Raw genomic sequence first — 41,674 nt, 5'->3', positions numbered from 1 at the left:
GATTTATAATTTATTATTTGCGTCAAATTAGGATCATTTTCGTCTTTTTACGACAAAAAAAATCTCAAGGCATTAACCTGCCTCAAGATTTTGGTGAACTGATGTTTCGCGAGACGGAAGGACGCCGGAGTCCTGCAGCATCCATTCGATAAAGCATCCATACCCCGATTTCGGATCGTTGACAAACACATGGGTCACTGCTCCGATCAGCTTGCCGTCCTGAACAATTGGACTGCCGCTCATCCCTTGCACGATTCCGCCTGTCTTCTGTAACAGCTTCGGATCCGTAATTCGCAGTACAAGCCCTTTGGTCGCCGGGGCGTCCTGCTTGGATACATGAACAATCTCCACAGAGAAGCGCTCTACCTGCTCCCCTTCCACTACCGTCAAAATTTCGGCCGGTCCAGGCTTCACTTCATGGGCAAACGCAATCGGAATCGGCTCCTTATACACGCCTTGCGCCGGTTTTTCATCCATTTTGCCGAAGATGCCAAACTGGGTGTTTCGTTCAACATTGCCAAGCACTTTTCCATCCTTAGCAAAGGAAGCCCGCTTCTCCCCAGGATCACCCTCCTCGCTCTTGGAGATGGAGGTGACGTTCGACTGAACAATATTTCCGCTGCCTACCTCAATGCGGGTCTGGGTATTCATGTCTGTGATCACATGCCCAAGCGCACCGTAAACCTTGTGCTCTGGATCATAAAAGGTCAGCGTCCCTACACCAGCGGCTGAATCGCGGATGTACAGACCAAGTCTCCACGATTTGTCCTCTTCATCAAAGGCCGGGTTCAGCTTTGTCTTCATGACTTTCCCGCTGCGTTTAAATGTAATATCAAGAGGCCGTTTGTTTTTACCTGCTTTCTCCACAATGTCGGCGACCTTGGTTACATCATTCAGCGGCTTCCCATCCATATGGGTCAGAAGATCGCCCAGCTTTAATCCGGCTGACTCCCCGGGTGATACCCTTGCGCCATTCTCGGCATGAACCAGATGATGTCCGACAACAATAATACCGGATGATTTGACTTTGACGCCAATGGTCTGTCCCCCAGGAATGACCTTCAGTTCAGGCACTACATCCACGTGAACAGTTTTGACAGGGATCTTGCCAAATAATTTCAGGGTGACCGCAGCTCTGCCGATCTGCTGGGGCTGCAGGTGAAGCGGTTGTTTTGATGCAAGGAGAGATGTCTTGCCGGAACCATTCAGCTGCAGGATATCCGGCCTGTCGACCGAGGCAAGTGCCTGCACCGGCATATCCACATCCAGATGGGCCTGCTGGCCGGTAAACAGTCTCACTTCATCGGGCAAAGAAACAAAAGATTGGACAGGCTCGGCAGTGCCAAGGAAACAGAGAAGGAAAGCAAGAAGGAAACCGAGCAGTTTTTTCCTGATGTTAGGCTTCAATGGCTGTCACGCTCCCTTTTTCTTCTTTCGCTTGACGAAAAGGTGGTCGCCAATTGCGTACCTTTAAGTTACCCTGCCCCTAAGCTTTTATAACTGTTAATCATTGACCCGAAGCCGTTCTGGAAGCCTTTTGCGCTGCCGCCAGATTGAGCATTTCCTGGGCATGATGAAGTGTCTTCTCCGTGATTTCCACGCCTCCAAGCATACGGGCAAGTTCGGTCACTCTTCCCTGATCGCTCAAGTGCTCGACCTGGGTTCGCGTTCGGGATTGCTCCAGCTTCTTCTCAATTAAATACTGATGATCCGCCATACACGCCACCTGTGGAAGGTGAGTGATGGAGAACACCTGGCATGTCTTGGCCAGCACAAACAGCTTCTCCGCAATCGACTGCGCCGCTCTGCCGCTCACACCGGTGTCCACCTCATCAAAGATAAGGACCGGAATCTGATCATGTCGAGCAAAAATGCTCTTCATCGCCAGCATTATACGCGACATTTCCCCGCCGGAAGCAATTTTCGCGAGTGGACGGAGCGGCTCGCCAGGGTTGGCTGAAATCAAAAACTCAGCGTTATCCATTCCCTGACGCGTCAGGCGGATGCGCTGTCCTTCGTATTCATAGCCGTTCGCATCTTGAACCAGTTCGAGCCGCACATCAAATGAAGTCCGTTCCATCTGCAGATCCTTCAGCTCCCGCTCAACCGCTCGGGCCAGCTTTCTCGCGCTTTCCCTCCGAGCCGTGCTGAGCTCTCTGGCAGCCTGCAGCAGTACGCTCAGCAGCTCATCCCGCCGCTTCTCAAGACCCTGCAGCACCTCATCCTTGTTTTCCAGAAGCTCGGTCTCCTGTTGAATTCTACCGTAGTATTCCAGAATCTGCTCCACATTATCCCCATATTTTCGCCGCAAACCGGTAATCATATCAAGGCGATGTTCTATCTCATCCAGCCGTTCCGGATTGAATTCAATGTCATCCCGATAGTCGCGCAGCTGAAACACCGCATCCTCGAGCTGATAATAAGCAGATTGCAGCTGTTCAACAACTGGCTTGAGACCTTTCTCATCATAAGAAACGACATCCTGCAGGCGGGTGATCGCCCTGCTGATCGTCTCCAGGCCCTGCGGGCCGTACAGCAGATCATACGAACCGGCTACAGCATCCATCATTTTCTCGCTATGGGACAGCTTCAGCCGCTCTTCCTGCAGCAGTTCATCCTCTCCGACCTTCAGCTTGGCGGCCGCAATCTCCTCCAGCTGAAAGCGATACATATCCAGCATTTGATACGCCTTCTGGCTCGTTTCCTGAAGCTCCTTCAGCTCTTTCTCCACTTTGCTGAATTCAGCGAACAGCGCTTGATACTTCCGTTTGGCAGGCCCGATCACCGCTTCCCCATACGTATCCAGCAAGGTCATATGCTGCTCCGGCCGAAGCAGGCTTTGGTGCTCATGCTGGCCGTGGATGTTAATCAGCTTCTCGCCCACCTCCCGCAGCATGCTCAGATTGACCATTTGACCATTGATCCGAGAGGTGCTTTTCCCCTGGGAGGTCAGTTCCCTTCTGATGAGCAAATGCTCCGCCGGGTCCGCTTCAATGCCGAGCCGCCCGAGCGTATCCCAGACCGGATGAGCAGCAGGCAGGTCAAACAGCGCCTCGATCTCCGCCTTCTCACTTCCGTAACGAATCAGATCCGCGGAACCTCGGCCTCCGGCAATCAGACCGAGCGCGTCGATGACAATCGATTTCCCCGCACCCGTCTCCCCTGTCAGCACATGAAATCCCGGATAAAAATGCACGTCCACCTCTTCCACAACGGCGAGATTGCGAATGGACAACGTAACCAGCATCGCTAACACCTCCAAATCGTAACTGCATCCATCAAGAAATATAGCTGTTAATTTGCTCGACTACCTGCTTCCCGTCTTCCTCAGACCGGCAGATGAGCAAAATGGTGTCATCTCCGCTGATCGTCCCCATCACATGAGACCATTCCATATTATCGAGAAGCACTGCAACGGAATTCGCCGTTCCCGGCAAACATTTCATCACAACCAAATTGCCGGTCCGATCGATAAATACAAAGCTGTCGACCAACGCCCGCCTCAGCTTTTGCACCGGATTGTACCGCTGATCTGTCGGCATGGAATATTTGTAACGCCCGTCATCAGTCGGAACCTTGATCAGCAGCAGTTCCTTAATATCTCGCGACACCGTAGCCTGTGTCACCTGGAACCCTTCGGCCCGCAGCGCCTCCACCAATTCATCCTGGGTTTCAATATCCTGATGTGTAATAATGTCCCTGATCTTGATATGTCGTTGTCCTTTCATGTCCGAAAAATCCTCCTGTAAAAATAAACTTGGTCATCGTCAATCCTCATTGCCTGCCCATTCCTCATCTGACCACTCCATGTTCAGACGATGGACGCTGTGCGCGTGGGTGTCCACATACAGCAACCCTTCACATTCCGGGTACAGCAGAAGGAACGGCATTAATCGGTCTCGAATCCCTGCCCCCGTCCAATCGACAGGCAGCCGTTCACGTGCCAGCTTGACCAAATACAGCTCTCCGTTCTCGCCGGAAGCGATATAATCGATAAACAGCCGACTGTGGATTGGACGCTCGTCCGTATCGAAGGTAAGATTTATTTTTACTTTTCCCCCTACGACTTCATATCCCTCTTGCTCCAGCAGTGCAATCGCTGGGTGATCTGGAATTCGCTCGTTGATCGGCACACCCGGCAAATGATCAGGCTCAGGCGACATCAGCCAGCGGTTCAGCTGATAGCCAATCAGCAGCAAGATGATGATGCCCAGCAATATCATTAACAACCAATCGTAACTTTCACTCATCCCCTCACCTCGACTTTTGTATTCGAGAATGGGAACATAAATTCCTCTTTTTCAGCAAAAGAAACCCATCATTTCGATGAGTTTCCTGTGAAAGTATGAGCTGCCTGCTGCACAACGGCTGCAATCCGTTCCGCTAAATCCGCCGGCGCTTGTCCGGATTCCTGAAGCGGTTCTTCCGTAACTTCAGGGCCCTCCGGCTCTAATCGCCAGTGGGCCAGGAATTCGATATTTCCTTCCCCTCCGGTAATCGGAGAGAAGGTTAAATGCTGCAGTGCAAAGCCGATCTGACTGGCAAAGGTCAGCACCTCGGTTAGCACTTCCTTGTGCACCTTCGGATCGCGAACAACCCCGGATTTGCCAACCTTCTCGCGTCCCGCCTCGAATTGGGGCTTGATCAGCGCCACCACATCACCAGGCCTGCCGAGCAGCGCCTTCAGTGGCGGCAGAATAATCCGCAGCGAGATAAACGACACATCAATGCTTGCAAAGTCCGGTGCCGGCCCCTTCAGGTCCTCGGGCGTCATGTACCGGAAATTGGTCCGCTCCATGACACATACCCGCTCATTATTGCGCAGCGACCAGTCCAGTTGGTTGTACCCGACATCGATGGCATATACATATCCGGCGCCATGCTGCAGGGCGCAGTCGGTAAATCCACCGGTGGATGCGCCGATGTCCAGCATCGTCCGCCCGTCCATCGCAATGCCAAACTCCTTCAGCGCTTTCTCCAGCTTGAGCCCGCCCCGGCTGACATAAGGGTGCACCGCCCCTTTTACCCGCAGCTCTGTGTTTCTCGGCAGCTTGGTGCCCGCCTTTTCAATGCGTTCACTGCCCGCATAGACCAGCCCGGCCATAATCGCGGCCTTCGCTTTCTCCCTGCTATCGTAAAATCCTTGCTCCACAAGCAATATATCAATGCGTTCCTTTTGTGTTGAATCCATCTATATCTCCTAAACCGCCTAAGACATCAGGCTTCGCTTCCCCAAGGTAGATGCCCGCGAAGTCTTGAAGCTGCGAATTCTGTTACATACCTGTTCAAGCGTTAGCCCAACCTCTTCGCGCTGCTCCGGAATGCTGCCGTGCTCGATAAAGCGGTCTTCAATGCCCATAAGTGAAACAACGGTATCAAACAATTCCTGTTCCGCAAAAAACTCCAGCACCGCGCTTCCGAGACTGCCTGCCTGCGAAGCTTCTTCCAGCACCAGCATCGAAGTGCCGCTAGCCGCCAGCTCCTTCAGCATCGTCTCATCCAGCGGCTTCAGGAACCGGGCGTTAACGACCTGCACCGATAGCCCTTCCCGCTTGAGAAGTTCAGCCGCCTCTTCCGCCAGCTGAACCATCGGCCCGACTGCCAGAATCGCGTAGCCTTCGCCAGCGCGAACCGTTTCCCATGAACCGATCGGAATCGGGACAAGCTCCTTGTCGAGCTCGACGCCGCGACCATGAATGCGCGGATAGCGGTAGGCGATCGGACCGTCATCGTAATCCAGCGCCGTCTTCATCATATGCCGCAGCTCATTCTCGTCCTTCGGCATCATCAGCACGATATTCGGAATATGACGCATGAAGGCGATATCGTATACGCCCTGGTGCGTCTCGCCATCCGCCCCGACAAATCCTGCCCGGTCAATCGCGAACATCACGTTGGCGTTATGACGGCAAATATCATGCACGATCTGATCGTAGGCACGCTGCATAAAGGTTGAATACACGGCAAACACCGGCTTCATTCCTTCCATGGCAAGCGCAGCGCAAAGCGTGGCCGCATGCTGCTCGGCAATGCCGACGTCGATCATCCGTTCCGGAAATGTCTTCCCGAACGGAATGAGCCCGGAACCGCCCGGCATCGCCGGTGTGACAGCGACAATGCGCTCGTCCTGCTCGCCCAGTTCGACCAGCGTTTGGCCGAAAATCTCGGTGTACATCGGATTTCCTACTGCCTTGAGCACCTTCCCGGACTCAATCTTATAAGGCGTAATGCCATGCCACTTGTGTGAATCGGACTCGGCCGGGCTGTAGCCCTTCCCTTTGGTGGTGACAACATGAACCAGCACAGGCCCCTCCACGTTGTCCGCCTGATTAAACGTATCAATCAGTTTGCCCACATCATGGCCGTCGACTGGCCCCAGGTACGTGAACCCAAGCTCCTCGAACAATCGGCCCGGAACCATCGCAAATTTAAGGCTGTCTTTCATCTTCTCCGCCGTTTTGGCAAGCTTGCCGCCGATGGCCGGAATTTTCTTCAGCAGCATTTCAACTTCATCCTTGGCCCGCAAGTAGGTGCGGTCCGAACGGATCTTGCTTAAGTAATTATGCATCGCACCGACATTCGGCGCGATGGACATTTCGTTATCGTTAAGTACAACCATCAGCTTCTTCTTCTCATGGCCGATATGGTTCAGCGCCTCAAACGCCATGCCGCCCGTAAGCGCACCATCGCCGATGAGCGCGATGACCCGGTTGTCCTCACCTTTCAAATCCCTGGCCATCGCCATGCCCATCGCAGCAGACAGTGAGGTGCTGCTGTGGCCAGCTTCCCATACGTCATGCTCGCTTTCAGAGCGCTTCACGAAGCCGCAAAGGCCGTTCTTCTTGCGCAGCGTATCGAATTTGTCCATTCTTCCGGTCAAGATTTTGTGAACATAAGCCTGGTGCCCCACATCAAAAATCAACTTGTCCTGAGGGCTGTCGAAACAGTAATGCAAAGCCAGCGTGAGCTCAACTACTCCCAGATTCGGCGCGAGATGCCCTCCGGTCACTGACAGCTTCTCAATCAGGAACCGGCGGATTTCCCCAGCCAGATCATTCAATTGGTCTACAGTCAAATTCTTCAGTTGTTTCGGATGATTGATATTCGGAAGCAGCACGAGAATCCCCCCGCTTTCCTTCTAAATAAGTTTTCGAATTCAGATGCCATATGCTATCGTACCGCATTGCAAACACGGAATCGAATTTTGCAATATTGTAAAATCACATAAAGACATTATATCACAAAAAAACCGTTTGCATGTAAAGCGGCCTCAGTGATCGCGCGACATTAGAAAATCGGCGATTTCCAGCAATCTGTCCGGAGCCTCAAGTCCCGCTTCCTTAATCAGCGTCTTCGCTTCGTCTGTCAGCCGCCCCACTTCAAGCCTGGAAGCCTCGAGGCCGATAAAATAAGGATATGTAACCTTCTGCTGCTTCACATCACTCTGCGTGCTCTTCCCAAGCTTGGCTTCATCCCCAATCAGATCCAGAATGTCATCCTGGATCTGAAAGGCAAGACCGATTCGCTGACCGAATGCGCGCAGCGCTTCAATCTGGCGCTCCGAGCAGCCGGCCACTCTGCCTCCTGCGATGAGGGAGAACATGATCAGATCGCTCGTTTTGTGCAGATGAATGTATTCCAGTTCCTCCAGCTTCGTGATGCCTTGCTCCCCTTCCATATCGGCCACCTGCCCGCCGACCATGCCCCTTGGGCCTGCATACTCCGCCAGATCCTCCACGATGGACAGCACACGCTCTGCCGGAACCCCGAACTTCCTCGCACTCTGAACCACCATATAGAAAGCATGGGTCAGCAGCGCATCCCCTGCTAGAATGGCTGTCGCCTCCCCAAACACCTTGTGATTGGTCGGCTTGCCCCGCCGGAAATCATCATTATCCATCGCAGGAAGATCATCGTGGATGAGCGAGTAAGTGTGCACCATCTCCACAGCGCAAGCCACCGGAATCGCCGCTTCCGCACTGCCTCCTCCTGCTTCACAAGCAGCCACGACCAGAAGCGGCCGGAGACGCTTGCCGCCGGCCATCAAGGAGTATGTCATCGATTCGCGTAGAGAGTCCGGTACATCCCAGGCCCCGGGAAGGACATGCGTCAATTCGGTTGCAACCCGGTCTGAAATGCTGCTCATATATTGGTTAAAGGACGGTCTGCCGTTATTCACCAAGATCACCTGTCTCATCGAGAGCCCCTTTAAACGGCTTGCGTTTCAGCTCCCCGCCTTCCTCAATGATCATCTCAATTTTGTGCTCGACCTGCTCCAGCTTCTGACTGCACATCTGGGACAGCTTCATTCCCTTCTGGAACAAATCGATCGCCTTCTCCAGAGGAACATCACCGTCTTCAAGCTGTTCAACGATCTCCTCCAGCTGCATCATCGCCTCTTCAAAGCTTACTTCCTTCTCACTTGTCACGACTGTTCTCCTCCTTCATTCCCCACACCTGACACTGAAGCCGGCCGTCGCTGACCCGGACATGAACCAGATCGCCGAGCTGCACGTCGTCCAGCGATTTCACGAGATGCTTCTCTTGTTCATCGTATACGAGACTGTAACCTCTGGACATAATTTTCAGCGGACTCAGCGCATCCAGATGCCGGATTTCAGATTGCAGTTTGGATGTCTTCTCTTTCATCATGGACTGCATCGCCGAGACCAGCTGCCGCGTGGACGCTTCCCTGCGCTGCGCCGCCGTCTCCAGCTGGGTCCGGGGATTAAACCGGATCAGTCCCTGCTTCAGGGACAGCTGGCGCTGGCGCTGCAGCGACATCTTCGATTTCATCGTTCGCTGGAGCCGCAGGCTGAGCATGTCCAGCCGTTCGGCATGCTGAAGCATGTAGCGGCGCGGATAGACAAGCACCGGCGATCGCTGCAGCGCCGCCAGCCGCTCCTTGCTCGTCTTCAGCCGCTGCTGCAGAGCTTGTCCGAGCTGGCGCTGCCTTTGCCTCAGCCGGGCCGCCAGCTCGGCGCTGCTCGGCACAGCCAGTTCGGCGGCTGCGGTAGGCGTCGCCGCGCGCAGATCGGCCACAAAGTCTGCAATCGTAAAGTCGGTCTCATGCCCGACCGCCGAAATGACGGGAATCTCGGATTCGGATATGGCCCGCGCGACGATTTCCTCATTGAAAGCCCATAATTCCTCCAGCGAGCCGCCGCCTCTGCCGACGATCAGCACGTCCGCTTCACCGATCTCATTCATTGTCCGGATCGCCTGGACGATGGAAGGGGCTGCGCCTTTTCCTTGTACCAGCACAGGATAGAGCACGGCTCGCGCCTGCGGATACCGGCGCCGAATCGTAATCATTATATCCCGCACGGCAGCCCCAGTCGGAGAGGTGATCACCCCGATGGTCTCCGGGAATTTCGGGAGCGGTCGCTTGCGCTCGGCAGCGAACAATCCCTCTTCCTCCAGCTTCTGCTTCAGCTGTTCATACGCCAGATAGAGGCTGCCGATTCCGTCAGGCTGCATCTGGACCGCATAGAACTGATATTGCCCGTCCCGTTCATAGACCGATACGTTGCCGCGCGCAATGACGCGCGCGCCTTCCTTCGGAATGAACGGCAGCCGCCGGTTGTGGGTAGCGAACATAATCGCGCGAATCCGGCTGCCCTCATCCTTCAGCGTAAAGTACATATGGCCGCTGGAATGATGGGTGAAATTCGAAATCTCCCCGCGAATCCATACGTCCGACAGCACCGCATCGCCTTCCATTTTCATGCGGATATAGCGATTCAAATCTTTGACTGTCAGTATTCGGGATTGATCCATAGAGCTCATCTTAAACCAGCCCGTTCAACTTTTTGGCTGCAATCAAAGTGTTCTGCATCAGCATCGTAATGGTCATCGGACCTACGCCGCCAGGCACCGGCGTAATCGGACCGGATACCTCCTTCACGCTCTCAAAGTCAACGTCTCCGGCCAGCTTGCCGTTCTCAAGACGATTCATGCCGACATCAATGACAACGGCTCCCGGCTTGACATAGCTGGCGTCGATCATATTCGCTCGGCCGACAGCCACCACAAGAATATCCGCCTGACGCGTCAATTCAGCCATATTGGCGGTGCGGGAGTGGCACATGGTCACGGTCGCATTCTCCCGCTGGAGAAGCAGCGATACCGGTTTGCCCACGATATTCGATCTGCCGATGACAACCGCATGCTTGCCGGAAATTTCAATTCCGGTGCGTTTGATCAGCTCAATCACACCAGCCGGCGTGCACGGCAGAAGGCTGTCGTCGCCGATCACGAGATTGCCGACGTTCACCGGATGGAAGCCGTCCACGTCCTTTTCCACCGCAATCGCGTCGATAACGGACTTCTCATGAATATGCTTCGGCAGCGGCAGCTGAACCAGAATGCCGTGAATGGAAGACTGCTTGTTCAGCTTGTCCACCAGGGCAAGCACGGTTTCCTGGGTGGAATCTGCCGGGAGGCGATGGACTTCCGAGTAGAACCCGAGGTCATGACATGCTTTTTCCTTATTGCGTACGTATACATGGGAAGCCGGATCATCGCCGACAAGAATCACCGCCAAGCCCGGGCGAACCCCCTGCTTGGACAATTCCTGAACCTCTAGAGCAATGCCCTCCCGAATTTCCTGGGAAACCTGTTTACCGCTAATAATCGTTGCTGCTGTCATCCTAATCTCTCCTCCATTTCAAATAAATGAAACCGCTGATCCATAGTGATGCTATGCGTTTGACATTACAATTGCTGCAGCTTTTCCTTGACGCGATCCAGCTCCTGGATCATCCGGCCAAGCACCCCGTTCACGAATTTCCCCGAATCCTCTGTGCCAAAATGCTTGGACAGCTCAATCGCTTCGTTGACGGCCACCTTGCCAGGCACATCCTCGGCCTGGGTCAGCTCATAGACAGCCAGACGCAATATTTGGCGATCCACACGGGAAAGACGACTCACCTGCCAGCCTTTTAAATAATGAGCCAGCAGTTCATCGATGGCTTCCCTGGAATTCCATGTTCCGTTTACAAGCTGCAGCACATACTCCTTCAGCAGCACTTCATCACCGATGACCCGCTCGGTCTCATTTTCTTCGGCCGCCTCCGAGAGCAGCATCGTTACAGCCTCCATGCTGTCGACTTCGTTCATCTCCATCTGATAAAGGCTTTGAACGGCGATCTCTCTAGCTACACGTCTCTTCATCTTGTTCCTCCTGTGGACCTTGTAAAATCCAAATCCATTTTTCTGATTAGTATGATCAATTCCTTAAACTAAAAAAACCCGTAGACAGCCACTCCGCAAAAAAGGGCGAGCCTGCAGCCTGTCCCAGCATTTTTCGGAGAAAGCTATCACGGGTTCATTTAAACGGCCGCCAACGCTCCGACAGCCAGCGCCCCCATTCCTGCCAATGGAACAGGGAGCCTTGCTTCAGGTCCTTGCGTTTCCCAAACACATAGCCGATAAAAACCACTAATGCAAAGAACAGCATATCCCAAAAACCGGATATTAAGTAAATCAGTCCGCAAACAATGCCTCCGGTAACACCGACAATCCGTCCTCTGTGACTTTCCCATATCTCTTTCCAAGGCATCGGGAAGTTCACCTCTATTCCACACGACTCTTGAAGCTTGGCGCCTGTACCACATTCGCAATATACACGGATACAGAGGCCACTGGAATTCCTGTCGTATCCTCAACAAAATCATGCACCTGTTTCTGAACCTCGGTCGTCAGCTGAGGAATGGATTCCTCTCCGTCCACCACGGCACGAATCGCAATATCAAGTCCGGCCTGGGATACCTTGATCCGAGACTTCAGATCCTTGACACCGCGAACGCGGGAGGCTGCCTTCAGGCACAGATTCTCAATCGTCTCAACCGAGATCTGAATTTCACCGAAGTCGGTGCGCTGATCGATCGAATTCAGATTCGAGCGGTCACGCCGTACCGATATGTAGAAGAAACGGATGCTCATAAGAAGCAATATCCCGGCGATGATAATGCCGGTTAGAAACAGACGCTGTTCCTGAACGGGAGTCACTTCATAAGGAACTGCCCCGCTCAGGAGGAGGATGGCAATAACGGATATTACACCAATGCTGATGCTGTAAATAAACAGCAGCAGTCTGTCCATGATTTTGGCCACGCAAGCACAGCCTCCTTAAAATTGGATTAAACCCTCGACATTGCTGTCGGGGGCTCTATGATCTCTATATTCTGCGTTTTATTTCACGCGCTGAACAAGGTCCAGATCCTCGGTTTTGTCTGCTGACTTCGCAAACTGTACATCGTGAATATGTACATTTACCTCCACGACGTTAAGCCCGGTCATATTCTCGATCGAACGCTTCACATTGCGCTGGATCTCCCCAGCCACTTCAGGAAGGCGATGACCGTATTCGATAATAACGGATACGTCAACAGCCGCTTCGCGCTGGCCAACCTCAACCTTTACGCCCTTGGACAAATTCTTCCGGCCAAGCAGCTCGGCGATTCCGCCGGCAAACCCGCCGCTCATCCCTGCAACACCGGCAACCTCAACCGTTGCAAGTCCTGCAATGACCTCGATGACCTCCGGAGCAATTTGAATCTCACCGATATCCGTACGTTCAAATTCTGTTGGCAAAGATTCTACCATGATCTAAACACCCTTTCGTATAAGTTTGCGGATGCACCCGGACTGCTCAAGGCATGCGCCCTTATTACACATACTATACCATTTGGCCAAGTTTATGACAAACTTGGCCATATGGATCAAACTTCATTTTCTTCCAGGAATTTAATATCAAAATCACCTTTCAGGAAGGTCGGATGCTCCAGCAGCTTTTGATGGAACGGAATTGTAGTATAAATTCCTTCAATCTCAAATTCCATCAGCGCGCGTCTCATCTTCGCAATCGCCTCCTCGCGGGTCGGAGCCCATACGATCAGCTTCGCGATCATCGAATCATAATACGGACTGATGGTGTATCCAGGATAAGCCGCGCTGTCCACGCGAACACCCGGACCGCCTGGCGGCAGATAGAACTGAATCGTCCCCGGCGCAGGCATGAAGTCCTTGTCCGGGTTCTCCGCGTTGATGCGGCATTCAATCGACCAGCCGTTGATCTTGACATCCTCCTGCTTGAAGGAGAGCGGATTGCCTTCGGCAACCGAGATCATCTCCTGAATCAGGTCCACACCCGTGACCATTTCGGTTACCGGATGCTCAACCTGGATTCGCGTGTTCATTTCCATGAAGTAAAATTGACCGTCCGGACCGAGCAGAAATTCCAGCGTTCCGGCACCGGAATATTGAACGGCCTTGGCCGCGCGCACAGCAGCTTCCCCCATTCGGCTCCGGACTTCTTCCGTCAGAACCGGGCAAGGCGCTTCCTCCACCAGCTTCTGGCGGCGGCGCTGCACCGAGCAGTCACGCTCGCCCAGATGCACCGCATTGCCGTGCTTGTCGGCAATAATCTGGATCTCCACATGCTTCATGCCCGTCAAGTATTTCTCCAGATATACGCCGGCATTGCCGAACGCCTTCTGCGCTTCCTGCTGAGCGGTTGTAATCTGCTTGATGAGCGCTTGCTCATCCTCTGCGATGCGAATGCCCTTGCCGCCGCCGCCGGCGGTCGCCTTAATGATGATCGGGTAGCCGATATCTCTGGCCAGCATCACCGCCTCGTCCAGATCCTCGACCAGACCGTCCGAGCCTGGAATGACCGGCACGCCGGCATCCTTCATCGTCTGTTTGGCGACAGCCTTGTCACCCATGCGGTTGATGGCATCGGCAGAGGGGCCGATAAAGGTGATGTTGCACGACTCGCAAATTTCCGCGAAGTCAGCGTTTTCAGCCAGGAACCCGTATCCGGGATGAATGGCGTCGCATTCCGTCAGCGTGGCTACGCTCATAATATTAGTAAAGTTCAGATAGCTGTCTTTGGATAAGGTAGGACCGATGCAATAAGCCTCATCAGCCAGTTTAACATGCAGTGAATCCCGATCCGGTTCCGAGTACACCGCAACGGTCGATATGCCAAGCTCACGGCAGGCCCGAATGATGCGGACAGCAATCTCCCCGCGGTTCGCAACCAGCACTTTTTGAAATGTCATGAAGTAACCTCCTTCGAACTCGTATGGCGTTCGTTCGTAAGCAATGTCCCGCGGATCAATCCGCTTTTACCAGGAACAGAGGCTGTCCGAACTCGACCAACTGGCCATTTTCCACAAGCACTTCAACGATCTGGCCTTTCACTTCGGCTTCCAGCTCGTTCATCAGCTTCATGGCCTCGATAATGCACACCGTTGTTTTCTCATCCACACGGTCGCCAGGGCTGACGAATGGACCCGCCTCTGGAGATGGGGAACGGTAGAAGGTTCCGACCATCGGAGACACAATCTTATGTAATGCGCTGTTGCTGTCCACGGCTGCAGCTTCCTGCGACGCCTGGGCTGGTGCCTGTCCGGTCTGAACGGTCTGCGGAGCCACAACTTGAGGCGCAGGTATAAACGTCTGAGGGGCTGCCTGCAGGCTGACCACCTCTTGGGTGCTAGGCTTTTTAATAGACAGGCGGGTGCCTTCGTTCTCAATCTCAAGCTCCTGAACAGAGGTTTCATCCACCAGTTTAATCAGTTCCTTAATTTCATCCAATTTAAACATTCTCGACGCTCACTCCTTCATATTCTGGAAAGCCCATCATAGGACAAGTCAGTCAATAGCTTAAAGTATTATATCACAAACATAAGAAATAGAAAGAGCCCCGAAAAAATCCCGGGCTCTTTGATATTTGGCGTTTTTCGCCGCATTTTGCGGAATTTTGCCGATACCGATTATGGCGATACGTATTGAACCGTAACTTTATCCGGGCTTACCTTGAGCTCTTTCATCACGAGGGTTACAATGCCAGCAGCTCCCTTGGCATCCAGCTCGTTTGTCAGCACCACGACATTATATCTGTCATTCTCTTCTTTGACAACTGCATTTCCGAACTGTTCTTGGAGTTCTACCTCAATGCTCTCGATGACCGCTTCTCTTTCCTCGGCAGCTCGCATCTGCTCGCTGGCCTTCGCCAATTCTTCCGGCGTGCTGTCCTGATTGCCGATTCTGGCCATCAATTCATCATACAGCTTCATATTTTTTTCCGTGCGCTCCATTTTGTAAGCTTCGATTTTGGATTCGCTGGTGCCCGCCTGGGCGGCAACTTCCTCCAAAATTTCCTTCTCTGTCTTGGCTCCGGTTGTGCTGCTCGTTTCACTCGACTTGTCCTCGCCTGAAGGTTCGGTCTTCGGCTGCTCGGCTCCGGTGTTCGATTGTCCGGCATTCTGATTGCCTTCAGCAGCCGACGTATCGGCATCGGCAGCACCGGAATCCGCATCAGCCTCCCCGGTTTCCGTGCCTGTGCTTTCCGCATTCTCCGGCGCCGTTCCCGGCTCTTCGGAAGCTCCTTCTTCCACGATCTCGTTGATCACCAGCTCATCCGGATTGCCTGTACCGTCTGCGCCTTGTACGCCTGGGCCCGCTCCATCGGCCTGGGTGCTGTCCGCTACCGGCGGCGTCGTTGAGCCCGGATCATCCGTGAACAAGTAGTAGGCCGAGAGGACGACCATCAAACTGAGCATCGATACTAACCAAATGGTTTGTCTTTTGTTATTCATTATGAACGCTTCCTCCTTTAATTGAGAACCTGCGGGAACGATCGGCTCGTTCACCCTGCTACTGCTGCTTGCGAGGCACGACCGAGATGCGATAGGTTGGAACATTCAGACCTCGCTGCACCGCATCCACAATCAGTCCTTTCACCACTTCGTTCTCTGCGCCCTTGGCCACAACCAGCACGCCTCTGACCTGCGGTTTGATCCGCTTCGTCACGATCGGAGCCTGGTCTCCGGAAGTTTCGTAAGTGACGATCTGACCGTCGCGGGTGTAGCTGGTAATGTGACGTTTGCCCCCGTTCGCGTCGGTTTCCTCTGTCAGCTCCTGGGTATCCCTGATGTTTTTATGGACGACCAGCTCTTCCGTAGATTCCACCGTCACCATGACGTCGACCTCGCCGACGCCGACAATTTGCTCCAGCATCGCCTTGGTGCGCATCTCGAAGTCCTGCTCGATCGTTTCAAATTCGCCGGCCGCGTTATCCGCATCCGTTGGCACGGATGTTGTTACCGAGGCGTCCGGCGGCTCGCGGCTGACATTGTCCTGATCAATCTTCTTCACATTGATGAAGGAGCTGAACAGCATGATGGCCACGCCGACGAGCCCAAGTATGATGAGCCAGCGTAAGGTTTGAACCTTTTTAGCACCGCCCGCCCCGCCACCTAGCCACTCCTCCAACCGCTTTAGCCAGTTCCCCATCCGATTCACCTCCGTTCATAATGTCGTATCGCCTTCCACGCCAGGCAGTTCGACGGTGATTTGCTCCGGTTTCAAATCCCACTGGCTGCTGAGCAATTCGCGAACCGGCTGAACCCTTGCCTTCGCTTCTGCCGAGCTCGCCTCCTGGACGCTGCCTGACTCGTTCTCCGGATTATCCTTATTCGGGTGTGACGTTGATTGAATGTTCACATCTATAGCATCAACGGGTGTTATACCGATTGGTTTATGGGTGATCTTGGAGTCGGGCTCCGCCGGCTTCGACTGATCCGGCACGAGCTTGACACTGACCGACTGAATGACTGCTTCCGACAACTCTTCCGATTTGCCAAGCGCCAGGACAACCTGCACGCTCTGTACACGCTCCCCCGTCTCCCGGCTGATGTCTTCCTTCATCACCCGGGCCAGCTCCTCGCCTGCCCATTGCAGGCTCTGGTTCCGCTGCTGTTCCTTGAACTGCTCGGCCTGGGCCAGGATGGCGTCCAGCTGCGCCTCGTCAGCGCTCCCTCTCTCCAGCTGCCTCAGCTCTGCGGCCAGCTTATTCTCCGGCGAATCCGTCAGCAGGCTGACGATGGGTCCGAGCAGCGTCAACAGGATGAGAAAGCTGAGCACGACTCTGGCGTAGCGTTCCATCTTTTTTCCCGGCAGGATCATATCCACGAAGGCTGCAAACAGCACGATCATGATGACGCTTTTCAGCCATTGTCCCAGCCAGTCCATTCTTCGCTTCACTCCCCTTCGGGCTCAGATAAGCGGCAGCGATCCGGTTCTCCTTCAAACGGGAAGCTTCATCTGCAGCTCTACCCCTCCGCCTCACCTCATCATGACGGTGATGTTGCCTGCCGTCAGCATGATGGTGATCGCCAGAAAGAACATCATGCTCACCGCAGCCAGCGCTGCGAACACGTACAGCATCGTTTTGCCAATCGTCTGGAGGCAGGTGACAATCGGAGTGTCACCAAGCGGCTGCATGATTGCCGCGGACACATTGTAGATGAGCGCCAGTATCAATATTTTGATCGCGGGAAACGCGCACAGGAACAATATGATGATGACGCCGGCCAGACCGATCGAATTCTTCACGAGCAGCGATGCGGATATGACCGTGTCCGTTGCATCCGCGAACATCTTGCCGACGACCGGCACGAAGTTGCCGGTCACGTATTTGGCGGCCCGGATGACAACACCGTCCGTAATCGAGCCGGATATGCCCTGCACGGAAATCACGCCGAGGAATACGGTGAGCAGCACCCCCAGCACCCCCATGCCGACACCCCGCAGCAGATTGCCAAGCTGGGTCAGCTTGTACTTATCGGACAGCGAGCTTACCAGATGCAGCATCGCCGAGAAGAACAGAAGCGGAAATACGATCGTGCTGATCAGCGTGCCCACGGTATGAACCATAAAGATGACCAGAGGATGGGCGACGGAGACGGTGACGACATTTCCCATCGAAGCCATCAGAGCGAACAGGAGCGGCAGCATCGCCAGCATGAAGTCAACCATGCTGCTGATCGCGCCCTTCGCGTAGCCGATGGCGACACTGAAGCTGTTGACCGCAAGGATCAGCACGACCATGTAGCAGATGGCGTAGGCGACACGGCTGACCGTGTTTTTTTCAAAAGCGGATTGCAGCTGCTCCAGGATCATGCTCATGCTGCTCAGCATCACGATGCTGACCAGCAGCTTGCCATTAAACAGCACCTCGTGCCACATGTACTTGCCGAGCCCGGAGAGCACCGACGTAAACGATAATCCGTCTCCTCCCGGCAGAAGCATATCCATCAGGGAGGGCGTTCTGCCCTCCGGGAAGAAGCCGCCATAATCCTTCATCAGCTGTTCCCAGTATTTCTCTACCTGCTCTGTCGGCAGTTGCTCGGTCTGCTGTCTGACCCAATCCTCCGCTGGGGAAGAGGCATGGACGGTTCCGGAAAACAGCCCCATCATCAACAACATCACGATCATCCATCCAAGAACTTGCAGCAGCCGATATGCTGAACGCGTCATGACACCCCCCACCTTCATCAGACCGGGAGCAGCTTCAGGACCGTCTCGATGATAATCCCGATTATCGGTATCGCCAGCACCAATATGAGCACTTTTCCCGCCAGTTCTATTTTCGAAGCGATGGACTCCTGGCCTGCATCCCGCACAATTTGAGCCCCCATCTCCGCGACATAAGCAATGCCTATAATTTTGAGCACGGTCTTCAAATATATCAGCTCTACCCCTGCGTTCTGAGCCATATTCTCCAGCATTCGAATGATCGAGCCGATCCGGTCTACCAGCACCAGCAGAATCATGAGCGAGGCGGCTACCGCAATCAGAAAAGCGAACAGCGGCTTTTGTTCCTTGACAACGAGTATCAGTATTGTGGCAATCAGACCAAAGCCGACCACCTGGATAATTTCCATAACTCCACCTACTGGAACAGAAAGATGCTTTTGATTTCCTTAAGCAGATCATCTAGCAGCCTGACAACCATAAACAGCACAACGACAAACCCGATAAGCGTCACCCAGTGTGCCATATCCTCTTTTCCCATCTGCTTCAGGACTGTATGAATCATGGCGATGATGATGCCGATTCCTGCAATCTGAAAAATGGCGTTCACTTCAATGTTCATTCCCTGGCACCTCGCTAAAAGATCAATATGACGATCAATGCTCCAATAAGCAGACCCAGGCTTTTGCTCATTTTTTCGTACTTGGCCTGGTCTTCCCTTGCCGCGGCCTCCTCGTGTTGTAGCTGGCCGACGGCCAGGGCTATATGCTTGATCTGGTCCTGCCTGTCACTGGTGCCAAGTACACCGCTTAACCGGTCTAACACGTCTTTCTCCGCAGTTTTCATGGAGGTTCGTCTCCAGTGCATATTCAGCGCCTTTCTGATGCTGTCCTCGGCCGAGAGTCCGTAATCGGGGCTCATATAATCCGATGCAGCGATAAACAACGTTTTCAGCGGCTCCTTGAGCCCGCCTCCAATTCGCTCCAGCGCATCCGGAAGCGGGGTGAAACCGTAGCTGATTTCGGTCTCCAGACGTTGAAGGGCCAGAATCAGTTCCCTCAGCTGCCTGGGTCTTAGCGCAAACTGATGAGCTTGATAAAAACCGGCTAAAGTTCCCGCTGCCAGCACCAGAATAGCCCCGATCAGATTAAGCATAGGCATCACCGCCCGGGGGACCGGCGCCGGCGGTTTGCAGCGTGCGCTGCCCGCCGTCGTACAGCTTGTAAGACCGTTCATGTCCCTTGCGGCATAGGACCGCATACATTTCAAACCTTCGCTGCTGCACCAGCGCCGACAGCGCAGGCCGCCCGCCAATATCCTGTATCGAGGAGCCATGTGCCGTAGCGATGACACTGATTCCGGCATGCAGCGCCTCATTGACAGCCTCGGCATCCTCCGGCCGCCCGATCTCGTCCACAATGAGCACATCCGGCGACATCGAGCGAATCATCATCATCATGCCTTCCGCCTTCGGGCATCCATCCAGCACATCGGTGCGCGGCCCGACATCGAACCCCGGCACGCCCCGCTGACAGCCGGCGATTTCGGACCGTTCATCAATAATGCCAACCTTGAGTCCGGGCCATTGAAGCTGGGCGTTCCCCCAGCTGCCATAGCTGATCTGTCTGGCCAAGTCTCGCAGCAACGTCGTCTTCCCTTGCTGGGGAGGGGAGAGAATCAAGGTGTGCATCACCCTGCCCCGTTTTCGGTCAAGCAGAAAAGGAAGAATCTCATCCGCTGCGCCCCGAATTTCCTTTGCTATCCGGACGTTGAACCCGCTGATGTCCCGTATATGCTCCACCCTGCCGCCGCTCAGCACCGTTCTGCCGACCAGCCCAACCCGGTGGCCGCCGGGAATCGTAATGAAGCCTTTTCGCAGCTCCTCCTCCATCGTGTACAAGGAGTGGTTGCTGATCAGGTCCAGCAGCCGCCTTGTATCCTCCCGGGTCGGCTTGTACGCTTCGCCGGGGTGCAAGCTCAAGCCGCCGTCCCGGTCCAGAAAATGATGCCGGCCAGCGGCATTGATCTCAAGCGGACGCTCCTCGCGGATTCGAATCTCCTCAAGATGGTCCAGCATCGCCTTCGGCAGCTTCAGCAGGATGAGCCTGATGCTTTCGGGAAACAGCCCTAACCAATCCAGTGTCATATCCATTTCCCCCAACCTACCTGTCCTCTTGGTAACTACCTCATATAAAAGAACTTTCTTACTCCCATGTGTATGCTTGTACCTGACTTTTATGCCGCGAATCTATCATTTTTTTAAGATCCCGTATAAGAGACAGGACACCCCGCACAATATCCAGCCAATCTTGCCCCAGGACAATTTGTCGGCCATTCCGACAAGCCCGATCGTGGTCGTCACAATCAGGATGAGCGGCCCCATAAACGCAAGCGCCGAGTTGACTGCCAAGGCCTTGTCCACTTGGTTCAACCGGAGCATAATAATGGCTGCGACAATTTCCAGGCTGCCGGAGAAAAATCGGAGCGAGGCCATGCTCGTGACAAACTTGTCCAGCATCAGTAAACCTCCTTCTGCTTGTTATGATGTTTAAAAATATGCAGCCTTCTCTCGGAATATCTCTATTTTTTTCAATATCATAGACAGAAATGGAGGGAACTTGCGGGAAGGGGCAGCGAAACTGCTGCCCTATTAGGCTCGACAATGCAGGGCGGGGCGTTCAAGATTCGAGAGATCTCCGGGATATCCTTGCTTCCCACGGCAGGTGAGCATAAAAAAAACGAGCCGAGCAAAGGATTTCTCCTTGCTCGGCCCGCTGTTATGGTTAGAGGTGCGTATTATCGGCGTACCTGAGGCCCGCCGACAACCGCCTGCTGATCCGTGTCCAGTCCGTACGCGGTATGAAGCGCCTGAACGACATTTTGCAAATTGCCGCTCTCGATGACGCAGGACACCTTGATCTCCGACGTGCTGACCATCTTGATGCTGACGCCCTGTTTCGAGATGACATCGAACATCTGGGCGGCCACGCCCGGATGGCTGACCATGCCGGCGCCAACGATGGATACTTTCACCAAGTTATCCTCGGAGGTTACGTCACGGTACGGCAGCTGATCGCGGATTTTCTCAATGACCGCAAGCGCCCGCTCCCGATCCTCAAGCGAGACGGTGAACGCAAAATCCGCCTCTCCGTTCTGCACGCCGCTCTGCACGATGATATCCACGTCGATCCCTTCTGTGGCAAGGGCACCGAACATCTGGGCGAGCACGCCCGGAACATCGGCTACCCCCAGAATGCTGATTCTGGCGACGTTCTTATCATAGGCAATTCCACTGACTACCACACCCTGCTCCATGCTTGCTTCCTCCTTAACAACCGTTCCTTCGTTATAATTGAAGCTTGATCTGACGACCAGCTTCACCTGATTGTGCTTCGCATACTCCACCGCCCGCGGATGCAGGACCGCAGCGCCGAGATTGGCAAGCTCCAGCATCTCGTCATAGGAGATTTCATTCAGCTTTCTGGCGCAATTGACAACGCGCGGATCGGTCGAGTACACGCCGTCCACATCGGTGTAAATCTCGCAAACGTCGGCGTCAATAGCGGCCGCAAGCGCAACCGCCGTCGTATCCGAGCCGCCGCGGCCGAGCGTCGTGATTTCGCCTTCCTCGGACATGCCCTGGAAGCCGGCCACGATGACGATGTTCCCTTCATCCAGCGCTTTGAGCACGCGCTCCGGATGAATGTCCGCAATACGCGCTTTGCTGTGGACGGAATCGGTAAGGAATCCGGCCTGCCAGCCGGTATACGATAACGCCTTGCGCCCGAGGCTGTGAATCGCCATCGACAACAGGGAGATCGAAATCTGCTCCCCTGTCGTCAGCAGCATATCCATTTCCCGAGCCGGCGGATTGTCGTTTAATAGCTTCGCCTGATCGATCAAATCATCGGTTGTATCCCCCATGGCGGACACGACGACAACGCATTGGTGACCTTCATCCTGCTTCTCTACAATTCGTTTGGCGACGCGCTGCATCCGTTCCGTATCCCCTACAGAACTGCCTCCGAATTTCATGACGTACAGTGACAACGCTTCTTTCACTCCCCACATAGAATCTGTATCTGCTCACATCAGTTTCTCACTTTAAAACAGTATAATACGAAAGTGACTTGTTCCGTCAAGGTTTTTCGCATGAATGACGGCTATCTGTTATAAATTGGGCGTCCGTTCGTCCCTTGGAAAGGACGACAGCAGGACCTCCGGGAATTGCGCAAAAAACCCCTGTACACTGTACAGGAGTCTCTCACGTCATGATGCCTGGAAGCCGCCGCTTGCGGTTTCCAAGTCTTCATTATGCACGGGAGATGTACTTGCCGTCACGGGTATCAATCAGAAGCACATCGCCTTCGTTAATAAAGAGCGGAACCTGAACGTTCAGACCCGTCTCTACCTGGGCATTCTTCGTTGCTCCTGTCGCTGTGTTGCCCTTGATGCCTGGTTCGGTTTCTACAACCTTCAGTTCAACGCTGTTTGGCAGGTTGATCCCGAGGATTTCGCCTTGATAGCTGATGATATTTACATTCATATTCTCTTTCAGGAAGTTCAGTTCCCATTCCAGCTGTTCGCTGGTCAAGCTGAACTGGTCATAGGTTTCGTTATCCATGAACACATGCTCTTGTCCGCTTGCATACAGGTACTGAACGCCGCGGTTGTCGATTTGAGCGCGGCCGATCGTTTCGCCTGCGCGGAATGTTTTTTCAACGGTGTTGCCATTGCGCAGGTTTTTCAGCTTGGAGCGAACGAACGCTGCACCTTTACCCGGCTTTACATGCTGGAAATCGAGAACGGTATAGATATCGCCCTCCACTTCTACGGTTAATCCTGTTTTAAAATCGTTAACTGAAATCACTGAAGATCCCTCCTAAGGATAGTTAAATAAATAGCTGCGGTCACATCATGAAAGTACGGTGTAATCCTTGCTGGAGCTTGTCAGGATCTGTATACCCGTTTCCGTGATGACGATATCATCCTCGATCCGGACCCCGCCGAGTCCAGGGAGATAAATGCCAGGCTCTACAGTAACCACCATGCCTGGCTGCAGCACATCGTCGCTCAGCTTGGACAGCCGCGGCGACTCATGCACTTCCATGCCAAGGCCATGACCTGTGCTGTGACCGAAATACTCGCCATAGCCATAACGGTCAATGATATCGCGAGCAAGCGCGTCGGCCTCGCGTCCTGTCATGCCCGGCTTGATATGGGCCAGCGCATGCAGCTGCGCCTCCAGCACAATGTCATAAATCTCCTTTAATTTCGGATCCGGGTTACCCAGTGCCACGGTACGTGTCAGATCCGAGCAGTATCCGTCCAGCAGCGCGCCAAAGTCGAAAGTGACAAATTCATTGCCCTGAATGACCCGTTCGCTGGCCACGCCATGAGGAAGCGCGGAGCGTTCCCCGGACGCCACGATCGTATCGAACGAAGAGGCGGTCGCGCCATGCTGACGCATGAACATTTCCATCTCCAGATCGATCTCACGCTCGGTTAAGCCCGGCTTCAGAATGCCCAGCACATGGCTGAACGTCTTATCTGCCAAATCCGCCGCCCGCTGCATCACCTGCAGTTCCTCGGCGTCCTTGAATATGCGCAGCTGTTCCACCAGGCCTGATGTAGCTACGAGCTGAATCGGATTCAGCTGCTCGGAGTATGTAGAATATACGCCGTATGTAACATGATCCTGCTCAAAGCCCAGGGAAGTGATGCCCTCCGAAGCGAGAAGCTCCTTCACCGTCTCCATCACCTTCGGTCCATGTTCAACGACCTTGAATCCTTTGGCCTGCTGGGGAGCCTGCGTCATGTAGCGGAAATCCGTAAGCAGATACGCCTCGTTCAAGGTGATGAGTACATAGCCGGCCGATCCGGTAAACCCGGACAAATAACGGCGGTTGATCGGACTTGCAACCAAGACGGCCGACAATCCATCCTGCTGCAGCTTCTCGCGAAGCTTGGTCACTCGATGATTGCTCATATCTTTTCTATCTCCTCTCTCAGATCGTATCAATAGGCCTGTTACTTGGCCTCCTGCCGATCCAGCACCTGGAGCAGCGCCGTCAGTCCGAGACTGTAGCTGTCTGCGCCAAAGCCTGCAATCTGCCCTACAGCGACCGGGGCGATGACCGACTTGTGACGAAATTCCTCACGGGCGTGAATATTCGACAAATGAACTTCCACAACCGGAATTCGCGCCGAGCTGATCGCATCGCGAACCGCATAGCTGTAGTGGGTCAGCGCACCGGGGTTCAGCAATATGCCGTCGGCCTTGCCCATCGCTTCATGGATGCGGTCAATGATCGCTCCTTCATGGTTCGACTGAAAGAAGGTAATACCGATACCGGCTTGTTCCGCCTGTTTGCTCAATGACTCTTCGATCGCCTGCAGGCTGAGCGAACCGTAGATTCCCGGTTCCCGAACGCCAAGCAGGTTCAAATTCGGTCCGTTTATCACCCATATGGACTTCATAGGGTTTCCCACCTTTTCGTCAAATAACCAAAAGCTATTTTACCATAGCGGGCATCGCCTTGAGAAGTTTTTATTGTTCGGGCAGGCGGGAGCCCTCTCTAGCTGATCATCTTCTTCGGCTCTCGCAGCTTTTCATCCGTATATTCCTGAGCTGTCGTGTACCCGATAAACAGCCCCCATAGAATAAAGACGCAGAACTCCGATATATTCGAATCCCAGGTCAGCAGCTTGACCGGCCTTGTCATTTGCAGCCACGGGTTTAATACGATGAACAGCATGATCCACCAGACCGCCCCATATGCAATGCCGGGCCAAGGCCCCTTCAGCTTGCGAAACAGAAATACGTACAGCAGCGAGGCGATGACCGAAAAGGCAATGAAGCCAAGCCATCCGGCCAAATGTCCCGCTGTGCTGTTCAGGAAACGATGTTTGAAATACGGCTCCAGCAGAAATCCCGGCAGCACCTGCGTAAAGTTCAGCGTATAAAAAACCCACCGAATCGCCCCCCAGATCAGCCCGGCATAGTAGCCCAGCTCCAGCGCAAAAGCGATCGGATTCGTATGCGGATACTGCTGTCGAAACAGGCGTTCATGCATGTCGCTTCATCCTCCTCTATGCATCCGCACTCCCGGCTCCACTACCGGAAGATGCTCTTTCATGGAAATAAGCTATAGTATGCTCCGATCGCGCCCAGCCTAATCCAACTAGAAATTACTTTCAAAATTCGCTACAATAGGTTTCATAGATTGAATTTCAGGAGGGTGAGCCGGTTGTCCCAAAAATCAACCCCGGTCAGCTACGGCGGTCAGGCTGTCATCGAAGGTGTTATGTTCGGCGGCAAGCATGTCAACGTTACGGCTGTTCGGAGAAAGAACGACGAGATTAAATTTTTGGAGGTTCCTCGCGAAGACAAGGCTTGGGTCCTGAAGCTCAGAAAGATTCCGTTTCTCCGCGGTATTGTGAGTCTCATAGATTCCTCCATTAAAGGTTCCAAGCATTTGAACTACTCTGCAGATGCTTATGCTGACGATACGCTGGAGCCTGAGGAGCGTGAAAAGCAGAAAGAGAAGGAAGAATCGGGCTGGAGCCTCAGCATGATTATCGGCGTTGCCGCCGTCAGTGTGCTGTCCTTCATATTAGGCAAGCTTCTGTTCACCTTGGTCCCTGTTTTCGTAGAGGATTTTTTATTTGGCAACACATTAGACAACTACATTGTGCGTAATCTGATAGAAGGCGTCATCAAGCTGATTTTATTGCTGGCGTATCTGTGGATCATCTCGCAAACGCCTGTCATCAAGAGACTGTTCCAGTATCACGGTGCGGAGCACAAGGTCATTAGCGCATACGAAGCCGGTGAAGAGCTCACGGTGAAAAATGTGCAAAAATATACGCGCCTCCATTACCGCTGCGGTAGCAGCTTCATGATGCTGACCATCGTGCTCGGCGTGGCCGTATATTCCCTGGTTCCATGGGACAATATGACCGAACGGATTGTTCAGCGGATCGTTCTGCTTCCGGTCGTGCTTGGCGTTTCCTTCGAATTTCTCAAGCTGACCAATGCGCTCAGAGACGTCCCAGTGCTCCGCTACCTTGGATATCCCGGTCTGTGGCTTCAGCTTCTGACCACGAAAGAGCCTACCGATGACCAAGTTGAAGTATCCATCGCATCCTTTAACAGAATGCGTGAACTGGATGCTCAGTACGAGAAAGAGAACGTTACCGTTCCGCAATCTGTGACAGGGAGTGTGCTGGATCCCGCGAAAGGATGAGTAATCCATGAGAAGGCATGCCATTATTTTTTGGACTGCAATTACGCTTGCAGCGCTCGGAATTATCAGTATGTTGTTCAACCCAAGTACGAGGAACTATGTTCTGATCCCGGTCATTGTCGTCGGGGTGGTATACCTGCTCTACAAGTTTCCTCCACGAACGAAACGGCATCCGAAGGTAAAGCCATCGAAGCGTACTGCCGCCAAGCTTGCTGCCAAAAACAACGGTGTCCGGAAAAGCAGTCCGCCATCCAAACGGAAGCAATATCCGTTCCAGGTTATCGAGGGCCAGAAAGGGAAATCCGATCCGTCCGACGATCTCCCGAAATATCATTAACATATCCTGGCCCTGCAGCCGCAAGAGGTGTCCATCAAGATCCTAAGATCTTGAGGACACCTCTTTTGTTGCGTGGTCATACGATACGCTTGCCGGTTCGTTGACGCTATAGCCTTCCTTCCGCCTTCCAGCGGGAGAAAAACTGCGTCCCTGCGCGCACCCCCGATGCGTACAGGCTTTCGCTTTCCTCTTTTGTCAGATCGAATTGGGTGGTGCTGATGCCAAGCGTCGGTATTTTGATCGTCCGGCTGCGGTTCCTCTGCTCGATATAACGTTCATCATGGGCGGACAGCATCGTTTCGAACATGGCCGTCATCATGCTGAACGGGCCGTTAATGACGCGCGGCTTATTGCTGTTCTTCCCGACCATCTGAAAGCCGATCACCGGCAGCGGCTTCGGTCCGCCCAGCGAATCTTTATCAAACAGCCACAGCGGGAAATTGCTGAGCAAGCCCCCGTCAACCACGTAAACAAACTGCTCGTTGAAGGATTTGCCTTTCGCCGCCCGTCCCAGCAGCCGAAGAATCACCGGATCAAAAAAATACGGTATGCTGCAGCTCATGCGCACGGCCTTGGCGACCGGAAACGTGGACGGATTAATGCCGTAATGGCGCAAGTCATCAGGCAGCACCAGCAGTCTGCCATTCGTAATGTCCGAAGCGACAATGTACAGTTTCCCGGACGGTATATCTGAAAAGGTCAACATCCCTTTCTCCAGCAAAATGTTGCGGATCCAGCTCTCCAGCGCCTCACCGGAATACAGGCCTCTCTTGATCAGCACCCGAAGCGCCGGGCCTACGATTTTGGCATTGAAAATCGGAGCCCGCTTCAGCAAGGAATGAAAAGGCGTGCTCTCAATGATCAGCTTCATCTCATCCGCTGTATACCCTGCGGCCAGTACTGAGGCAACGATGGAGCCTGAAGACGTGCCTGCCACCCTGCTGAATTGAATCCCGGCAGTCTCTGCTGCCTTGACAGCTCCTGCAAGCGAGATTCCTTTGACTCCCCCGCCTTCAAATACAGCGTTTATTTGCATATGAAAATCCCCCGCCTCACATGGTCTATTGACTATGTATGAGAACGGGGGAGTATTCATACCTCAAGGACGTGCCGATTATCTGTAATATGATTGCAATTGATCTTTAAGTCCCAAAGAATTGCTTAGTATATTTTCTGCTCTGAAGAAGATGCTGCCTTTGATTTCACTGTATTGTTGGTTATAACGCAGCTGATTGATAATCTCTGACGCGCTTTGCCAGCCAATCTCCGAGGTGCCCAGCTTGTATGCCGCATGCCCGATCAGCAGATCGACATCGGTTCCGCTCACTTCCCTCACCCACCAGTCGACAAGCACATCGTAATCGACCGCCGGGTTGCTCATGCTCCAGTAGATCTGCGGAGCCACGTAGTCGACCCATCCGTTGCGGATCCAGGCCCGAACGTCAGCATACATGCTGTCATAGGCGGTGACGCCTGCACTGGTCTCCGATCCGCTTGCATCGGTGGACTGATTGCGCCACACGCCGAACGGACTGATGCCAAACTTCACATCCGGTTTGACATGATGGATGCTGTCCTTCAGTCCGCTTACAAACAGGTTGATGTTCCCCCGGCGCCAGTCGCCGATGTTGCGGTAAACCCCCTGATTGTAAGTCTGGTAAGCTGCCTCATCATGAAACACCGTATTCGACGGGTAGAAGTAATCATCCAGGTGAACGCCGTCGATATCATAGCGGTTGACCACTTCCATAATGACGTCAATGATATGTTGTCTTGCTGCCGGAATGCCGGGATTAATATACAGCTGATTGCCTGTATTCACAATCCACTCCGGATGTGCAACCGCGACATGCCTCGGGTCAAGCCCCGTCACATTGGCAGCCGTGTTCGCCCGGAACGGGTTGAACCAAGCGTGAAATTCCATGCCTCGCTTATGCGTCTCTTCGATCATAAAGGCCACCGGATCATAGCCCGGATCGACGCCCTGAGTGCCGCTGACCGTCTTGGACCAAGGCACCAGCGCTGACGGATACAAAGCGTCCCCTGCAGGACGAACCTGCACATAGACGGTATTGATGCCCGTGCGCTGCAGCTCGTCAATCATGCGAATATAATCCGCTTGCTGCTGCACACTGCTTCCAGCCACGGGCCAATCCAGGTTGTACACCGTGGATATCCATGCGCCTCTTATTTCATCCGAAGCTGGCGCCCCGGGCTCTCCCGGTTGTCCTGGCTGTACCGGCTGTACGGGCGGGCTAACGATTCTGCTGTACAGATCGATGCGCTGAGCTGCCTGGTTCCAGGATACCCTCAAGCCGAGATTCTCACTGATGAACCGGATCGGCACCATGATTCTTCCGTTTCGGATCTCCACCGATGCGTCAAGCGGCACCGCTGCTCCGTTGACGGTAGCTGTCGTTCTGCCTGACGTTAACGTAATGACCGAGCCATCCTTGCGGATCATTGCGGTTTTCGAAGCCTGATTCCAAGTTACGCTCGCACCGATGCCTTCGCTGATTATCCGGGTCGGCACCATGGTTACATATACTTTAGGAAGTATGTAGGGGGATGTATCGCTGTTCAATCTTTGTCCATCCAGATAAATGCTGATGCCTGCTGACTGTGCTTGTGCAGTCGGAATTACAGAAGGGATACATAATAACAACATCATCAGTACCAATAACCATCTTCGAAGCCTCATGATATAAATTCCTTTCAAAACAAAATTTGCAGGTGGATGAAGAGTGCAGAGAGTGAACGAAAAGGCGCCCCCAAGGCGACCTCTCTAAGGAACCGGGCATGAGCCGCTGCATTAGAAAGCACTTTCCGTCATGTTAGGAAAAGGGCACCTGTCACAGGCGACAGATGCCACATTACGATTCGTTGACTAATTCGTTATGAATGTCACGCAATTCCTGAAGTCGATTCTCGTCACGCTTGAAATATTCGACAAGCGTTTCAATTCTCATAATGGAATCCCAGCTCAAATGATGCTCGATTCCTTCGACATCACGGTAAATATTTTCCTCCTGAACGCCGATCATCTCCAGAAATTCCTCCAGCAAATGATGCCGTTCCATAAGCCGCTTGCCCATCTTCTTACCTTTGTTCGTTAATACCAGCCCGCGGTATTTTTCATAGATCAGATATTCATCTTTATCCAGCTTTTGAATCATTTTCGTGACGGATGAGGGGTGAACCTCCAAGCCTTCGGCGATATCCGAAACGCGCGCATATCCCTTCTCGTCGATCAATTTGTAGATGCGCTCCAAATAATCCTCCATGCTAGGTGTCGGCATCCTTTTCCCTCTTTTCTATAATTACGTGACCCTTCAAAACCGTTCTACCCGCACCTGTAATGATACATGGTTTGAAGACTAGTTGGCAAGTCCCGGAACCTTTTTCTGGCTGAAAGCAAGCCCATTTCTTGTCCGAAACAACGCTGCTGCAGCGCCCGCTAAAACTTGTAAAATTCTAATGACATCAATCTGTCAAAATTTAAGCCACTCCGGCGTAATGCTCTGGAGCCAGATCGTAATCCGGAACATCTGGTTCGTGAACAGCAGCACCCCCATCACAATCATCAATGCGCCGCCGACCTTCATCAGCGTCTGGGAGTACTTCAGAATCCAGCGGGTGGATCCGATGAAAAACGCCAGGACAAAAAATGGCACGGCAAAGCCCAGCGAGTAAGCGGTAATGAGCGGGAACCACGTCCCCGGATCGGTAGCAGCAAGCGCAATAATCGCCATCAGAATCGGTCCGACGCAAGGCGACCAGCCTGCGGCAAAGCCGATCCCGAACAAAAAGGTGCCTATGTATCCTGCCGGCTTGCCTTTAAAATTGAATTTGAAATCTTTCATCAGCATCCGCGGCTGAAAAATACCTAACAGCATAAGTCCCATCAACACGATAAGCAGCGCGGAGAGCTGACGGATCAGTCCCTGGTATTCGATAAAAAATTCGCCGAACAGTCCGGCGCCCCATCCGAGGGAGTAATACACTGCCGAGAAGCCGAGGATGAACGCCAGCGTATGGGTCATCGTACGGAAGCGGACATCTTTGCGGCTTTGCTCATTCTTCAGATCATTGACGGACATCCCCGTAATGATCGACAGGTAGGAAGGGTACAGAGGCAAACAGCAGGGAGAGATAAAGGATGCGAGCCCCGCGGCAAACGCAATTCCAATATGAATATCGGCCATGACTATCAGCCCTCCTTAGGTCGTCGTAAAACCTTTTCTGCCCAGCATCGTAATGACAAGCAGTGCAATCAGCAGCAGCACAATTGTGGCGCCTGGCGCCAGATTGAACAGTCCGGCCATCATCAAGCCTCCGATGACAGCCAGCTCCGAGATGATCACCGACAAAATGATGGAGGACCGGAAGCTTCTGGCGAGCAGCAGACTGATTGCCACCGGAATCGTAAGCAGCGCGGACACAAGCAGGGCGCCGACGATTTTAATCGCTGTGCTGACAACAAGCGCGGTCAATACCGTGATCAGCATGTTCATCATCTTCACGGGCAAGCCGCTTACACTGGCGGCATCCTCCTCGAAGCTAAGCAGGAAAAACTCCTTGAACAGCAGCGCAACGACAGCAATGACAACCACGGTTACGCCGGCTACCATATAGATATCGGTTGTGTCCAGCGTGTAGATGCTGCCGAACAGATAACTCATGACATCGGTGTTGTACCCCATTCCCAGCGTGAAGAAGAGGGAGGCCAGCGCCACACCGCCGGACATGATGATGGCTATCGACAGCTCGGCATAGCTTTTGTAAGCCTTGCGGAGCTTCTCGATCGCAAAGGACGCGAGCACTGCAAACACGAGGCCGGCTGCGATCGGGTATACCTCAATCAGAAAGCCGAGCGCCACGCCCGCGATGGTCACATGGGACAGCGTATCGCCGATCATGGACAGCCGGCGCAGCACGAGAAACATCCCGATGAGCGGTGCCGTAATGCCGATCAACACGCCGCCGACAAGCGCCCGCTGAAAAAAATCGCTAAACAATATATCAAGCAATGATAACGTCTCCTTCACCTACGATGTTCAATCAAACGAGAGAATGCTGAAGATCCTCTTCCGCACAGTTCTCTATTTCATGCGAGTGCCGGACAAAGAACTGGATTTTGCCGTTCTGCGAGACCGGGGATTCTCCCAAATAATCCTTCACCATATCCAGATCATGGGTCACCATCAGGAACGTCATGTGATGGCGGGCGTGCATATGGGTAATCAGATCAAAAAAACCTGCCTGCGTCTCCGCATCGATCCCGATCGTCGGTTCGTCCAGAATGAGCAAATCCGGCCGGTTGATCAGCGCCCGGGCCAGAAAGACCCGCTGCTGCTGTCCGCCGGACAACGCACCGATCCGCTTGTCCGCAATATCCTGAATACGCATCACCTCAAGCGCATCATCACATTTCTGCTGGTCCTGACGGGACAGGCGCTTGAACAGGCTTTTGCGATTGTAGAGGCCGGACATCACCACCTCCCGCACCGTGGCAGGGAACAAGGGGTTAAATGCGTTTTTTTGCGGAACATAGCCGATGCGCTCCCAGTCCTTGAATTTGCGGATCGGTGTGCCGAACAGCTCAATCGCCCCTTCTGCAGCAGGCAGCAGCCCGACAATCATGCGCAGCAGCGTCGTTTTTCCCGCGCCGTTCGAGCCGACGATCCCGACAAAATCCCGCTCCTTGACCGAGAAGTTCAGATCGCGGATGACCTGCTGGTCTCTATAGCTGAAAGAAACCTTGTTTAATTGTATGATGGATTGATGGCAATCCTGTACTTCCGGCTCCATAAATCTGGCCGCCTTTCTATGGATAAAATCGAATATTCGAATGCATGTCTTAAAAAAAGTGTAAGATGGGGATTAGAATCCCCATCTTATTTATTGTAAAGCCTTCTTCAGATTTTGCAAATTTTTCTCCATCAGTGTGAAGTAGTTTTCCCCGCGCTCCGCCTGCTCTTTCGTCAGGCCTTCCACCGGGTTCAGCACCAGCGTGTCGACGCCGGCTTCAGAAGCAAGCATTTTGGCAATCTTGTCAGACACCAGTTCCTCAAAGAACACGTACCGGATTTGGTTGTCTCTGACGATGTTCGCAAGCTTGACAATATCCTGCGCTCTTGGCTCCGCATCTGGTGACAAGCCCATGATCGCATGCTGTGTCAGTCCGTAGTCGCGAGCCAAATATCCGAAGGCCTGGTGTGAAACGACGATATCTTTTTTCGGCAAGGCAGACAGCTCGGTCTCAAAATCTTGATCCAGCTTGATCAGCTTCTGCTGGAGCGCTTCAAATCGCTGCTCATAGCCTTCCTTGTTCGCAGGGTCCACCTCGATCAGACTGTTCTTGATGTTCTCAGCCATAATGAGCGCCGATTTCGGGCTTACCCAAGTGTGGGGGTCGGTGTGATGGCTGTGATTGTGACCGTCGCCGGATGTGTCTGCGCCTGTGTCTTCTTCAGCTGCGTGATCCGCTTCCGCCTCATGACTGTGATCATCCCCGGCATGTTCTTCTTCATGAGCGTGGTCATGACCTTCATGCTCATGATCATGCTCATCTTCATGGGCATGATCGCCAGTCTCGTGCTGGTGATCGTCATGAGCATGGTCATCATGAGCGTGGTTATCTTCCTCATGTCCCGGATCCTCTACGGCTCCGCCATGATTATGACCGTCGTCTCCCTCGGCGTTAATCAATTGGATCCCTTGGCTGACTTCAACCGCCTTCACCTCGGAATCCTTGTTCAGCCCTTTCAGGAACCCTGGAACCCAGCCCTCCAGCCCGGCTCCATTGTACAGGAACAGCTGCGCTTTGGACGTGTTCAGGATGTCCTGACTCTTCGGCGTCCAATCATGGGGCTCCACTCCCGTAGGCAGCAAACTGATTACATTCGCATCTTCGCCGCCGATTTCCTTGGCAAACTCATATATCGGATAAAATGTTGTAATCACGTTGACTTTGCCTTCCACAATGCCTCCCGAGCTGTTTCCACAGCCGGTGATCGCGAGGATAATCGTCAGCAGGATGGCTGACATCCATGTTGCTTTTTTCTGTCTCTTCATAACTCAAACTCCGCTCCCATCAACTAATCGTAATGATTACTATCAAGATTATAAGAGCAAACATGAGCCAAGTCAACATAAATCGTAACGGTTACTATTAATGCTCATTCATAGCCAGAGCTGCCTCCGGCAAAAAAAGCGGAATGCCTTGGCCAAGGCATTCCGCTTCCATATAAGGCTTCACGATGAGCCGTTTATTTAACAACCGCGCCATTAGGCATGCTGTCCGGCACCGTAGCCAGCGTCAGCTGTTCTCCTTCGGAGGCCGCCAGAATCATGCCCTGAGACAGCTCTCCTCTCAGCTTGACCGGCTTCAGGTTCGTCACACAGATCACCTTGCGACCGACCAGCTCCTCCGGCTTGTAAAATTTCGCGATGCCGGATACCACCTGGCGCTGCTCAAAGCCGAGATCCAGCTGCAGCTTGAGCAGTTTATCCGCCTTCTTCACCGGCTCACAGGCGATAACCTGGGCGACACGCAGCTCCACCTTCGCAAAATCCTCGATGCCGATCTCCTCTTTAAGCTCCACTGGCTCCGCTGCTGTTTCACTGCCAGCAGCCGGATTCTTGCCGCCTTCACCTTCGGATGCAGAAGCTGCCGCCCCGCCGGTCATGGCGCTGGCAATGTAGGCCACTTCGACTTCCGGGTCAAGGCGCGGGAAGATTGGATCTCCCTTGTGCAGCTTAGTGCCGCCCGGAATAGCCCCCAATGTGCGGCCGCTGTCCCATGCGGTCCGCTCGCCTTCCTCGATGCCGAGCTGCGCCCAAATTTTGCGAGGGGTGCGGGTCAGGAACGGCTGCAGCAGAATCGAGGCAATCCGCAGCGACTCCACCAGATGGCTCATGACAGAAGCCAGCTCCTCGCGCTTGCTCTCATCCTTCGCCAAGGTCCAAGGCTGTGTCTCATCAATATACTTGTTGCTGCGGCTCACGAATTGGCTGATCGCCGTCAAGGCCACGGAGAACTCCATATTCTCCATAGCGGCTTCCACTTTGTCATAGACAGCCTGCGCCGCTTCTTCCAGCGACGCATCAAACGCCGTAACTCCCGCGCGGAAAGCCGGAACCTCTCCGCCGAAATATTTATCTACCATAGCGACTGTACGATTCAGCAGGTTGCCCAGATCGTTGGCCAGATCGGAATTCACGCGCTCTACAAAGCTTTCCGGCGTAAACGTGCCGTCCGCCCCGAATGGAACCTCGCGCAGCAAGTAATAGCGCAGCGCATCGAGGCCATAACGGTCGATCATCGTGACCGGATCAACGACATTGCCTTTAGACTTGGACATTTTGCCATCCTTCATCAGCAGCCAGCCGTGTGCGAACACCTTCTTCGGCAGCGGCATATCCAGCGCCATCAAGATGATTGGCCAGTAAATCGTATGGAAACGGACGATCTCCTTGCTCATCAGATGAACATCCGCCGGCCAGTACCGCTCATACAGCGAGCTGTCCTCTGAACCGTAGCCAAGCGCCGTCACATAGTTCAGCAATGCATCGATCCATACATAGATCACATGCTTCGGATCACTCTTGACCTTGACGCCCCATTCATAGGTTGTACGGGAAAACGAGAGATCCTCCAGCCCCGGCTTGATGAAGTTGTTGATCATTTCATTCTTGCGGGAAATCGGCTGAATGAAGTCCGGATTCTCTTCATAATATTGCAGCAGACGATCGACATATTTGCTCATCCGGAAGAAATAGCTTTCTTCCTTGACCAGTTCTACTGGGCGGCCGCAGTCCGGGCATTTGCCGTCCACAAGCTGCCGCTCCATAAAGAACGATTCACACGGGGTACAATACCAGCCTTCATATTCGCCTTTATAAATGTCGCCCTGCTTCAGAAGCCGCTCGAACACGTCCTGTACGACGCTCGTATGACGCTTCTCCGTCGTCCGAATAAAGTCTTCATTCGAAATATCCAGCTTCTTCCACAGCTCCTTGATGCCAGCCACGATGTCATCCACGAACTGCTGCGGTGTCTTGCCAGCCTCTTGCGCTTTGCGCTCGATCTTCTGTCCATGCTCATCCGTCCCCGTCAGATAACGGACGTCATAGCCGCGCAGACGCTTGTACCGGGCAATCGCATCCCCCGCCACCGTTGTGTAAGCATGCCCGATATGGAGCTTGTCACTCGGATAATAGATCGGCGTCGTAATATAAAACGTCTTCTTGTCTGTCACTTGGCACCATCCCTTTGCGCTGAATTGAATTGATTGTGAAATTTGACCTGCTTGCTGCAGAACAGCAAAAAACTCCCGCCCCCTATGGGACGAGAGTTGATCTCACGTGTTACCACCCAATTTCCCTGCGTCCTTGACAGACCGCAGGCTCATCAGCCGCGCATAACGGCTGTCCATTAACGCTGGATCACGCCGCTCCTTTACGGCAGCTTCAGGCAGATGCTGCAAGCGCTCAAAAGCGGATCCTCCAAGACCATTTTCCGAAATCAGCCAAGACCGGTTTGCAGCTTCCCCGGCTCTCTGTACAAGGCTTGTCGTTTCGTACTTATCTCTTCCTCGGATATCGATATTTTTATTATATTTATTTTATTAAAGCTCTATCCACGATGTCAAGCGATGCCGTACTATTCCGCTTCCACCCGTGTTTTCTGGCCGCCGGGCGGTGGAACCAGGTCGATTCCGCCCGGATGGAATGGATGGCATTTGGCGATTCGCTTGGCCGCCAGCCAGGAGCCCTTCAGCGCTCCGTGCACCTCAATGGCTTCCAGCGCATAGGCCGAACAGGTCGGGTAAAATCTGCAGGTCGCCGGTTTGAGCGGCGAAATGTATTTCCGGTATACATGGATTGGAACTTGAACCACCCTGCGCGCCGCCTTCATCCCCGCTCATCCCGTCTGGCCGCGCCGACGCCTGACATCGGCTTGCCCCCCTCTTCCTGTCCGCATTCGCGGCAGTAGCCAAACACCTCGAATTTATGCTGTACAACCTGGAAATCATCCGGAGCGTCTGTCAGCTGCATCGGACAGAACGTAATCGGATACGTCTTCTGACATTGCAGGCAGATCATGTGATGATGGTGATGATCTTCGCTGCAGCGACCTCTGAACTTGACCCCTTCTTCGAAGACGACTTGCTCCAGAACTCCCAGATCGTTCAAAACGCGCAAATTGCGATAGACGGTATCAAAGCTGAGCCCGCTGTACTTCTGCCCCATATATTCATATACATCCTTGGCCGTCAAATATCCCGAATGTTCGCCAAACAGCTTGGCGAGCGTCTTCCGCTGATCGGTAATGCGCAGCCCGTGTTCCGACATGGCTTCGATGATCTGATCTGTCGTAAGCATACGCGGCTGACCTCCATTTCTGTCGATGCTCGTTCTTTCAGACTATTATCAATTTCGGTACCGGCCTCTTCCGATTTTTAAAGCAACCCGTCTACCAAATCGGCATGAACGCTCAATTACAAGTAGAAAGCCGCACCAAAAGACGTGCACAATTCTCCCTTAATAATGCCTGAAAATGATAGTATCGTCAATGAACGGCCTTATTGCCTGATGGCCGGGCATCTCGAAAATACGAAAACACCCCCCGTTCTGTAACGGAGGGTGCGGAATTCTATCCTAGGATAAAGGTAAAAGGGCATGCGTACAGTTCTTATCACCGCAGGCGGCTCATACCTACCAGCGCTTACTTGCTTTCCGGAAGCGGCTGGAGCAGCAGATTGACCGGCAAGCTGCTGCCTGGGGCAGCAGTGAACAGAATCTCTACGCTCCGCTCATAATCCCCTGTGCGATAGAGCACGGTTGCTTCATGCGGTGCGGCTACCGCCCCGCTGTTCGGCACGTTGATAATGTTGCCGTTGACCATCACTGCGCCCATGTATCTGCCTCCACGCGGATTCAGCGTGATCAGCGTGTTCGGGGCGACGCGATGGAGCTTGATTTTGTACAGCACACCAAAGTTGCCGGAATTGGACTGCGGAACGCCAGTGATGCCATCAAAGCCTTCCAGGTTCGGATCATTAACGCGATCGCCGATCGCAATTCTGGCCGGCGTATCGCCCACCCGTTCATAAGTCTCAATGATGCGCGTTGCATCCGCATAGGTTCCTCTGTTATGCACGCCGTCAACCGGCTGCAAAATGAGATGAGGCAGCTTCTGGATCGGGTCCTTCGCCTCATCGATCATAATGACATCGTAACGGATCGGCGAGTCGGTATACAGATCGGCAAACATGGAGACCACATGTCCGTTCGCAAGCGACTGTCTGCTCAAATCATCCAGGATAACTCTGCTCTCACCCGGCGCCAGCGAGATGGTCTTGAAGCTGTCCGCGGACTGCATCGACTCGAGATAGCGCTGAACGGATGCCCGCCCAGTAGCCGTCGGAATATCAATCGGACCGCCCATGCCGGTGTATTGGGTAGTGATCCGTGCTGGGGTGTTGTTGATGTTGGTGGCCACCACGTACATTTTCATTCGCTTGCCTGTAGCGTTCAAATGGTGGATCATGAACCGCGTGTTGCCAACGCCAACCTCACGGTACACGATACCCTCCCGGTACACCGTTTCAGGCGAATTGCTTCGGATCAGAAGCGCAGGCTCCGATCTTCGGGTAATCGGCACGAGATTCATCGACGGAACCTCCAGCCCGTTGAATGTGAACTTGTCCCCGATTTCGGTAAACATATGATTGAATTCATCGCGGGTGTACATCACCTCGCTGGAGACCTGAATAACCTGCTGATAGCTGGAGGTCGCTCCATGGCTGTCGGTGACGACAAGCGTTACCGTATGACGTCCAGCCGTAAAGAAGGCTGGTTCGTTATTCTCCCAGCGGTAGGTGATCTCATCGCCAGGATCGCGGTCATAGCTTTGATTGATGTACGTAATTTTCTCGCCGATTTTATACTCTTTCTTGTCTGTCATAAACATGGCGACAGGCGGTGTATTCGGCGCCTTGACTTCAATGTTCACATAGTACGGATCGCTCCACTGTCCGCTCGAATCCTGAACGGAATAGGAAACGGTATGCAGGCCCGGTTCATGAAACAGGTCCTGACGTCCTTCCCAGCGCTCATCCACGATATCCAAGCCGACTGGAGAGTGTGCGCTAGTGGAATACCGCACCCGGGTCTGTCCGGCAAAAATCTCGCCCGGCTGAACCGTAAAGGAGGCGATCGGCTTGGTAGAAACGTTGAGAATGACCCGTTTGTTCGGCTGATCCACCCGATACGGAATGTCCAGCGCTTGCGTGATGGAGGTCAGCGGCACCATGAACACATTGTTCGATTGGTATGCTGCGCCTTTCATCGTTCTTTGCAGACCATTGACGGTGTACACATTGCTGTTCGTTTTAAAGCGCAGCACGTCATTGCCGCGTGTAATGATCGTTTCCTTCGTGGTGTTGTCGTAGGTTAGCCGCAAGCCAACCCGGTCCACCAGCGCCCGAATCGCCACGTAGGACACGCCGTTTGTGACTGCCATCGGTTGACCGGCGGTGTATTCCCGGCCGTTTTGCACCATTCTGGCACTGTTCATATACAGAACCAAATCATGCGGTCCAACGCCCGGAATATTCGGCGTTCCGGTTCCCGGGTTGGCCGTGCCTCCCCCAGGCTGTCCACTGCCGCTTTCCATTCGCGCAAGGTCCAGAATGACCCGCTTGCCCGGCTGATCAACGGAGTACGGAATGCCAAGTGCCTGCGTAATCGCCGTCAGCGGCACCATGAACACATTGTTCGACATATAGGCTGTGCCCCTCATCGCACGGGTCTCGCCGTTCACTTTATAGTTGCTGCTTCCGTTCGTGAAGCGAAGCTCATTGCCATTTTTCAGAATGATTGTTTCTTTCGTCTGGTTATCATACCTTAACGTCAATCCGGCCCGTTCTACCATCGCGCGGATCGCTACATAGGATACGCCGTTCTTCACTGCCATCGGCTGGCCGGCCGTAAACTTCTCACCATTGTGGTACATGACGTCGCTGTTCATCAGCAGCACCAGGCTATTAGGGGCAGACGCTGCCGCTAAACCGCTTGCAGAGCTTGTGGCCACTGCCTGAGAATTCGCCGCGGTCCCTTCCGTTTGACCGGACTCCGTTGCAGGCTCTCCTTCGCTTGGCTCCGAGGTGATCGACTCCTGCTCCGTAGCGTCCGAATGGCTCACAGATGCTTCATCCGTTTCTCCGCCGGACAGATCGCCATCGTGTGACACAACTTCTGCTCCATCGACAGCCGTGAACCCTTCACTGGCCGGGGACTCCATATCTGCTGACACACCATCCGCAAGGCCGGACTCCCCGGTCAAGCTGCTCGGATCTTCTTCAAGAGATGAAGGCACGGTATTGCTTGATGATACCGTCGTTGTTGTCCAATCCTGTGATTCTGCTACTACGGGTACAGTGCTCATGACCTGGGCCGCAGCAAGCACGGTAATCATCGTAAATCTTCTAAAATTCATCATTTGCTCCTTTATTGCACGTTATAGTTGACTTAAGCTAAGAATAACTGCGAAATCATATCATTAGACGCAGAAAATGCGAAAAAGTTGCTATTATCATGTCGAAAATAGCAATCTGAGAGAATCCATGGATATCCTATTCTGAATCGAAAGTCATAGACCAGCACTCGGTCTGCGGGGACGTTCAATGGTGAGAAATCGATAGAGGGGACTTCATCGTCAGAGAGGCAATGGTATTCTGTTCATCTATATATCGGTAACCACACGTGGAATGTTTATGTCGAAGATGTGAATGATGATGTCAAAAAAACGGACATATGCCCCTGCATCTGCTTGAAACGCTTTATCAGATCTACAGGGGCATGGGTTCTCACATCCGTATGTCCATATCTATGGATAGGTTAGGAGCTATGAGCGAGCGGGTACTCTTCGCCAAGCGCCACCGGCAGCTTGCCTTTCGGCTTGAGCTTCCCAATCAAGGCGGCCGCTGCCGCCTGCATCAGAGGCGGCGTGTTCTCATAGCTGCACAGATAGGTTTTGATTCCTTCAAGAAATTCGATGTCATACGGGTTGCGCGAAGCCAGCACAACCAGAGACCCGCGCTGCAGTGAAGCCAGCTTGTTCACCAGCTGCTGCTGGCCATGCGGCAATCTGCTCTCGGCTGTATAGGTGACGGCGATGATCTGCTTGTACCCGTCGGCATCTTGGACGACCTGCGCCACTTCCTCGTCCGTCATATCAGTGCTGATACGCAGCTCGCGCACGGGCACGCCATAGTCCTTCAGGGCGTCACCAAGGGTGTAGCTTTTGCTCCAGGCCTCATCGACCTGGGTCGCTTGGCGCAGCTCCGGCCAGATGACCAGCGTATCCACATCCTTGCGGATCGGCAGCTGCCCCTCATCCTTCACCAGTGTCAGGCTTCTTCCGGCGATGGCATACAGAAGCTGCTGTACTTCCTCCTGTGGCACACCGGATGCCGAGAGCGGAAGCTGCTCACGCTGCTTAATCTGCCGCTGCTTCAAAGCGAGAATCCGCTCCACCGATGCGTCGATCCGGCTCTCCGGAATTCTTCCGCTCCGGACCGCTTCCACAACCGCCCGAATGGCTGCGTCCTGCTCCGCATAGGTGTGGCTGACCAGCACGCAGTCGGCTCCCGCCAGTATTGCGAGCACGGCGCCTTCCGCCACGCCATACTGCTTGGAGATGGCATGCATCTCCAGGCAATCGGTAACGATCAGCCCTTGGAATCCC

At 53.5% G+C, this 41,674-nt stretch carries 45 protein-coding genes (1 of these 45 running past the window's edge); 2 read left to right on the top strand and 43 right to left on the bottom strand.

Annotated elements, in window-relative coordinates:
- Nucleotides 1-72 precede the first annotated feature (72 nt).
- From spoIVB to CHH67_RS02500, 30 genes are all read right to left on the bottom strand, one after another.
- Nucleotides 73-1,407: a SpoIVB peptidase gene (gene spoIVB, locus CHH67_RS02645; RefSeq protein WP_095263418.1), complete on the bottom strand. Its 1,335-nt coding sequence runs from the start codon at nt 1,405-1,407 to the stop codon at nt 73-75.
- A gap of 100 nt (nt 1,408-1,507) precedes the next feature.
- Nucleotides 1,508-3,247, bottom strand: coding sequence for a DNA repair protein RecN (gene recN / locus CHH67_RS02640; protein WP_095263417.1), 1,740 nt, complete (start codon nt 3,245-3,247; stop codon nt 1,508-1,510).
- 31 nt (nt 3,248-3,278) lie between these two features.
- A complete protein-coding gene (ahrC, locus tag CHH67_RS02635; protein ID WP_095263416.1) occupies nt 3,279-3,728 on the bottom strand; it encodes a transcriptional regulator AhrC/ArgR in 450 nt (149 codons plus the stop codon).
- 39 nt (nt 3,729-3,767) lie between these two features.
- Complete coding sequence (locus tag CHH67_RS02630; RefSeq protein ID WP_095263415.1) at nt 3,768-4,250, bottom strand: hypothetical protein; 483 nt, start codon at nt 4,248-4,250, stop codon at nt 3,768-3,770.
- Between the two features lie 68 nt (nt 4,251-4,318).
- Complete coding sequence (locus CHH67_RS02625) at nt 4,319-5,191, bottom strand: TlyA family RNA methyltransferase (protein WP_095263414.1); 873 nt, start codon at nt 5,189-5,191, stop codon at nt 4,319-4,321.
- 18 nt (nt 5,192-5,209) lie between these two features.
- Complete coding sequence (gene dxs, locus CHH67_RS02620) at nt 5,210-7,117, bottom strand: 1-deoxy-D-xylulose-5-phosphate synthase (protein ID WP_095263413.1); 1,908 nt, start codon at nt 7,115-7,117, stop codon at nt 5,210-5,212.
- A 153-nt stretch (nt 7,118-7,270) separates the two neighbouring features.
- Complete coding sequence (locus CHH67_RS02615; RefSeq protein ID WP_179292053.1) at nt 7,271-8,197, bottom strand: polyprenyl synthetase family protein; 927 nt, start codon at nt 8,195-8,197, stop codon at nt 7,271-7,273.
- Nucleotides 8,172-8,429, bottom strand: coding sequence for an exodeoxyribonuclease VII small subunit (gene xseB / locus CHH67_RS02610; RefSeq protein ID WP_141235825.1), 258 nt, complete (start codon nt 8,427-8,429; stop codon nt 8,172-8,174). The genes CHH67_RS02615 and xseB overlap by 26 nt, the downstream gene beginning before the upstream one ends.
- A complete protein-coding gene (xseA, locus tag CHH67_RS02605) occupies nt 8,419-9,780 on the bottom strand; it encodes an exodeoxyribonuclease VII large subunit (RefSeq protein WP_095263412.1) in 1,362 nt (453 codons plus the stop codon). The genes xseB and xseA overlap by 11 nt, the downstream gene beginning before the upstream one ends.
- A gap of 10 nt (nt 9,781-9,790) precedes the next feature.
- Nucleotides 9,791-10,651, bottom strand: coding sequence for a bifunctional methylenetetrahydrofolate dehydrogenase/methenyltetrahydrofolate cyclohydrolase FolD (folD, locus tag CHH67_RS02600; RefSeq protein WP_095263411.1), 861 nt, complete (start codon nt 10,649-10,651; stop codon nt 9,791-9,793).
- Nucleotides 10,652-10,716: 65 nt separating this feature from the next.
- Nucleotides 10,717-11,175 carry a transcription antitermination factor NusB gene (gene nusB / locus CHH67_RS02595; RefSeq protein WP_095263410.1) on the bottom strand — a complete coding sequence of 153 codons (459 nt, stop codon included), beginning with the start codon at nt 11,173-11,175 and terminating at the stop codon, nt 10,717-10,719.
- A gap of 154 nt (nt 11,176-11,329) precedes the next feature.
- The gene (locus tag CHH67_RS02590) at nt 11,330-11,563 is read right to left on the bottom strand and encodes a DUF2273 domain-containing protein (protein WP_095263409.1); all 234 of its coding nucleotides are present in this window, start codon (nt 11,561-11,563) and stop codon (nt 11,330-11,332) included.
- Nucleotides 11,564-11,577: 14 nt separating this feature from the next.
- Nucleotides 11,578-12,117 carry an alkaline shock response membrane anchor protein AmaP gene (gene amaP / locus CHH67_RS02585; RefSeq protein WP_095263408.1) on the bottom strand — a complete coding sequence of 180 codons (540 nt, stop codon included), beginning with the start codon at nt 12,115-12,117 and terminating at the stop codon, nt 11,578-11,580.
- Between the two features lie 78 nt (nt 12,118-12,195).
- A complete protein-coding gene (locus tag CHH67_RS02580; RefSeq protein WP_095263407.1) occupies nt 12,196-12,609 on the bottom strand; it encodes an Asp23/Gls24 family envelope stress response protein in 414 nt (137 codons plus the stop codon).
- 116 nt (nt 12,610-12,725) lie between these two features.
- On the bottom strand, nt 12,726-14,069 hold the full coding sequence (accC, locus tag CHH67_RS02575) for an acetyl-CoA carboxylase biotin carboxylase subunit (RefSeq protein WP_095263406.1): 1,344 nt from the start codon (nt 14,067-14,069) through the stop codon (nt 12,726-12,728).
- Nucleotides 14,070-14,124: 55 nt separating this feature from the next.
- The gene (gene accB / locus CHH67_RS02570; RefSeq protein ID WP_095263405.1) at nt 14,125-14,616 is read right to left on the bottom strand and encodes an acetyl-CoA carboxylase biotin carboxyl carrier protein; all 492 of its coding nucleotides are present in this window, start codon (nt 14,614-14,616) and stop codon (nt 14,125-14,127) included.
- A 170-nt stretch (nt 14,617-14,786) separates the two neighbouring features.
- Entirely contained in the window at nt 14,787-15,611 is an 825-nt protein-coding gene (locus tag CHH67_RS02565; protein ID WP_095263404.1) for a SpoIIIAH-like family protein, read from the bottom strand.
- 58 nt (nt 15,612-15,669) lie between these two features.
- Entirely contained in the window at nt 15,670-16,308 is a 639-nt protein-coding gene (gene spoIIIAG / locus CHH67_RS02560) for a stage III sporulation protein AG (protein ID WP_095263403.1), read from the bottom strand.
- 15 nt (nt 16,309-16,323) lie between these two features.
- Entirely contained in the window at nt 16,324-17,058 is a 735-nt protein-coding gene (spoIIIAF, locus tag CHH67_RS02555) for a stage III sporulation protein AF (RefSeq protein WP_244908064.1), read from the bottom strand.
- An 81-nt stretch (nt 17,059-17,139) separates the two neighbouring features.
- Nucleotides 17,140-18,282, bottom strand: coding sequence for a stage III sporulation protein AE (gene spoIIIAE / locus CHH67_RS02550; RefSeq protein WP_425320427.1), 1,143 nt, complete (start codon nt 18,280-18,282; stop codon nt 17,140-17,142).
- A 68-nt stretch (nt 18,283-18,350) separates the two neighbouring features.
- Nucleotides 18,351-18,740 carry a stage III sporulation protein AD gene (gene spoIIIAD / locus CHH67_RS02545; RefSeq protein WP_095263401.1) on the bottom strand — a complete coding sequence of 130 codons (390 nt, stop codon included), beginning with the start codon at nt 18,738-18,740 and terminating at the stop codon, nt 18,351-18,353.
- An 8-nt stretch (nt 18,741-18,748) separates the two neighbouring features.
- Entirely contained in the window at nt 18,749-18,952 is a 204-nt protein-coding gene (gene spoIIIAC, locus CHH67_RS02540) for a stage III sporulation protein AC (RefSeq protein ID WP_007129715.1), read from the bottom strand.
- A gap of 14 nt (nt 18,953-18,966) precedes the next feature.
- Nucleotides 18,967-19,485, bottom strand: a complete 519-nt coding sequence (spoIIIAB, locus tag CHH67_RS02535; protein WP_095263400.1) for a stage III sporulation protein SpoIIIAB — start codon at nt 19,483-19,485, stop codon at nt 18,967-18,969.
- Nucleotides 19,478-20,476 carry a stage III sporulation protein AA gene (spoIIIAA, locus tag CHH67_RS02530; RefSeq protein ID WP_095263429.1) on the bottom strand — a complete coding sequence of 333 codons (999 nt, stop codon included), beginning with the start codon at nt 20,474-20,476 and terminating at the stop codon, nt 19,478-19,480. Before spoIIIAA ends, spoIIIAB begins: the two co-directional genes overlap by 8 nt.
- Before the next feature lie 105 nt (nt 20,477-20,581).
- Nucleotides 20,582-20,848 (bottom strand): YqhV family protein, encoded by a 267-nt coding sequence (locus CHH67_RS02525; RefSeq protein WP_095263399.1) that lies wholly within the window; start codon nt 20,846-20,848, stop codon nt 20,582-20,584.
- Nucleotides 20,849-21,126: 278 nt separating this feature from the next.
- Nucleotides 21,127-22,380, bottom strand: a complete 1,254-nt coding sequence (locus CHH67_RS02520) for an aspartate kinase (RefSeq protein WP_095263428.1) — start codon at nt 22,378-22,380, stop codon at nt 21,127-21,129.
- A gap of 262 nt (nt 22,381-22,642) precedes the next feature.
- Nucleotides 22,643-23,200 carry an elongation factor P gene (gene efp, locus CHH67_RS02515; RefSeq protein WP_095263398.1) on the bottom strand — a complete coding sequence of 186 codons (558 nt, stop codon included), beginning with the start codon at nt 23,198-23,200 and terminating at the stop codon, nt 22,643-22,645.
- Nucleotides 23,201-23,245: 45 nt separating this feature from the next.
- Nucleotides 23,246-24,319, bottom strand: a complete 1,074-nt coding sequence (locus tag CHH67_RS02510; protein ID WP_095263397.1) for a M24 family metallopeptidase — start codon at nt 24,317-24,319, stop codon at nt 23,246-23,248.
- 41 nt (nt 24,320-24,360) lie between these two features.
- Entirely contained in the window at nt 24,361-24,810 is a 450-nt protein-coding gene (gene aroQ / locus CHH67_RS02505) for a type II 3-dehydroquinate dehydratase (RefSeq protein ID WP_095263396.1), read from the bottom strand.
- A gap of 98 nt (nt 24,811-24,908) precedes the next feature.
- Complete coding sequence (locus tag CHH67_RS02500) at nt 24,909-25,406, bottom strand: YqhR family membrane protein (RefSeq protein ID WP_095263395.1); 498 nt, start codon at nt 25,404-25,406, stop codon at nt 24,909-24,911.
- A 174-nt stretch (nt 25,407-25,580) separates the two neighbouring features.
- On the opposite strand from CHH67_RS02500, the gene CHH67_RS02495 reads away from it, so the two are divergent.
- Both CHH67_RS02495 and CHH67_RS02490 read left to right on the top strand, forming a co-directional pair.
- The gene (locus CHH67_RS02495; RefSeq protein WP_095263394.1) at nt 25,581-26,579 is read left to right on the top strand and encodes a DUF1385 domain-containing protein; all 999 of its coding nucleotides are present in this window, start codon (nt 25,581-25,583) and stop codon (nt 26,577-26,579) included.
- 7 nt (nt 26,580-26,586) lie between these two features.
- Nucleotides 26,587-26,916, top strand: coding sequence for a hypothetical protein (locus CHH67_RS02490; RefSeq protein ID WP_095263393.1), 330 nt, complete (start codon nt 26,587-26,589; stop codon nt 26,914-26,916).
- 106 nt (nt 26,917-27,022) lie between these two features.
- On the opposite strand, the gene CHH67_RS02485 is transcribed toward CHH67_RS02490, so the two are convergent.
- From CHH67_RS02485 to nagZ, 13 genes are all read right to left on the bottom strand, one after another.
- A complete protein-coding gene (locus tag CHH67_RS02485) occupies nt 27,023-27,952 on the bottom strand; it encodes a patatin-like phospholipase family protein (protein WP_095263392.1) in 930 nt (309 codons plus the stop codon).
- 78 nt (nt 27,953-28,030) lie between these two features.
- Nucleotides 28,031-29,617: a family 10 glycosylhydrolase gene (locus CHH67_RS02480; protein ID WP_095263391.1), complete on the bottom strand. Its 1,587-nt coding sequence runs from the start codon at nt 29,615-29,617 to the stop codon at nt 28,031-28,033.
- Between the two features lie 172 nt (nt 29,618-29,789).
- Nucleotides 29,790-30,215, bottom strand: a complete 426-nt coding sequence (mntR, locus tag CHH67_RS02475; RefSeq protein ID WP_095263390.1) for a transcriptional regulator MntR — start codon at nt 30,213-30,215, stop codon at nt 29,790-29,792.
- A 192-nt stretch (nt 30,216-30,407) separates the two neighbouring features.
- Entirely contained in the window at nt 30,408-31,121 is a 714-nt protein-coding gene (locus CHH67_RS02470; protein WP_095263389.1) for a cytochrome c biogenesis CcdA family protein, read from the bottom strand.
- A gap of 15 nt (nt 31,122-31,136) precedes the next feature.
- Nucleotides 31,137-31,946, bottom strand: coding sequence for a metal ABC transporter permease (locus CHH67_RS02465; protein ID WP_095263388.1), 810 nt, complete (start codon nt 31,944-31,946; stop codon nt 31,137-31,139).
- A 31-nt stretch (nt 31,947-31,977) separates the two neighbouring features.
- Nucleotides 31,978-32,727: a metal ABC transporter ATP-binding protein gene (locus tag CHH67_RS02460; protein WP_095263387.1), complete on the bottom strand. Its 750-nt coding sequence runs from the start codon at nt 32,725-32,727 to the stop codon at nt 31,978-31,980.
- Nucleotides 32,728-32,817: 90 nt separating this feature from the next.
- Entirely contained in the window at nt 32,818-33,993 is a 1,176-nt protein-coding gene (locus tag CHH67_RS02455) for a metal ABC transporter solute-binding protein, Zn/Mn family (RefSeq protein WP_095263386.1), read from the bottom strand.
- A 194-nt stretch (nt 33,994-34,187) separates the two neighbouring features.
- Nucleotides 34,188-36,179 (bottom strand): methionine--tRNA ligase, encoded by a 1,992-nt coding sequence (metG, locus tag CHH67_RS02450; RefSeq protein ID WP_095263385.1) that lies wholly within the window; start codon nt 36,177-36,179, stop codon nt 34,188-34,190.
- A 102-nt stretch (nt 36,180-36,281) separates the two neighbouring features.
- A complete protein-coding gene (locus CHH67_RS27195; protein WP_425320426.1) occupies nt 36,282-36,407 on the bottom strand; it encodes a hypothetical protein in 126 nt (41 codons plus the stop codon).
- Nucleotides 36,408-36,583: 176 nt separating this feature from the next.
- On the bottom strand, nt 36,584-36,838 hold the full coding sequence (gene yidD / locus CHH67_RS02445) for a membrane protein insertion efficiency factor YidD (protein ID WP_095263384.1): 255 nt from the start codon (nt 36,836-36,838) through the stop codon (nt 36,584-36,586).
- A complete protein-coding gene (locus CHH67_RS02440; protein ID WP_095263383.1) occupies nt 36,835-37,305 on the bottom strand; it encodes a Fur family transcriptional regulator in 471 nt (156 codons plus the stop codon). The genes yidD and CHH67_RS02440 overlap by 4 nt, the downstream gene beginning before the upstream one ends.
- Nucleotides 37,306-37,648: 343 nt before the next feature.
- Complete coding sequence (locus CHH67_RS02435) at nt 37,649-40,423, bottom strand: stalk domain-containing protein (protein ID WP_095263382.1); 2,775 nt, start codon at nt 40,421-40,423, stop codon at nt 37,649-37,651.
- Between the two features lie 401 nt (nt 40,424-40,824).
- A protein-coding gene (nagZ, locus tag CHH67_RS02430; protein WP_095263381.1) for a beta-N-acetylhexosaminidase crosses the window boundary here: on the bottom strand, nt 40,825-41,674 show its 3' portion. The gene runs 770 nt beyond the window's last position; only the last 850 of its 1,620 coding nucleotides appear in the window; its start codon lies beyond the right edge, outside the window — the gene reads right to left on this strand; it ends in the stop codon at nt 40,825-40,827.

The sequence above is a fragment of the Paenibacillus campinasensis genome, from assembly GCF_002272015.1.
Lineage (GTDB): Bacteria > Bacillota > Bacilli > Paenibacillales > Paenibacillaceae > Paenibacillus_AQ > Paenibacillus_AQ campinasensis.
This window is presented reverse-complemented; position numbering and strand designations above follow the sequence as displayed.

Coding starts and splice junctions, on each gene's coding strand:
- spoIIIAE (WP_425320427.1), bottom strand. CDS start 18,282: ATGTTGTTGATGATGGGGCTGTTTTCCGGAACCGTCCATGCCTCTTCC.
- CHH67_RS02460 (WP_095263387.1), bottom strand. CDS start 32,727: ATGGAGCCGGAAGTACAGGATTGCCATCAATCCATCATACAATTAAAC.
- xseA (WP_095263412.1), bottom strand. CDS start 9,780: ATGGATCAATCCCGAATACTGACAGTCAAAGATTTGAATCGCTATATC.
- spoIIIAB (WP_095263400.1), bottom strand. CDS start 19,485: ATGCTTAATCTGATCGGGGCTATTCTGGTGCTGGCAGCGGGAACTTTA.
- CHH67_RS02580 (WP_095263407.1), bottom strand. CDS start 12,609: ATGGTAGAATCTTTGCCAACAGAATTTGAACGTACGGATATCGGTGAG.
- CHH67_RS02480 (WP_095263391.1), bottom strand. CDS start 29,617: ATGAGGCTTCGAAGATGGTTATTGGTACTGATGATGTTGTTATTATGT.
- spoIIIAD (WP_095263401.1), bottom strand. CDS start 18,740: ATGGAAATTATCCAGGTGGTCGGCTTTGGTCTGATTGCCACAATACTG.
- nusB (WP_095263410.1), bottom strand. CDS start 11,175: ATGAAGAGACGTGTAGCTAGAGAGATCGCCGTTCAAAGCCTTTATCAG.
- spoIIIAG (WP_095263403.1), bottom strand. CDS start 16,308: ATGGGGAACTGGCTAAAGCGGTTGGAGGAGTGGCTAGGTGGCGGGGCG.
- CHH67_RS02525 (WP_095263399.1), bottom strand. CDS start 20,848: ATGCTGGACAAGTTTGTCACGAGCATGGCCTCGCTCCGATTTTTCTCC.
- CHH67_RS02440 (WP_095263383.1), bottom strand. CDS start 37,305: ATGCTTACGACAGATCAGATCATCGAAGCCATGTCGGAACACGGGCTG.
- CHH67_RS02625 (WP_095263414.1), bottom strand. CDS start 5,191: ATGGATTCAACACAAAAGGAACGCATTGATATATTGCTTGTGGAGCAA.
- spoIIIAC (WP_007129715.1), bottom strand. CDS start 18,952: ATGAACATTGAAGTGAACGCCATTTTTCAGATTGCAGGAATCGGCATC.
- CHH67_RS02565 (WP_095263404.1), bottom strand. CDS start 15,611: ATGAATAACAAAAGACAAACCATTTGGTTAGTATCGATGCTCAGTTTG.
- accB (WP_095263405.1), bottom strand. CDS start 14,616: ATGTTTAAATTGGATGAAATTAAGGAACTGATTAAACTGGTGGATGAA.
- CHH67_RS02435 (WP_095263382.1), bottom strand. CDS start 40,423: ATGAATTTTAGAAGATTTACGATGATTACCGTGCTTGCTGCGGCCCAG.
- accC (WP_095263406.1), bottom strand. CDS start 14,069: ATGACATTTCAAAAAGTGCTGGTTGCGAACCGCGGGGAGATTGCTGTC.
- ahrC (WP_095263416.1), bottom strand. CDS start 3,728: ATGAAAGGACAACGACATATCAAGATCAGGGACATTATTACACATCAG.
- CHH67_RS02455 (WP_095263386.1), bottom strand. CDS start 33,993: ATGAAGAGACAGAAAAAAGCAACATGGATGTCAGCCATCCTGCTGACG.
- CHH67_RS02510 (WP_095263397.1), bottom strand. CDS start 24,319: ATGAGCAATCATCGAGTGACCAAGCTTCGCGAGAAGCTGCAGCAGGAT.
- CHH67_RS02630 (WP_095263415.1), bottom strand. CDS start 4,250: ATGAGTGAAAGTTACGATTGGTTGTTAATGATATTGCTGGGCATCATC.
- CHH67_RS02485 (WP_095263392.1), bottom strand. CDS start 27,952: ATGCAAATAAACGCTGTATTTGAAGGCGGGGGAGTCAAAGGAATCTCG.
- CHH67_RS02500 (WP_095263395.1), bottom strand. CDS start 25,406: ATGCATGAACGCCTGTTTCGACAGCAGTATCCGCATACGAATCCGATC.
- recN (WP_095263417.1), bottom strand. CDS start 3,247: ATGCTGGTTACGTTGTCCATTCGCAATCTCGCCGTTGTGGAAGAGGTG.
- mntR (WP_095263390.1), bottom strand. CDS start 30,215: ATGCCGACACCTAGCATGGAGGATTATTTGGAGCGCATCTACAAATTG.
- CHH67_RS02490 (WP_095263393.1), top strand. CDS start 26,587: ATGAGAAGGCATGCCATTATTTTTTGGACTGCAATTACGCTTGCAGCG.
- folD (WP_095263411.1), bottom strand. CDS start 10,651: ATGACAGCAGCAACGATTATTAGCGGTAAACAGGTTTCCCAGGAAATT.
- spoIIIAA (WP_095263429.1), bottom strand. CDS start 20,476: ATGACACTGGATTGGTTAGGGCTGTTTCCCGAAAGCATCAGGCTCATC.
- CHH67_RS02590 (WP_095263409.1), bottom strand. CDS start 11,563: ATGCCTTGGAAAGAGATATGGGAAAGTCACAGAGGACGGATTGTCGGT.
- aroQ (WP_095263396.1), bottom strand. CDS start 24,810: ATGAAGTCCATATGGGTGATAAACGGACCGAATTTGAACCTGCTTGGC.
- CHH67_RS02470 (WP_095263389.1), bottom strand. CDS start 31,121: ATGGCCGATATTCATATTGGAATTGCGTTTGCCGCGGGGCTCGCATCC.
- CHH67_RS02615 (WP_179292053.1), bottom strand. CDS start 8,197: ATGAGACAGGTGATCTTGGTGAATAACGGCAGACCGTCCTTTAACCAA.
- yidD (WP_095263384.1), bottom strand. CDS start 36,838: ATGAAGGCGGCGCGCAGGGTGGTTCAAGTTCCAATCCATGTATACCGG.